The organism is Streptomyces aquilus, from assembly GCF_003955715.1.
GTDB lineage: Bacteria > Actinomycetota > Actinomycetes > Streptomycetales > Streptomycetaceae > Streptomyces > Streptomyces aquilus.
This window is the reverse complement of record NZ_CP034463.1, coordinates 683368-739431: the sequence shown is the minus strand read 5'-3', so window position 1 is coordinate 739431 and position 56064 is coordinate 683368. Positions and strand designations below refer to the sequence as shown.

53 protein-coding genes (2 of these 53 cut by a window edge) are annotated in these 56064 nt (G+C 71.1%); 40 read left to right on the top strand and 13 right to left on the bottom strand.

The features are described 5' to 3' along the window. The 12 genes from EJC51_RS03550 to EJC51_RS03495 all read left to right on the top strand — a co-directional run. Window positions 1-936, top strand: partial view of a sugar ABC transporter substrate-binding protein gene (locus EJC51_RS03550; protein ID WP_126269640.1) — the 3' portion only. The gene continues 126 nt to the left of window position 1, outside the view; only the last 936 of its 1062 coding nucleotides appear in the window; its start codon lies off the left edge, out of view; the stop codon is at window positions 934-936. Window positions 937-980: 44 nt separating this feature from the next. Further along, window positions 981-2543 carry a sugar ABC transporter ATP-binding protein gene (locus tag EJC51_RS03545; protein WP_126269639.1) on the top strand — a complete coding sequence of 521 codons (1563 nt, stop codon included), beginning with the start codon at window positions 981-983 and terminating at the stop codon, window positions 2541-2543. Further along, window positions 2536-3579, top strand: a complete 1044-nt coding sequence (locus tag EJC51_RS03540; protein WP_126269638.1) for an ABC transporter permease — start codon at window positions 2536-2538, stop codon at window positions 3577-3579. Before EJC51_RS03545 ends, EJC51_RS03540 begins: the two co-directional genes overlap by 8 nt. A gap of 93 nt (window positions 3580-3672) precedes the next feature. Next, the gene (locus EJC51_RS03535; RefSeq protein WP_126269637.1) at window positions 3673-5007 is read left to right on the top strand and encodes an L-fuconate dehydratase; all 1335 of its coding nucleotides are present in this window, start codon (window positions 3673-3675) and stop codon (window positions 5005-5007) included. Continuing rightward, complete coding sequence (locus EJC51_RS03530) at window positions 5000-5902, top strand: amidohydrolase family protein (RefSeq protein WP_126269636.1); 903 nt, start codon at window positions 5000-5002, stop codon at window positions 5900-5902. Before EJC51_RS03535 ends, EJC51_RS03530 begins: the two co-directional genes overlap by 8 nt. Further along, window positions 5893-6330 (top strand): RbsD/FucU domain-containing protein, encoded by a 438-nt coding sequence (locus EJC51_RS03525; RefSeq protein WP_126269635.1) that lies wholly within the window; start codon window positions 5893-5895, stop codon window positions 6328-6330. Before EJC51_RS03530 ends, EJC51_RS03525 begins: the two co-directional genes overlap by 10 nt. After that, a complete protein-coding gene (locus EJC51_RS03520; RefSeq protein ID WP_126269634.1) occupies window positions 6327-7370 on the top strand; it encodes a zinc-dependent alcohol dehydrogenase in 1044 nt (347 codons plus the stop codon). The genes EJC51_RS03525 and EJC51_RS03520 overlap by 4 nt, the downstream gene beginning before the upstream one ends. Next, entirely contained in the window at window positions 7367-8128 is a 762-nt protein-coding gene (locus tag EJC51_RS03515; RefSeq protein ID WP_126269633.1) for an SDR family oxidoreductase, read from the top strand. The genes EJC51_RS03520 and EJC51_RS03515 overlap by 4 nt, the downstream gene beginning before the upstream one ends. A gap of 41 nt (window positions 8129-8169) precedes the next feature. Further along, a complete protein-coding gene (locus EJC51_RS03510) occupies window positions 8170-8757 on the top strand; it encodes a bifunctional 4-hydroxy-2-oxoglutarate aldolase/2-dehydro-3-deoxy-phosphogluconate aldolase (RefSeq protein WP_425276836.1) in 588 nt (195 codons plus the stop codon). Then, window positions 8754-9791 (top strand): sugar kinase, encoded by a 1038-nt coding sequence (locus EJC51_RS03505; RefSeq protein ID WP_126269631.1) that lies wholly within the window; start codon window positions 8754-8756, stop codon window positions 9789-9791. The genes EJC51_RS03510 and EJC51_RS03505 overlap by 4 nt, the downstream gene beginning before the upstream one ends. A gap of 34 nt (window positions 9792-9825) precedes the next feature. Beyond that, the gene (locus EJC51_RS03500; protein WP_126269630.1) at window positions 9826-10839 is read left to right on the top strand and encodes an aldo/keto reductase; all 1014 of its coding nucleotides are present in this window, start codon (window positions 9826-9828) and stop codon (window positions 10837-10839) included. Continuing rightward, the gene (locus tag EJC51_RS03495; RefSeq protein ID WP_126269629.1) at window positions 10830-11567 is read left to right on the top strand and encodes a FadR/GntR family transcriptional regulator; all 738 of its coding nucleotides are present in this window, start codon (window positions 10830-10832) and stop codon (window positions 11565-11567) included. The genes EJC51_RS03500 and EJC51_RS03495 overlap by 10 nt, the downstream gene beginning before the upstream one ends. A 26-nt stretch (window positions 11568-11593) precedes the next feature. Here EJC51_RS03495 and EJC51_RS03490 read toward each other — a convergent pair whose 3' ends face one another. From EJC51_RS03490 to EJC51_RS03480, 3 genes are all read right to left on the bottom strand, one after another. Further along, complete coding sequence (locus EJC51_RS03490) at window positions 11594-12700, bottom strand: ricin-type beta-trefoil lectin domain protein (RefSeq protein WP_126269628.1); 1107 nt, start codon at window positions 12698-12700, stop codon at window positions 11594-11596. 79 nt (window positions 12701-12779) lie between these two features. Further along, entirely contained in the window at window positions 12780-14192 is a 1413-nt protein-coding gene (locus tag EJC51_RS03485) for a non-reducing end alpha-L-arabinofuranosidase family hydrolase (RefSeq protein ID WP_126269627.1), read from the bottom strand. Between the two features lie 795 nt (window positions 14193-14987). Then, on the bottom strand, window positions 14988-15320 hold the full coding sequence (locus EJC51_RS03480; protein ID WP_166682819.1) for an SCO0607 family lipoprotein: 333 nt from the start codon (window positions 15318-15320) through the stop codon (window positions 14988-14990). 349 nt (window positions 15321-15669) lie between these two features. Between EJC51_RS03480 and EJC51_RS03475 the strand changes: the two genes are divergently transcribed. After that, entirely contained in the window at window positions 15670-16245 is a 576-nt protein-coding gene (locus EJC51_RS03475) for a snapalysin family zinc-dependent metalloprotease (protein WP_126269626.1), read from the top strand. A 315-nt stretch (window positions 16246-16560) separates the two neighbouring features. Further along, window positions 16561-16998, top strand: coding sequence for a hypothetical protein (locus EJC51_RS03470; RefSeq protein ID WP_126269625.1), 438 nt, complete (start codon window positions 16561-16563; stop codon window positions 16996-16998). A 25-nt stretch (window positions 16999-17023) separates the two neighbouring features. Here EJC51_RS03470 and EJC51_RS03465 read toward each other — a convergent pair whose 3' ends face one another. The 4 genes from EJC51_RS03465 to EJC51_RS03450 form a co-directional block, all read right to left on the bottom strand. Then, entirely contained in the window at window positions 17024-17353 is a 330-nt protein-coding gene (locus tag EJC51_RS03465) for a TfoX/Sxy family protein (RefSeq protein WP_126269624.1), read from the bottom strand. 41 nt (window positions 17354-17394) lie between these two features. Next, entirely contained in the window at window positions 17395-18453 is a 1059-nt protein-coding gene (locus EJC51_RS03460) for a PucR family transcriptional regulator (RefSeq protein WP_126269623.1), read from the bottom strand. A gap of 282 nt (window positions 18454-18735) precedes the next feature. After that, a complete protein-coding gene (locus EJC51_RS03455) occupies window positions 18736-19602 on the bottom strand; it encodes a GNAT family N-acetyltransferase (RefSeq protein ID WP_126269622.1) in 867 nt (288 codons plus the stop codon). A gap of 79 nt (window positions 19603-19681) precedes the next feature. Then, a complete protein-coding gene (locus EJC51_RS03450) occupies window positions 19682-20980 on the bottom strand; it encodes a ThuA domain-containing protein (RefSeq protein ID WP_126269621.1) in 1299 nt (432 codons plus the stop codon). 368 nt (window positions 20981-21348) lie between these two features. Here EJC51_RS03450 and EJC51_RS03445 point away from each other — a divergent pair, with 368 nt between their 5' ends. From EJC51_RS03445 to EJC51_RS03435, 3 genes are all read left to right on the top strand, one after another. After that, window positions 21349-23055 (top strand): PHP domain-containing protein, encoded by a 1707-nt coding sequence (locus tag EJC51_RS03445; RefSeq protein ID WP_126269620.1) that lies wholly within the window; start codon window positions 21349-21351, stop codon window positions 23053-23055. Next, complete coding sequence (locus EJC51_RS03440) at window positions 23052-23564, top strand: hypothetical protein (RefSeq protein WP_126269619.1); 513 nt, start codon at window positions 23052-23054, stop codon at window positions 23562-23564. The genes EJC51_RS03445 and EJC51_RS03440 overlap by 4 nt, the downstream gene beginning before the upstream one ends. A 147-nt stretch (window positions 23565-23711) precedes the next feature. Then, on the top strand, window positions 23712-24998 hold the full coding sequence (locus EJC51_RS03435) for a glycoside hydrolase family 27 protein (protein ID WP_244362452.1): 1287 nt from the start codon (window positions 23712-23714) through the stop codon (window positions 24996-24998). Window positions 24999-25022: 24 nt separating this feature from the next. On the opposite strand, the gene EJC51_RS03430 is transcribed toward EJC51_RS03435, so the two are convergent. After that, window positions 25023-25679, bottom strand: coding sequence for a hypothetical protein (locus tag EJC51_RS03430; RefSeq protein WP_126269618.1), 657 nt, complete (start codon window positions 25677-25679; stop codon window positions 25023-25025). 218 nt (window positions 25680-25897) lie between these two features. Between EJC51_RS03430 and EJC51_RS03425 the strand changes: the two genes are divergently transcribed. The 4 genes from EJC51_RS03425 (at window position 25898) to EJC51_RS03410 (ending at window position 31312) form a co-directional block, all read left to right on the top strand. Then, window positions 25898-26326: a hypothetical protein gene (locus EJC51_RS03425; RefSeq protein ID WP_126269617.1), complete on the top strand. Its 429-nt coding sequence runs from the start codon at window positions 25898-25900 to the stop codon at window positions 26324-26326. Between the two features lie 301 nt (window positions 26327-26627). Beyond that, entirely contained in the window at window positions 26628-27362 is a 735-nt protein-coding gene (locus EJC51_RS03420; RefSeq protein WP_126269616.1) for a D-Ala-D-Ala carboxypeptidase family metallohydrolase, read from the top strand. 249 nt (window positions 27363-27611) lie between these two features. After that, complete coding sequence (locus EJC51_RS03415) at window positions 27612-28466, top strand: class II glutamine amidotransferase (RefSeq protein ID WP_126269615.1); 855 nt, start codon at window positions 27612-27614, stop codon at window positions 28464-28466. Between the two features lie 197 nt (window positions 28467-28663). Further along, a complete protein-coding gene (locus EJC51_RS03410) occupies window positions 28664-31312 on the top strand; it encodes a winged helix-turn-helix domain-containing protein (RefSeq protein ID WP_126276788.1) in 2649 nt (882 codons plus the stop codon). Window positions 31313-31355: 43 nt separating this feature from the next. On the opposite strand, the gene EJC51_RS03405 is transcribed toward EJC51_RS03410, so the two are convergent. Continuing rightward, on the bottom strand, window positions 31356-33425 hold the full coding sequence (locus EJC51_RS03405) for a SpoIIE family protein phosphatase (RefSeq protein ID WP_126269614.1): 2070 nt from the start codon (window positions 33423-33425) through the stop codon (window positions 31356-31358). A 217-nt stretch (window positions 33426-33642) separates the two neighbouring features. On the opposite strand from EJC51_RS03405, the gene EJC51_RS03400 reads away from it, so the two are divergent. The 4 genes from EJC51_RS03400 (at window position 33643) to EJC51_RS03385 (ending at window position 37969) form a co-directional block, all read left to right on the top strand. Beyond that, window positions 33643-35463: a glycoside hydrolase family 15 protein gene (locus tag EJC51_RS03400; protein WP_126269613.1), complete on the top strand. Its 1821-nt coding sequence runs from the start codon at window positions 33643-33645 to the stop codon at window positions 35461-35463. 19 nt (window positions 35464-35482) lie between these two features. Continuing rightward, window positions 35483-37120, top strand: coding sequence for an MFS transporter (locus EJC51_RS03395; protein WP_399583141.1), 1638 nt, complete (start codon window positions 35483-35485; stop codon window positions 37118-37120). Window positions 37121-37138: 18 nt separating this feature from the next. After that, window positions 37139-37645, top strand: a complete 507-nt coding sequence (locus tag EJC51_RS03390; RefSeq protein WP_126269611.1) for a hypothetical protein — start codon at window positions 37139-37141, stop codon at window positions 37643-37645. Window positions 37646-37771: 126 nt separating this feature from the next. After that, entirely contained in the window at window positions 37772-37969 is a 198-nt protein-coding gene (locus EJC51_RS03385; protein WP_059193549.1) for a hypothetical protein, read from the top strand. A 27-nt stretch (window positions 37970-37996) separates the two neighbouring features. On the opposite strand, the gene EJC51_RS03380 is transcribed toward EJC51_RS03385, so the two are convergent. Beyond that, complete coding sequence (locus EJC51_RS03380; RefSeq protein WP_126269610.1) at window positions 37997-39406, bottom strand: DUF2252 domain-containing protein; 1410 nt, start codon at window positions 39404-39406, stop codon at window positions 37997-37999. A gap of 405 nt (window positions 39407-39811) precedes the next feature. Between EJC51_RS03380 and EJC51_RS03375 the strand changes: the two genes are divergently transcribed. The 15 genes from EJC51_RS03375 to EJC51_RS03310 all read left to right on the top strand — a co-directional run bounded on the left by EJC51_RS03375 (window position 39812) and on the right by EJC51_RS03310 (window position 51645). Then, the gene (locus EJC51_RS03375; RefSeq protein WP_166682818.1) at window positions 39812-40468 is read left to right on the top strand and encodes an HdeD family acid-resistance protein; all 657 of its coding nucleotides are present in this window, start codon (window positions 39812-39814) and stop codon (window positions 40466-40468) included. 101 nt (window positions 40469-40569) lie between these two features. Beyond that, window positions 40570-40710 carry a hypothetical protein gene (locus EJC51_RS47620; protein ID WP_165951318.1) on the top strand — a complete coding sequence of 47 codons (141 nt, stop codon included), beginning with the start codon at window positions 40570-40572 and terminating at the stop codon, window positions 40708-40710. 86 nt (window positions 40711-40796) lie between these two features. Continuing rightward, complete coding sequence (locus EJC51_RS03370; RefSeq protein WP_126269609.1) at window positions 40797-41600, top strand: ribonuclease BN; 804 nt, start codon at window positions 40797-40799, stop codon at window positions 41598-41600. 76 nt (window positions 41601-41676) lie between these two features. Beyond that, on the top strand, window positions 41677-42138 hold the full coding sequence (locus EJC51_RS03365; RefSeq protein ID WP_126269608.1) for an SHOCT domain-containing protein: 462 nt from the start codon (window positions 41677-41679) through the stop codon (window positions 42136-42138). Between the two features lie 30 nt (window positions 42139-42168). Continuing rightward, complete coding sequence (locus EJC51_RS03360; protein ID WP_126269607.1) at window positions 42169-42651, top strand: DUF7144 family membrane protein; 483 nt, start codon at window positions 42169-42171, stop codon at window positions 42649-42651. A 301-nt stretch (window positions 42652-42952) separates the two neighbouring features. Beyond that, entirely contained in the window at window positions 42953-44632 is a 1680-nt protein-coding gene (locus EJC51_RS03355) for an FAD-dependent oxidoreductase (RefSeq protein ID WP_126269606.1), read from the top strand. A gap of 231 nt (window positions 44633-44863) precedes the next feature. Beyond that, the gene (locus tag EJC51_RS03350; RefSeq protein WP_126269605.1) at window positions 44864-45364 is read left to right on the top strand and encodes a hypothetical protein; all 501 of its coding nucleotides are present in this window, start codon (window positions 44864-44866) and stop codon (window positions 45362-45364) included. Between the two features lie 119 nt (window positions 45365-45483). Beyond that, the gene (locus tag EJC51_RS03345; RefSeq protein ID WP_126269604.1) at window positions 45484-46137 is read left to right on the top strand and encodes a class F sortase; all 654 of its coding nucleotides are present in this window, start codon (window positions 45484-45486) and stop codon (window positions 46135-46137) included. A gap of 169 nt (window positions 46138-46306) precedes the next feature. After that, window positions 46307-47458: a SchA/CurD-like domain-containing protein gene (locus EJC51_RS03340; RefSeq protein ID WP_126269603.1), complete on the top strand. Its 1152-nt coding sequence runs from the start codon at window positions 46307-46309 to the stop codon at window positions 47456-47458. 26 nt (window positions 47459-47484) lie between these two features. Next, window positions 47485-47988: a cupin domain-containing protein gene (locus EJC51_RS03335; protein ID WP_399583152.1), complete on the top strand. Its 504-nt coding sequence runs from the start codon at window positions 47485-47487 to the stop codon at window positions 47986-47988. Next, window positions 47985-49253, top strand: a complete 1269-nt coding sequence (locus EJC51_RS03330; protein WP_126269602.1) for a beta-ketoacyl-[acyl-carrier-protein] synthase family protein — start codon at window positions 47985-47987, stop codon at window positions 49251-49253. The genes EJC51_RS03335 and EJC51_RS03330 overlap by 4 nt, the downstream gene beginning before the upstream one ends. Next, window positions 49250-50497, top strand: a complete 1248-nt coding sequence (locus tag EJC51_RS03325) for a beta-ketoacyl synthase N-terminal-like domain-containing protein (protein ID WP_126269601.1) — start codon at window positions 49250-49252, stop codon at window positions 50495-50497. The genes EJC51_RS03330 and EJC51_RS03325 overlap by 4 nt, the downstream gene beginning before the upstream one ends. Before the next feature lie 56 nt (window positions 50498-50553). Continuing rightward, on the top strand, window positions 50554-50811 hold the full coding sequence (locus EJC51_RS03320; protein ID WP_126269600.1) for an acyl carrier protein: 258 nt from the start codon (window positions 50554-50556) through the stop codon (window positions 50809-50811). Between the two features lies 1 nt (window position 50812). Continuing rightward, window positions 50813-51292, top strand: a complete 480-nt coding sequence (locus EJC51_RS03315; RefSeq protein ID WP_126269599.1) for an SRPBCC family protein — start codon at window positions 50813-50815, stop codon at window positions 51290-51292. Window positions 51293-51312: 20 nt separating this feature from the next. Beyond that, a complete protein-coding gene (locus tag EJC51_RS03310) occupies window positions 51313-51645 on the top strand; it encodes a TcmI family type II polyketide cyclase (protein ID WP_126269598.1) in 333 nt (110 codons plus the stop codon). Window positions 51646-51735: 90 nt separating this feature from the next. Here the strand turns inward: EJC51_RS03310 and EJC51_RS03305 are convergent, their stop codons facing one another. The 3 genes from EJC51_RS03305 to katG form a co-directional block, all read right to left on the bottom strand. Next, the gene (locus EJC51_RS03305; RefSeq protein ID WP_126269597.1) at window positions 51736-52779 is read right to left on the bottom strand and encodes a methyltransferase; all 1044 of its coding nucleotides are present in this window, start codon (window positions 52777-52779) and stop codon (window positions 51736-51738) included. Window positions 52780-52823: 44 nt separating this feature from the next. Beyond that, window positions 52824-53885, bottom strand: a complete 1062-nt coding sequence (locus EJC51_RS03300) for a right-handed parallel beta-helix repeat-containing protein (protein WP_126269596.1) — start codon at window positions 53883-53885, stop codon at window positions 52824-52826. 153 nt (window positions 53886-54038) lie between these two features. Then, window positions 54039-56064: the 3' portion of a catalase/peroxidase HPI gene (gene katG, locus EJC51_RS03295; protein WP_126269595.1), read on the bottom strand. Its footprint extends 167 nt past the window's final position; 2026 of the gene's 2193 nt are visible here — the last part of the coding sequence; its start codon lies off the right edge, out of view — the gene reads right to left on this strand; its stop codon occupies window positions 54039-54041.

Sequence of the window (56064 nt, the reverse complement as noted above, 5' to 3'; positions counted from 1 at the left end):
CCGCGCTCCGACACCGACTTCTGGAACTCGTACATCAAGTACACCCCCCAGTACGCCAAGGAGCTGGGGCTGGACCTGAAGACCACCAACTCGCAGAACGACGTCGCCAAGCTGACGGCCAACGCGCAGACGTTCATCAGCCAGGGCGTCAAGGGCCTGGCGATGGCCCCGCAGGACACCGCCGCCATCGCGCCGACGCTGGCGCAGCTGGAGGCGAAGAAGATCCCGGTCGTCACCGTGGACACCCGCCCCGACACCGGCAAGGTGTTCATGGTGGTGCGCGCCGACAACCGCGCGTACGGCGAGAAGGCCTGCCAGTACCTCGGCACCAAGCTGGGCGGCAAGGGCAAGGTCGTCATGCTCCAGGGCGGCCTGGACTCCATCAACGGGCGTGACCGTACCGAGGCGTTCAACGACTGCATGAAGAAGAACTACCCGGACATCAAGGTGTTCGGTGAGGCCACCAACTGGGACGGCGCCGTCGCCGCGCAGAAGCTCCAGACGGACCTGACCGCCCACCCGGACATCAAGGGCGTCTACATGCAGTCCAGCTTCGCGTTGTCCGGCACGCTCCAGGTCCTCAAGCAGAAGGGCCTGCTGGTCGACCCCAAGGACAAGAAGCACGTCTTCATCGTCTCCAACGACGGCATCCCCGAGGAGCTCAAGGACATCGCCGCGGGCAAGATCGACGCCACCGTCTCGCAGCCGGCCGACCTCTATGCCAAGTACGCGCTGTACTACCTGAAGGCCGCGATCGACGGGAAGACGTTCAAGCCCGGCAAGACCGATCACGACAGCACGATCATCCAGGTCCGTGAGGGTGTGCTGGAGGACCAGCTGTCCGCGCCGCTGGTCACCGCCGACGGCGGCACCTACGGCGGGGTGCCCAGCGTGAAGAGCGGCGACAAGTCGCTGTGGGGCAACAACCTCGGCTGACAGCTCTTCTGAACCCAACGGCTATCCAACACAAGGCGGTTGCGATGAGTGACGGGGAGCGAACAGCCACCCCCGCGCCCGCCCCGGCGGACGACGGCCAGGCCCACGCGGGCCTGCCCGTCGTCGAAGCGGCGGGCATAGTCAAGCGATACGGTCCGACGGTGGCTCTCAACGGCGCCGGGATCACCATCAGGCCCGGCGAGACCCACGCGCTCGTCGGCCGCAACGGAGCGGGCAAGTCGACCCTGGTGTCCGTCCTCACCGGACTCCAGGCCGCCGACGAGGGAACGGTCACCTTCGGCGGCAGCCCCGCACCACGGCTCGCCGACCGCGACGCCTGGCGCCGGCGGGTGGCGTGCGTCTACCAGAAGTCGACGATCATCCCCACGCTGACCGTGGCCGAGAACCTCTTCCTGAACCGGCACGATCGCGCCCGCGGCCCGCTGATCAGCTGGCAGGGGGTGCGCCGCCGGGCACAGGAGCTGCTGTCGACGTGGTCGGTGGACGTGGATCCGCAGACCCCGGCCGGTGACCTCAGCGTGGAGCAGCGGCAGTTCGTGGAGATCGCCCGGGCCCTGTCCTTCGGCGCCCGGTTCATCATCCTCGACGAGCCGACCGCCCAGCTCGACGGCGCGGCCATCAACCGGCTCTTCGACCGCATCCGTGACCTCCAACGGCAGGGCGTGACCTTCCTGTTCATCAGTCACCACCTCCAGGAGGTCTACGAGATCTGCGACATGGTGACCGTGTTCCGGGACGCCCGGCACATCGTGACCGCGCCGGTCGCCGAGCTCCCCCGTACCGAACTCGTCGCCGCCATGACCGGCGAGGCCGCCGCCGACAGCCGCGAGGAACGGGCGAGTTCACTGGACGCCGGTGCCACGGCGGCCCTCGGCGTCAGCGGCCTGGAGGGCGAGACCTATCAAGGTGTCACATTCCAGGTGGGCGCCGGAGAGATCGTCGGCCTCGCGGGGGCCGCGGGCAGCGGCCGGACCGAGGTCGCCGAGACCGTCGTAGGACTGCGGGCGCCCACGGCGGGGGAGGTGGAGATCGCCGGCAACCGGCCCCGGCTCGGCAGCGTGCCGGCCGCGCTCGCCGCCGGCGCCGGGTTCGTCCCGCAGGACCGGCACCATCAGGGCTTCGTCCCCGACATGTCGATCGCCGACAACGCCACCCTGTCGGTGCCCAAGAAGCTGGGCAACAACGGGTTCCTGAGCCGCAGTCGCCGCGACCGGCTCGCCGAAGGCATGATCGAGCACCTGGCGATCAAGACTCCCGGCCCCGACCTGCCCGTCTCCGCCCTGTCCGGCGGCAACCAGCAGAAGGTGGTCATGGCCCGCGCCCTGGCCGACGACCCGAAGCTGCTGGTCCTGATCAACCCGACCGCGGGCGTGGACGTGCGCTCCAAGGAGTTCCTCCTCGGCAAGGTCGAGGAGACCGCGGAAACCGGCACCGGAGTGCTCATCGCCTCCGACGAACTCGACGACCTGCGCATGTGCGACCGGGTCCTGGTGATGTTCCAGGGCCGAGTGACCTCAGAGATCGCCCGCGGCTGGCACGACCACGACCTCGTGGCCGCGATGGAAGGAGTGGACCTGCATGCCTGAGACCGTCGTCGCGGACACCGCCGCCAAAGCCCCGGATGCCCCGCGGCCCAAGCACGCCGCACTGTTCGGCGGCCGGATACCCCTGGCCCGACTGCGCGACCTCGCGCTCGTCCCGGCCATCGTGGTCATCGCCGTCGTCGGACAGATCGTCAACCCCGTCTTCCTCCAGACCGACAACCTCATCAACGTCCTCCAGACCATGTCCGAGATCGCCCTGCTGGTCCTCGCCCAGACCATGGTCCTGATCGTCGGGAAGATGGACCTGTCGCTGGAGTCCACCATGGGCCTCGCGCCCGGTGTCGCGGCCTGGCTGGTGGTGCCGACCGGCGCGACCCACGGCCTCGGACTGCTCCCCGGCGCATTGGCCATTCCCATCACCCTCGCCGTGGGCGCGCTCATCGGTGTGATCAACGCCCTGCTCATCATCCGCTTCGGCCTCAACGGGTTCATCGTCACCCTGGGCATGCTGATCGTCGTGCGCGGCGTCCTCACCGGCATCTCCGGCGGCCAGACCTTCTTCCAGCTGCCGGAGTCGATGCTCTACCTCGGCACCGCACAGTGGCTCGGCATGCCCGCCTCGATCTGGATCTGCCTGGCGCTGTTCGCCGTCGCGATCGTCGTCCTCGGCTGGACGAGCTTCGGACGCTCGCTGTACGCCATCGGCGGCAACGTCGACGCGGCCAAGGCCGCCGGCATCCGCACCGACCGGGTGCTGTGGATCGTCATCGTCACCGGCAGCGTGCTCGCCGCCCTCGCCGGACTGCTGCTCTCCGGCCGACTGGCCTCCGTCGCCTCGGCACAGGGCAACGGCTACATCTTCACCGTGTTCGCGGCCGCCGTCATCGGCGGGATCAGCCTCAACGGCGGCAAAGGCACCATGTTCGGCGCGTTCTGCGGCATCCTGCTGCTCTTCATGATCCAGAACGTGCTGACCCTGGGCGGCGTCCCCGCCCAGTGGATCGGCGCCCTCAACGGCCTGATCATCCTCGTCGCCCTCGCCATCTCCCGCATCACCGGCGGCAAAGTCCAGGAGTGACCCGGGCGGCCGTCGCCGGCCGCCCGCCCTCCGCCGTACCGCCGTCTCGTCGCACGGGCCGTACCAGCCCCTGCTCTTCCAGGAGTTGCCGCCATGTCATCCGCCCTGTCCTCCTCTCCTTCCTCAGCCCGCATCACCGCCCTGGACGTCCTGGACGTACGGTTCCCGACGTCCGAGCACCTGGACGGGTCGGACGCGATGAACCCCGAACCCGACTACTCCGCCGCCTACGTGGTCCTGCGCACCGACGCCGGCGACGGACTGGAGGGCCACGCCCTGGCGTTCACCACCGGCCGCGGCAACGATGTCCAGGCCGCCGCCATCGCGGCCCTCGCCCCGCATGTGGTGGGCCTGTCGGTCCACGAGGTCTGCGCCGACCTCGGCGCGTTCTCCAACTCCCTCGTCCACGACCCCCAACTGCGCTGGCTCGGCCCGGAGAAGGGCGCCATCCACATGGCGACCGGCGCCGTCGTCAACGCCGCCTGGGACCTCGCCGCCAAGCGGGCCGGCAAGCCCGTGTGGCGGTTCCTCGCCGAGATGTCGCCCGAAGAGCTCGTCGCCCAGGTCGACTTCCGCTGGCTGTCCGACGCCCTCACCCCCGAAGACGCCCTGGAGATCCTGCGCCACGCCGAACCCGGCCGCGCCGAGCGCACCGCCCAGCTCCTCGAGAAGGGCTACCCCGCCTACACCACCACCCCCGGCTGGCTCGGCTACTCCGACGAGAAGCTCGCCCGCCTGGCCCGCGAGGCCGTCGCCGACGGCTTCACCCAGATCAAGCTGAAGGTCGGCGCGGACCTGGAGGACGACGTACGGCGCATGCGCACCGCCCGCGAGACGGTCGGCGACGGCATCCGCATCGCGGTGGACGCCAACCAGCGGTGGGACGTCCAGCCCGCCATCGACTGGATGAGCGCCCTGGCCCCCTACCAGCCGTACTGGATCGAGGAGCCCACCTCACCCGACGACATCCTCGGCCACGCCGCCGTACGCAAGGCCGTCAGCCCCATCAAGGTCGCCACCGGCGAGCACATCGCCAACCGGGTCGTCTTCAAGCAGCTCCTCCAGGCCGGCGCGGTGGACATCGTCCAGATCGACTCCGCGCGGGTCGGCGGCGTCAACGAGAACATCGCGATCCTGCTCCTCGCCGCGAAGTTCGGCGTCCCGGTCTGCCCGCACGCCGGCGGAGTGGGCCTGTGCGAGATGGTCCAGCACCTGTCGATGTTCGACTACGTCGCCGTCTCCGGCACCACCGAGGACCGCGTCATCGAGTACGTCGACCATCTGCACGAGCACTTCGTCGACCCGGTACGCATCGTCGACGGCCACTACCTCGCGCCGACGCTGCCCGGACTGAGCGCGCAGATGCACGCCGCCTCGCTCAAGGAGTACGCCTACCCCGGCGGCCCCGTCTGGACCGCCCGTGCCTGACGCACAGGCCCTCGTCGACGCCCACCACCACGTCTGGGACCTGGAGGTGCGGCCACAGCCCTGGCTGGACGAGCCCGCCCACGACCCGATCCGCCGCACGTTCAGCGCGCACGCCCTGCGATCGGCCGCGACCCGGCCGATCGCCGGACGGCGACTGACCAGCACGGTGGTCGTCCAGTGCATCGCGTCCGTGCCCGAGACCCGCGACCTGCTCGCACTGGCGGACAGCGATCCGCTGATCGGCGCCGTCGTCGGCTGGGCGGACCTGACGTCACCCGCGATCGGTGACGTACTCGACGACCTGCGCAGCGGGAACGCGGGCGGCTACCTGCGGGCCGTACGGCACCTCGTACAGGCCGAGTCGGACCCGCACTGGCTCCAACGACCCGACGTCGAGCGCGGGTTGCGGGCGGTCGGGGAGCGCGGCCTGGGATACGACGTTCTGATCGGCCCCCACCAGCTTCCGCAGGCGATCCGCCTCGCGCAGCGGCTCCCCGAGCTGCCGCTGGTCCTGGACCACGCGGGCAAGCCCCCCATCGCACGGCGGGAACTGGCCGATTGGGAACAGCAGTTGCGGGCGCTGGCCCGGCACTCCCAAGTCCGCTGCAAGGTCTCGGGACTGATCACCGAGGCCGACCACGAGAAGTGGACGGTCGACGACATCCGCCCGGTGTGGGACGTGCTGCTCTCCGCCTTCGGTCCCGACCGGCTGATGTTCGGTTCCGACTGGCCGGTGGCGAACCTCGCGGGCGGATGGAACCGCTGGGCCGCCACCGTCGACGAACTCCTCACCGGCTGTTCCGCCACCGAGATCCACGCGGTGCTCGTCGGCACCGCCACCACCTTCTACCGCCTGACCCCCGCCCCCACGAAGGAGGGGACCGAATGCTTCTGACGGAACTGCTCCACCCCGGCATCCTCGAAGCCCTGGCCGGGGCCGGCCACGGGGCCCGTGTCCTGCTCGCCGACGGTCACTACCCGGCCAGCACCGCCACCGGCGGGCGTGCCAGGACCGTCCACCTCAACCTCGCCCCCGGCCTGCTGGACGTCACCACCGTCCTCGACGTCCTGCTGCGCGCCCTGCCCGTCGAGGCCGCCCAGGTGATGGTGCCGCCCGAGGGCGAACCGGAGCCTCCGGCCATCGCGGACTACCGCAAGAGGCTGGCGCCCGTCCCGGTCGACACGCTGGGGCGCTACGAGTTCTACGACGCCGCCCGCTCGCCCGACCTGGCGCTGGCCGTCGTCACCGCCGACACCCGTACCTACGCCAACCTGCTGCTGACGATCGGCGTCCGCGCTGAAGGGACCCTGACCACACGATGACTCTCGCCGTCCGTTACACGTCCGCCCGCACCCTGGACACGGCTCCCGCGGTTGATGTGCCGCCCGGTCCCGGTGAGGTGGAGTTGGCCCCTGCCTATGTCGGTATCTGCGGCACCGATCTGCACATCTTCCACGGCGACATGGACGCGCGGGTGGCCGCGCCGGCTGTGTTGGGGCATGAGATGTCCGGCCGGATCGTGCGGGTGGGCGCCGGGGTGGAGGGCTGGGCGCCCGGGGACGCGGTGACCGTGATGCCGCTGCGCTGGGACGACACCTGCCCGGCCTGCCGCGCCGGTCATCAGCATGTGTGCCAGCACCTGGACTTCATCGGGATCGACTCGCCGGGCGCGATGCAGCAGCGCTGGACGGTGCCGGCCGCCACGCTCATCCGGCTGCCCGGCTCGCTGCCTCTGGACCGGGCCGCGCTGGTGGAGCCCACCGCGGTGGCCGTGCACGACGTGGGCCGGGCGCGGGTCGTCTCGGGCGAGAAGGTCGTGGTGGTCGGCGGCGGGCCGGTCGGCATCCTGATCGCGCTGGTCGCCCGCGCGGCCGGCGCGGAGGTGCGGGTGGTGGAGCTCAGCGCCCACCGGCGGCTGCTGGCAGGGGAGTTGGGGCTGACCGCCTGGGACCCGGCCGCGGACGACATCGGCGCCCTGGTGGCCGCATGGACCCAGGACGCGGGCGCGGATGTCGCGTTCGAGGTGTCCGGTGCGGCCGGTGGCGTGGACACCGCCGTCGATGTCCTGGGTGTGCGCGGCCGGTTGTGCCTGGTCGCGATCCACCCCCGTCCCCGCGAGGTGAACCTGCACCGCTTCTTCTGGCGCGAACTCACCCTCGTCGGGGCCCGGTTGTACGACCGCTCCGACTTCGAGTACGCCGTGGCCCTGGTCGCCGACGGCACGATCCCGGCCGACCGGCTGATCAGCAAGGTCGTGCCGCTCACCCAGGCACCGGCCGCGTTCGAGGCGCTGGAGGGCGGCGGAGACGTGATGAAGATCCTCGTGGACTGCACCGACACCCTTGAGGGAGCCACCGCATGACCGCCTTCGACCTCACCGGGAAGCTCGCCGTGGTCACCGGCGCCCGCCGCGGCATCGGCCGGGCCATGGCCCGCGCGCTCGCCGACGCCGGCGCGGACGTCATCGGGGTGAGCGCCTCGCTGGAGGAGTCCGGCAGCGCGGTGGAGAAGGACGTCACCGCCGCGGGCCGCACCTTCGAGGCGATCCGCACCGACTTCGCGGACCCCGAGGCCGTACGTGCCTTGGGCGCCGACCTCGCCGGACGGGAGCGTCCGGTGGACATCCTGGTCAACAACGCGGGCACGATCCGCCGCGCCCCGGCCGCCGAACACACCGACGCGGACTGGGAGTTGGTGCTCCAGGTCAATCTGAGCGCGCAGTTCGCGCTGACCCGGGCCGTCGGCGCCACGATGGTGGCCCGCGGCCAGGGCAAGGTCATCTTCACGGCGTCGTTGCTCAGCTTCCAGGGCGGGATCACTGTCCCCGGCTACACCGCCGCCAAGCACGGCGTCGCCGGTCTCACCAAGGCGCTGGCCAACGAATGGGCCCCGCACGGCGTGAACGTCAACGCGATCGCGCCGGGCTACATCGCCACCGACAACACCCAGGCCCTCCAGGACGACCCGGTGCGCAGCAAGGCGATCCTGGACCGTATCCCGGCCGGCCGCTGGGGCAGCGCCGACGACCTCGCCGGCGCCACCGTGTTCCTGGCGTCGGACGCGGCCGCCTACGTCCACGGCGTCACCCTGCCCGTCGACGGCGGATGGCTCGGCCGGTGAGTGACAGCGACCTGGCCTCCGTGCTCGGCGGTGCCCGTGTGATGCCGGTCCTCACGGTGCCGTCCGTCTCGACCGCCGGCCGGCTGGCCGACGCGCTCGCGGCGGGCGGCGCACGGTGTGCCGAGGTCACCTTCCGCACCCCGGACGCCGAGCAGGTGCTCAAGGAGATGGCCGACCACGGCGGGCTCACGGTCGGCGCCGGCACGGTTCTCACGGCCGCACAGGCGGAGCGGGCCGTGGCGGCCGGGGCCCGCTTCGTGGTCTCGCCCGGCTTCGACGAGGAGGTCGTCGCCACGTGCCGCGAGCTCGGGGTGCCCGTCGTGCCCGGCGTCGCCACCGCGACCGAGTTGATGCGCGCGCTCAAGGCAGGCCTGGACACCGTCAAGCTCTTCCCCGCCGAGTCGCTCGGCGGGGTGCGCACACTGCGTGCGCTCGCGGCCCCGTTCCCCGGGACGCGGTTCGTGCCGACCGGCGGGATCGCTGCCGCCCAGCTGTCCGGTTATCTGGCCGAGCCCGCGGTCCTCGCCGTCGGCGGCAGCTGGATGGCCACCACCGATCACCTCGGCCGGGGTGACTACGAGGAGATCCGCCGGCTGACCGCCGACGCGGTGAACAGGAGCACGACATGACCGACGTGGTGGCGCTCGGTGAGGTGATGCTGCGCTTCGATCCGGGCGAGGGACGCATCCGTACCGCCCGCACCTTCCAGGTGTGGGAGGGCGGCGGCGAGTACAACGTCGTCCGCGGCCTACGCCGCTGCTTCGGACTGCGCACCGCGGTCGTGACCGCGCTCGCCGACAACGCGGTGGGCCGGCTGGTGGAGGACCTGATCCTCCAGGGCGGCGTCGACACCTCGCTGATCCGCTGGGTGCCCGACGACGGCATCGGCCGCGGCGCCCGCAACGGCCTCAACTTCGTCGAGCGCGGCTACGGCATCCGCGGCGCCCTCGGCGTCAGCGACCGCGCCCACACCGCCGTCTCCCAGCTGCGCAAGGGGGACGTCGACTGGGAGGCGGTCTTCTCGGCCGGCGTGCGCTGGTTCCACACCGGCGGCATCTTCGCCGGCCTGTCGGACACCACCGTCGACGTCGCCGACGAGGCCATGGCGGCCGCGCGTCGGCACGGCGTCACCGTGTCCTACGACCCCAACTACCGCCCCAGCCTCTGGACCGGCCGCGGCGGCGCGGAGGCGGCCCGCGAGGTCGACCTGCGCCTGGCCCGGCACGCCGACGTCGTGGTGGGCGCCCTCGGCCTGGCCGGGACGTGTCCGGGCGACGTGCGGGTCGCTGCCGACGAGGTACCCGACGCCCTGGCCTGCGTCGCCGTCCTCCTGCCCGAAGCGAAGGTACTGGCGACGACGCTGCGCGAGGTGCCCTCGGCCGGGGTGAACGACTGGTCCTCGGCCGCGTGGTCCGTCGACACCGGCGTCATCACCGGCCCCCGCATGCCCGGCCTGCACGTCCTGGACCGCATCGGCTCCGGCGACGCCTTCGCCGCCGGCCTCATCCACGGCCTGCTCACCGGCGTCGGCCTCCAGCAGGCCCTGGCCTACGGCACCGCCCACGGCGCCCTCGTCATGACCACCCCCGGAGACGTCTCCATGGCCACCCTCGCCGAGGTCGAGGCACTCCTCGCGGGCGGCTCGGCCCACGTCAGACGCTGACGGCGCCCCATCGCACGTATCCCAGGAGCACGTCTTGCAGCAGCGGAAGATCCCTCACACGTCGGTCTCCCTCACCGAGCTCGGCTTCGGCGCGTCCGTGATCGGCAACCTCTACCGCGTCACCCCGGCCGACGACGCCACGGCCGCCGTCGACGCGGCCTGGCAGGCCGGCATACGGTACTTCGACACCGCACCCCACTACGGCCTCGGCCTTTCCGAACACCGCCTGGGCGCCGCCCTGCGGGACCGCCCGCGCGAGGAGTACGTCATCTCCTCCAAGGTGGGCAGGCTCCTCGTCCCCAACGAGGAGCCGCGCGGCGTCGACACCGAGGGCTTCGTCGTACGGGACGACCTGCGCCGCCAGTGGGACTTCAGCCGCGACGGCGTCCTGCGCTCCGTCGAGGAGACGCTCACGCGCACCGGCCTGGACCGCCTCGACGTCGTCTATCTGCACGACCCCGACGACCACTGGCGCCAAGCCGCCGAAGAGGCCATGCCCGCCCTCGCCGAGCTGCGCGACCAGGGTGTGATCGGCGCGATCGGCGCGGGCATGAACCAGTCGGCCATGCTGGCCCGCTTCCTGCGCGAGACCGCCGCCGACATCGTCATGCTCGCCGGCCGCTACACCCTCCTGGACCAGTCCGCTCTGGACGACGTCCTGCCCGCCGCACGGGAACTCGGCAAGAGCGTGGTGGCCGTCGGTGTGTTCAACTCCGGACTGCTCTCCCGCGACCGGCCCGCCGAAGGCATGAGATACGACTACCAGGACGCCCCACCGGAACTGGTCGCCCGGGCCCGGGCCATCGCCGACGTCTGCGAGGCGTACGGGACCACCCTCCCCGCCGCCGCGATCGCCTTCCCGGACACCCACCCCAGTATCATCAACGTCACCCTCGGCATGCGGACCGCTGAACAGGTCGTACGGAACGTGAAACTCAAGGATCAGCGCGTACCTGACGGTCTCTGGCAAGATCTCCGTACTCAGGGGCTGATCAGGTCGGACGTGCTCGCCGGGCACGGTGGGGGGAGGGATGCCCAATGTCTCTGACGGACAAGGCCATCGAGCAGATCCGTGAGCTGATCCGGACCGGTGCCCTGCCGCCGGGCTCGAAGCTGCCGCCGGAGCCGGACCTGGCGGCTCAGCTGGGACTGTCGCGCAATCTCGCCCGGGAAGCGGTCAAGGCGCTGGCCGTCGCGCGCGTCCTGGAAGTCCGGCGAGGCGACGGCACCTATGTGACCAGCCTCCAGCCGAGCCTGCTGTTGGAGGGGCTCGGTGGTGCGGTGGACCTCTTGCAGGGCGACGCGGCCGCCTTGCAGGACCTCATGGAGGTACGCCGGCTCCTGGAACCGGTCGCCACGGCGCTTGCCGCGACCCGGATCTCCGAGGACCAGCTGGCCGAGGTGAAGCGGCATCTGGACGCCATGCGCGAGGCCCGCGACGACGTCGAACAGCTCAACGTCCACGACGCAGCATTCCACCGGGCCGTGGTCTCGGCCACCGGCAACGAAAGCCTCCTCACCCTCCTCGAAGGGATCTCCGGCCGCACCCTGCGGGCCCGCATCTGGCGTGGTCTGGTCGACGACCGGGCCGCGGGCCGCACGCTCGCGGAGCACGAGGCGATCTTCAACGCCCTGTCCACGCGCGATGCCACCCTCAGTCAGGCCGCGGCACTGATGCACGTGAGCAACACCGAGCAGTGGCTGCGGGTGCACCTGAGCTCCGGGGAAGCCGGTCCGACGTCTGCCGTCCCACGCGTCGCCTCTCCCGGGGCCTGAGCCGCCTCAGGCCCCGGGAGGCGGGTTCATCCGGCGGTCAGAGTGGTCCACTTCTGGTTGGAACCGCCGTTGCAGTCCCACAGCACGAGCTGTGTGCCGTCCGTCGTCGAGCCGCCCGGCACATCGAGGCAGCGGCCGGAGGCGGGGTTGCGGTAGCCGCCGTTGTAGGGCTGCCAGACCTGGTTGGCGCCGCCATGGCAGGACCAGAGCTGCACCTTGGTGCCGTTGGCGGTGGCCCCGCCGGCGGCGTCGAGGCACTTGCCCATGGAGCGCAGCGTGCCGTCGGTGTAGGCCGACCAGTACTGGTTGGCGCTGTCGGCGCAGCTCCACGTCTGGACGGCGGTCCCGTCGGCGGTGGCGGCGCCGTTGACGTCCATGCACTTGCCGGCGATGCCGGACTGGATGTGCGCCGGGGCGGGGGCGGGGTTCTTCAACCACCCCGCGCTGTCCGCGGCCTGGACACCGCGGTGGAAGGCGTCGGCCATCTTCTGGTAGCCGGCGTCATTGGGATGCAGCGGATCGGCCAGGTCGGCCGTGGTCAGGCCGCTCATGTCGACGAACGCGACATGCTTGCCCGCACCCTGTGCGTCGCTGACGATCTGCCGTGTGGCCTGGTTGTACGTGCCCCGCCACTGCTCCTCCGAGCTGCTGGTGGACACCACCAGGGAGGCGACGAGGACGGTCGCGTCGGGGACGTCGGCCGTGATCTGGTTGACCAGCGACCTCAGCCGGGCGATCGCGCTGTCGACCTCGGAGGCCCCCTGGAGGTCGTTGGTGCCGATGTGCAGCGTCACCACGTTGGGCCGGTAGCGGGTCAGCGAGGCGTCGGCGAGGGCGGCGATCTGGTCGGTGCGGTATCCGGAGTGACCTTCGTTGTCGGGGTCGGACATCGAGCCGTTGCGCACCGTGCCGACGAAGTCCAGCGGGTGGCCGTCCGAGGCGAGCTGGTTCCACAGTGGACCTCGGTAGCCGTTGCCCGTGCTGCTCCCCACGCCCCAGGTGATCGAGTCGCCCAACGGCATGACCCGTAAAGGGGTGTTGGGGGCGGCGGAGGCAGGGGCTGCACCTGTCGCCGTCACCCCGAGCGTGGCGGCGACCAGGGTGAGCACGGGCAGGATCCAGGGCTTTCTCATGCGGCGTCCTCTTTGCGAGTGATAGCTGAATCAGCGGGTTGGCGGGCACGGCACCAGCAGCTGGTGCCGTGCCCGTGGGTCAGCGCTGCAGGGTGAGCAGGCCCGGCCGCCACGGCAGCAGGTTGTACGGGGTGCCCGGCGGGGTGTTGGGGGACAGCCCCTGGTAGAGGAGTTGCAGGTTGCAGGGGTCGATGGTCTTGGTCTGGTCGGGGTTGTTGCGGACCAGGTCGCCGTGGCTGATGTCGTTGGTCCAGGTGGCGCCGCTGTTGGCCTTGCCCGCGAAGGGGTTGGACTCGGTGGCGGCCTGCGGGGTCCAGGAACCGTTCAGGCTGGTGGCGGTGAAGGAACGGAAGAAGCGCTGCTCGTTCGCACCGCGCGCCTCGACGATCATCAGGTACTGGTTCTGGCCCTGGACCTTGTACACCTCCGGTGCCTCGAACAGGTTCTTCACCGTGTCGCTCATGACCGTGGTGTACGACGAGCCGAAGCTGCCCGGGAAGTTCCCGATCGGCATGCTCGCCCGGTAGATGCTGCCGTTGTCACCGGCGAAGAACAGGTACATGTTCTGGTCGTCGGCGATCAGGGTCTGGTCGATCGGGGCGGCGCCGCCCGGGAGGCTGCCGGTGAACAGCGCCTGCGGCGCGGACCAGCTGTTGGGGTTGGTGGGGTCGGTGGAGGTGCGGTAGAAGAAGGGCCACTGACCCCACTGGGACGCCAGTACCCAGATGTTCTTGGGCGCGAAGTAGATCAGGGTGGGCGCGACCGTGCCCTGGTTCATGCCGGTCTGGCCGGCCGACGCCATGTCGGACCAGTTCGTGAAGGGCGCGAAGCCCATCGAGCCGTAGGACCCGGACTGGTTGACGGTCGAGCCGTAGACCAGGTGCTTGCCGTTGTACGTCACGTTGGTGAAGTCCTTCAGCGAGACCCAGCCGTTCGCCGGCTGCGCCAGCGGGCCGGTGGAGTTCCACCGGTACGTCGACGGAAGCGAACACGTGCTGCCCGTCCCGGACAGGCCGGTCCACTTCTGGTTGCTGCCGCCGGTGCAGTTCCAGAGCTGTACCGCCGTGCCGTTGGCCGTGGCGCCGCCCGACACGTCCAGGCACAGCCCGGACTCCACGGCGACGACCGTGCCGTCGGAGTTGACCCGCCACTGCTGGTTGGTCCCGCCGTTGCAGGACCAGATCACCGGCCGGGTGCCGGCCGTGGTGGCGTGGCCGGGTACGTCGAGGCACTTGTTGCCGTACACGGTCAGCTGGTTGTTGTCGGTCAGCGTCCACTGCTGATTGGTTCCGCCATGGCAGTCCCAGATCTGCAGGTTCGTGCCGTCGGTCTGGCTGGCGCCCGGCACATCGAGACACCTGCCGGAAGCGGTGGCGCGCAAGGCGCCGCTGGTGGCGGCCTGAGCGGGGTCGGCGACGAGCGTCGCCGCCGAGGCGACCAGGGCCGCGAGCAGCACGGGCAGGTGCCTGCGGCTGAACGTACGTCTGTGCATGGGGGACCTCGTTCCTTGAGTGAGCGGTTCCCTCGCCCCGTCAGGGGCTGCTGGACAGGCGTGCTGTTGACCTTCCTCGATGTTCGAGGTATCGAACAATGGTCGACAGGCTGGGCAGACGAGAACTGAGCACAAGAGGCTCAGTCGGCAGCTGGTCCCGTCGTCCCGCTCCATCGACACGTGGGATGGATTAACGGGCATGAACGTTGCCCGTGTCTAGAGTCGTGACACAAAACACCGCCTGCGTCCGGAAGTTTGGCCGGTCGGCGCCTGGCGCCGCGTCAGACATGGGATGTCAAGCGCCGAGCTCGCCTGAGAAATGTCGAATCGCACGGCAACCCTGGGCGGTTCCTGCGGCGACTAGGAAGCATGAGACACCCAACGAACAGCGGACTGCACCGTCGGCGGTGGACCGGAGGACTCGCAGGCGGCGACGGTCGACGGCGGCGCCTATTACCGGCTGATGGTCGTGGGCGGGGGTTATGTCACCGAGCTGGTGTTCAACCCGAAGGAGAAGGTCCGGGCGCCAGTTACCAGGCACCTACGGCCGGGTGTATGTCGGAACCAATAGCCGTGGCCTGCACTACGGCAGCCCCTCGCCCTGACGCGCGACGATGCGCACGCGCCGCATGGCCGTCCGGCGGCGCGGAGCGGGTGGGGTTCGCCTACTCGCCGACGATGGAAGCCGTACTGAGTCCTCATGTGCTGATCGAGCCCAAGAACCACCCCGGCCGTCCGCGATCAGCCCCTCGCCACGGCAGGCGTCGTGGCGTCCGAACAACGGAGTCCGCGTGCCTACGGGACGTCAACTGTCTTGCCGTCTTCGTCGAGGGTGTGGGTCTCCCAGTACACGTCCCACTTGTCGCCGACCTCCTGCGGCACCCTCCCCTTGGGGTATCTGACGTATCCCGCAGAGGGTTCCTCCTTGTCCGAGACGCAGGCGGAGCCGGTCGAGCCCACGGCCAGGACGGGGTACTCACCACTGCCGCAGACGTTCTCCCGGTACTCCCAGCCCGCGCATCCAGTGAGCGCCAGAGCTGCGACCGTGCTCGCCAACACCGCGGCGATGCGGGCCTTCTGGGGCCACAGGCCGGATGTGGCGCGGCTGTCGTTGCGGGGCGTGATCATCGTGTCTCTCCTGTCGTTCGGTGTGCTTCCACTCTCGCCGCCGAGGGGCCGCCGCCTCCTGAGCCCGCGTACTCAGAGAGACCCGTGCGGATGCTCAATGTGTTGCTGGTGACGTGCGTCGTCGAGCGGTCACGCGAGTGACCGAACCGGCCAACTTCCTTTGAGGACGGGCGGTTGAAGGACAGAGTTGATGGCAGGTACATGACCGAATGGGTGTCACGGGCATACCATCGCAAGGCCTCGGAGGGGCGGTCGACGGCGTGTCCGCCCGACCGGAACACCTGTGCCGCTCCTTCGCGTACCCGGCCCCGCCGGGGCCGGAAATCCCCCCACGGATGAAGGAGCAGCAATGCCCCTCGGCACATGGCTCAAGGCAGGAACGTCTGCCACGGCGCTCGTCCTCGCCATGGCGGGCGCCGCGACCGCCGCCCCCGCGAGTGAACCGCCCACCGCCCAGGCGGCAGTGGTGACCCTTCGCTACGACGACAGCCGCGCCGGCGGCTGGGAATCGGCGATCGCGGCCGGAGTCGCCTCGTGGAACGCGAACGTGAGCAACGTCAGGCTCGTGGAAGCGGCACCCGGCGCCGGCGCCGAAATCGTGATCGTCGCCACCACGGGCTGGCCGCAGGCCACCCTCGGCCCCGTGCGTCCGGGCCGGCAGGTCCGTGTCGAACTCGGCAGCCAGGCCGTGAGCCAGGGGTACGACAAGACCCGGATCGCCGCCCACGAACTGGGCCACAGCCTCGGCCTGCCGGACACCAAACCCGGCCCCTGCTCACAACTGATGTCGGGGTCGAGCGCCGGCACGGCATGCACCAACGCCGTACCCGACGCGACCGAGAGGTCCCGCGTCCAGTCCGCCTACGCGAGTGCCGTCGCCGCGCTCCTGCGCGCTGACGGCCGGACCCTCGTCGACGCACCCTGAGCACGCTGCCCCACAGGGCGACCGCGGCCTTCCGAGGACGCGGTCGCCCTGCCCGGCAACCGGAGGTGTGTGCCGAGCAGCGCCACCGCCTGATGGAAGTGTGTGCTGCGCCGTCAGATGCGCCTCGGCGACGTCATCACCGCGCTCGCGAACGAGGTTCTCGTAGACCTTCTGGGTAGGATCCACGGGCCCCGACGGGTGGCCGTAGGTCCGGTATCCGGACACAGGGCCTGAGCCGCTCATGAGAAATCCGATCTCACTCGGTGTCTTATCGGCGCGCCGGTTCGGGCACTTGGAGCGGAAGGAACTGACAGCATGATCGAGTGGGTGTCCCTCAGCGCGGAGGCAAAGCCCGTTCCCCGACCCGTCGCCACTCGGTGGGTATGGGCCACCGCCTGCTGCGGTGCCCTGACCCTCGTGGCGCTGCACAACACCCTAATAGGCCCGGACCGCCCCGGTCCCGCCCTGGCCGCGCTGTCCTTGCTGGCCGCCCTGCTCGGCCTGTGGGCCCGTTTCACCGCGGCCCCGGGCACGGCCGTGCTCTGCTGGGTGTTCCTCAACGGCTTCGCGATTCCACCCGCCGGCACCCTCACCTGGGCCTCGTACCGGGACACCTTCTGGCTCACCTGCCTGTGCACCGCCGCCCTCGTGGGCACGGCCATGGCCCGCGTCCACCACGCCCGAGCCGCCTACCGCCGCGTCACCGAAGTCGCCGCCCCAGCCGAACCGGACCCTGAACACCGCGCTCGCTGACCGGGGCTTGTCGTCGAGCGGCGATCTACTTGGGCGGCAGGCTCGCCGCGAAGGCGCGTCCCTCGTCCAGCCAGGCACCGAGCGCGTCGTCCTCCGCGACCGCCGCCCCGTCGACCACGACCCAGCCGCGCATCGGGCGGCCGGTCATGTCGAAGACACGTGTGCCCGGCCGGGCGAGGGCGATGTCGGTCGCGTGGGGGCCGACCCGGACCATGAGGTCGTCTCCGGTGACGCCGACGGCCATGTTGCCGTCGTACAGAAACGCCACCCCGCCGAACATCCGCCTCTCGGTGACGGCCGGGTCCGCACCGAGCCGCTCCCTGATCCGCTCCGCCAACCCCTCGTCGTACGCCATCGTCGCCTCCCTCCTGTTCCACGGGCCTCGCTTCGAGCGGGTCACAGCTCCATGTTCGGCCAGTCCAGCAACCTGGCGCCGATGACGGCGGTCTGGAGCATGTAGCGGTGGGCCGGGTCGGACGGGTCGGCGCCGGTGAGCTGGTGGATGCGTTGCAGACGGTACGTCATGGCCCGCACGCTCAGCGAGAGGCGGCGGGCGGCCTCGGCGGCGACGCAGCCGGAGTCGAAGTAGGCCGTGAGGGTGTCGAGGAGGGGCTGGGCGCCCCCGCGGGCGGTGGTGAGCGGGCCGAGCGCGTTCACCACGAGGTCGGCCATGGCCTGCCGGTCCCGGGTGAGGACGGGGTAGACGAGCAGGTCGGTGGCGTGCAGGACCGGCTGGTCGAGGTCGAGACGCTCCGCCAGTTCCAGGGCTCTGAGGGCCTCTTCGTACGACTGGACGACCCCGCCGGGACCCGGCTGCGGGCGTCCGATCGCGACCCGGCCACCGTCGGTGGCGGCGTGCGCCTGCTTGGCGAAGTAGGGCAGGATCTCGTCCTCGTGGCCGGGGGCGATGCACAGGAGCCGGCCGTCCTTGGTGGTGAGCAGGACGTTGCGGTTGCCGAAGCGGGTGGTCAGGGCCTGCTCCACCTGTCGGGGCACCGCCCCGCCCTCGTTGTAGGCGGCCGGGCCCTGCGCGACGGCCACGGCGTGGGCGTGGGCCAGGCGCAGCCCGAAGCGCTCGGCACGTTCGACGAGGCGGCCCAGGCCGCTGCGGCCGTAGAGGAGGTCGTCGATGAACTCCCGGCGGGCGGCCTCCTCCTGACGTACCGCCAGGCGCTGGGCGCGTTCGTAGCCTTCGGCGAAGGCGTCGATGACCTGCTGTACGGCGGCGAGTGTGCTGTCGGCCGAGCCGGGCGCACCCGGCCAGGCGGCGCGGGCCGCCGCGAGGTGAGTGACGACCAAGGCGCGCAGACCGTGGCCGGCGTCCGCGGCCTGTTCGCCGAGTGCGCGCCGGGACTCGATCTCCGCGCGGGTGAGACGGCGGCCGGTGGCCGAGACGTCCGCCAGGATGCGGGCATAGCCGTCCAGATAGTGCTCGGGTATCTCCCGCTCCGCCACGCCGCCCCCGTAATCCTGACGCGCCGGTGACGGTTTCTTAGCGCTTCACCGGCATGCAGACCTTAGTGAACTCTGCCGGGGACCGGCAATGCGCGGGCGGACGTCGGGCGGGCATCATGACGCGAGGGGAGCACTGCGGATGGTTCCGATGCCGGGCACCGGCAGGTGTGCGGCATCGGAACCGGCGTAGGCAGCAGGGCGCTTGATCGTGGGCGCGGGGGTGCTGGCTGCAGATCGACCTCGCCCCCCTGACGCTCGGACACCGCGTCACGGAACCCTTCCTCAGACCTTGCGGATCCGGTCGGCGATCTCAGGCATGGCCGTGAATCCGGCCGCCTTGTACGTGGCGACGCCGCCGACGTTGGCGCTCGGCGTGCACACGCGCACACTCGACGAGCCCATCTCCCGCAGTGCGGCTGCCCCGGCAAGGGTGATCGCCCGGCCGTAGCCGCGGCCGCGGTGGTCCGCGTGGACGCCCATCGGCTCGACCAGTCCCGGCCTTCCGGGACCGGCCGACCAGACCGTCACCACCGCCGCAGGGTTGCCGTGGTCGTCGTGCGCGCCCAGACAGCGGGCCTCGGAGAAGAACGGTGCCGCGGACATCCCGTGACGGTAGTCGCGCGTGGGCCTCGTGGTGTTGAACGCGGACCGCAGGACGTCCGCGAAGTCCTGCGCCTGTTCCAGGCCGATCTCCTTGATCGGCACACCGGGGTCCTCCACCGCCTCGGCGAGGTCGCGGAAGAGCGGTGTCCACGGCTCGTCGACACCCCAGCCCTCCTCGGCCAGCAGGTCGTGGAGCAGCAGGCCCCGCGGCGCTTCGACGGACACGGCTCCTTCCGGCAGCACGCCGCGCTCAGGCAGCGAGAGGTCGTTGACGAGTTGCCGCGCCAGGTCCTCGTCCTGGAAGACGTCGGGAGCGACCGTCATCCGCACCAACGTCGGCGAATCCAGCATCCCGACCGCGAGGATCCGTCCGTCCCGGCTCCAGGTGCGGATCGCCGCGGCCGTCTCAGCTGTTCCGAACCGGTAGTTCCAGCCGATGTCGCCGGGATGCAGCTGCATCGGCGCTTCGTCGTACTGCCACTCCCGCAACGCCGCCATGGCTTCGCGGACTCGGCCGGCCGTCGGCGTGCTCAGCACCATCGTCATGGCCGAGGATCACACACAACGTCTCGGCGGCATGCAACCGATTAACGGGTCAGCCGCTTCGGTGTCGCCGAGCCGGGGCTCAGGACTGCACGGCGAGTTGGAAGGCCTGCGCGGCCGAACCGTCGCAGGTTCGCTGGGTGAGCTGGACACTGTTCGTCGCCGCCGCGGCGGCCGTCAGGCACTTGCCGCTGTGCCGGGCGACGAAGTGATAGAGCCCGCTCGTCTCGCGCACCGGCTGCCACTGCTGATTCGTGCCGCCGGAGTAGGCCCACAGCTGCAACGGCGCGTTGTCCGCCGTCGAGCGGTCGGTCACGTCGATCACCTGTGCGGGGTCGTTGCGGGCGGTGATCCGCAGGTATCCGCTGTCGGTGCTCCGGAACTGGTAGTGCTGCGCCGTCGTGCCGTTGCAGGCGTACTGCTGGATCGCCGTGCCGTTGGCGGTGGCGGCCGAACGGGCGTCCACGCACGTGCCGTTGCCGGCGTTGCGCAGGGTGTGCCAGGCGGTCTCGGAGATCTGGTCGCCGGTCGGTGGGGTCGTGGTGCCGTTCCCGCCCAGCCACTTGAGCCCGTCCAGCAGGAACCGGTTCTGGGTCGCGCTCGCGAAGGTCGACGACAGGCGTGTGTTGGTCGTGTAGTTCATCGCGTTGTGGCCGAAGTTGGCGTACAGCATCCGGTACTTCGTGTTGGTCCACAGGATCGGGTAATAGCCGCTGTACCAGGACTGGTTGGGGTCGGTGCCGACCGGGAAGCTGCTGGGGTCGATCGACGCGAGGATCTTGATGTCCGGGTTCTGCCGCAGATCCCTGGACCAGCTGTACCACTCGCTGACCGATGAGGTGAAGGTGGCCGGCAGGTTGGCGGTGGCAGGGTTCGTGTGGTCCTCCACCTTCAGGGTCACCGCGGTCGGGCCCCAGGTGTTGGACGCGAAGTTGCCCGAGCCGAGGAAGGTGTTGTGGTACCAGGACCAGCTCGCCGCGTCGGTCGTGAACGCCGAGACGTGGAAGCCCATGAAGCCGCCTCCGCCTCTCATGTACGCCTCGAAACCGGCGCGTTGGGCTGACGTCTGCGGCAGATCATCGAGGAACAGCACGACTTGGTAGGCGTTGACCCCGCCGTTGGCCAGCAGGTCCCAGTTGGTGCTGGCCGTGTACGTGAAGCCGTTGGCAGCCGCCTGCTGCGGGAACCAGACGTTCGCCTCCTTGTCGAAGTCGATGTGCGCCGCGTCGTAGGTGCCGCTGTACAGGGCGAGGACCTTGAACGGGGTCGCGGTGGTGCTCGCCCGCGCGACGGGCGGTGCGGTCGCGAGGCCCAGCAGCGTGGCGAGCAGGAGCAGGACGCGCAGGAGTGTGCGGGTGGAGGCGGATCTGACGGTGCTCATCGTCTGGTCGGTCCTTTCCAAGTGGGCCGCGGAGCGCGTGCGTCAGCCGGTGAGGGATCAACGCGGGGTTCACATATGTGTTGAGGGGTTGCATGCATGGGAAGTCCGCTGGCTGGTGAACCTAAAGGTCTATACCAAGGCCGTCAAGAGGTGCGGCAGCACAAGTCCCGTGTGCTGTTGTGGAGTTGAAGACTTGGAGGCGGGTCGCTGGTCTTGCCGGGGCAGGTGTGGCGATCTGCCGCGTGTGGGGTGCCCGGCGGTCACCTGCCGCTCGGTCCTCGTTCATCTATCACCTTGATCCTCCACACACGCGGCGCGGTCGCGCGGCGGAAGGCAGCCGCGGAAGGCAGCGGCAACCAGGAGGCGTCATGGGACACGGGCATCACCACCACCGTCACGATCACGACCACGGTCACGGCCACCCGCACGAGGCGGCTGCCGTCCTGCCCGCGGCCTTCGACACCTCCGTGCCCGACGAGGCCCTCACCCCCGAGCAGCAGTCCCGCCGCACCTTGCTGCGCCGGGCCGGGCTGCTCGGTGCGGGACTTGCCGCCGGCAACGTCCTGGCCACGACCACGCCGGCCGCCGCCGCCCCCGCCTCCGGTGGCCGACGGTCCAAGGGCTTCCTGTGGCTGGCCGGCGACCACCACATCCACACCCAGTACAGCAGCGACGGCAAGTACCGCGTCGTCGACCAGGTCCGCCAGGGCGCCCGGCACGGCCTGGACTGGATGGTCATCACCGACCACGGCAGCGCCACGCACGCCAAGATCGGCGTCGACAAGGTGAACCCGGACATCAGACAGGCCCGCGCCGCCTACGAGGACACCCTCGTCTTCCAGGGCCTGGAGTGGAACATCCCGGCCGCCGAACACGGCACCGTTTTCGTGCACCCCGGCAAGAACGAGGTCGCCGTCCTCAAGCAGTTCGAGACCGACTACGACGGCAGCGTCAACAGCGCGAGCGACTCCACGCCCGCCAACGAGGCGCTGGCCGTCGCGGGCCTGAACTTCCTGGCCGAGCAGGTGCGGCGGCGCAAGGTGAAGGACGCGCTGATGCTCGCCAACCACCCGGCGCGGCGCGGTGTCGACTCCCCGCACGAGATCCGCGGCTGGCGGGACGCCACCGGCTCGGGCCGCCAGATAGCCGTCGGCTTCGAGGGCGCCCCCGGCCACCAGGCCGCCGGACTGCCCGCGCCCCTGGGCATGGCCCGCGCCCGCGGCATCTACGACAACAGCCCCAGCGCCAACTCCTTCGCCGGCTACCCCCTGGAGAGCTACCGCACCTGGGGCGGCTTCGACTGGATGACCGCCACCGTCGGCGGACTGTGGGACAGCCTCCTCGCCGAGGGCAAGCCGTGGTGGATCACCGCCAACAGCGACAGCCACCAGGTCTACGCCGACACCGCGGTGCGCGGACCCGGCGGGGACTTCAACGCCAACGGCCGCTACGAGGACCCGGTCTACGGCGGCAAGATCGACATCACTCAGGGCGACTACTGGCCCGGCCAGTACAGCCGTACCCACGTGGGCGCCGACGGCTTCTCCTACGCCGCGGTCATGGACGGCATCCGCGCGGGCCGGGTCTGGGTCGACCACGGACAGCTCCTCGACGGCCTGGACGCCAGGGTCGCGGGCGGCGGCCGGTGGGCCACGCTGGGCGGCGCCCTGCACGTGAAGAAGGGCACGAACGTCACGCTCACGGTCGACGCGGCGCTCGCGGGCGGCCCCAACTGGGCCGGCTACCTGCCCAGACTGGCGCGTGTCGACGTCATCCAGGGCGATGTCACCGGGCCGGTCGCGGACAAGGACACGTTCACCGCGCCCACGGCGAAGGTCGTCCGCTCCTACGAGGTGGACAAGTCCTCCGGTGCCGTCCGGCTGACCTACCGGCTCGGCCGGGTCGACCGGCCGCTGTACGTCCGGCTGCGCGGCAGCGACGGCAACCGGAGCGCCGTCGGGGCGATGGGCGCGGCCGTCGACCCGGCGGGCCCGGCCGTCGACGTCGTGGGCGACGCCGACCCGTGGCTCGACCTGTGGTTCTACTCCAACCCGATCTGGGTCCTGCCGTCGTGACGCGGTTCGCACTGACGCTGGACCCCGGCGTCCGGGAGCTGCGTGCGGGCGATCACCTGCTCCAGGAGCTGGCCACCGAACTCGCCCTCCCCGAGGGCGTGTTCGGCTGCACGCACCTGGTGCGGGGAGACCGCCCGCGCGTCGCTCTCTCCCTGGCCGTGCCGTCCGAGCCGCTCCTGAGCACCGTCCGGGAGCGGCTCGCCGTGCGGGGCCACGAGGTGCGCGACGGTCTGCCCGACCCGGTGGGGCGTGCGGTCCTCTACCCGGGGGCTGCCGCCGTCACCGGCACCCTGACGATCGCGGACCTGCTCACACGCTCAGCGATCGACCGCGTGACGGTACTGGGCACCTCCGGCCCGCCCGCTCCCGGCACGGTGCTGGTGACGCGTGATCACGTTCGCCCGCAGTGGCAGGGCGGCGAACTCGTCCTGGCAACGCTGCCGGCGGCTGGGGGAGTGCTGGTCCCGTTCGAGGTACCGGAGCCGACCCCGTGCTGCGCGGACCACTGACACACCCCACCGGCCCGATGCGGAGCCGCCGGGTGCCGGACCACCGTCCGGCCACGCGAAATGCGCCTGGTGCGATCATGCGTGACGTAGGGATTCGCAGCGACATCCGCCCCCCGTTCCGCACACCCGTACAGGAAACGATCGCCGATGACCCGATCCGCCCGCCCGATCCCCGCACGACACCTGCGTCCGCCGATGGGCTGGAACAGCTGGGACTGCTACGGCACGACCGTCACCGAGGAGGAGGTCCTCGCCAACGCGCGCTTCATGCATGAGCACTTGCTCGCCCACGGCTGGGACACCGTCGTCGTCGACATCCAGTGGTACGAGCCCACGGCCCGCGCCCACGGCTACAACCCGGACGCCCCGCTGGTCCTCGACGACCACGGGCGCCAACTGCCCGCCCCGAACAGGTTTCCCTCGGCGGCGGGCGGCGCGGGGTTCGCGCCGCTGGCCGACCGCGTGCACGAGCTCGGCCTGCGGTTCGGCCTGCACATCATGCGCGGCATCCCGCGCCGCGCCGTCACCGCCCGACTGCCCGTGGCGGGCACCGACTTCACCGCCGACGAGATCGCCGACACCGACTCGGTCTGCCCCTGGAACTCCGACAACTACGGCCTGAACCACGACCACCCGGGCGCCCAGGCCTACTACGACTCCCAGGTCGCCCAGTTCGCCGAGTGGGGCGTCGACTTCATCAAGGCCGACGACATGCTCTTCCCCTACCACGAGCGGGAGATCAGCGCCTACGCCCGGGCGATGGCCCGCAGCGGCCGGCCCATCGAACTGAGCCTCTCCCCGGGCACCGACGTCTCCCTCGCGCACCTCGACCACCTGCGGGAGAACGCCACCATGTGGCGCGTGTGCGACGACCTGTGGGACCGGTGGGAGGACGTCGCGGCGCAGTTCTCCCGCATGGCCCGGTGGGCGCCCTGGCAGGGCGAAGGCGGCTGGGCGGACGCCGACATGCTGCCCCTCGGCCACATCGGCATCCGCGCCGAGCGGGGCGAGGACCGCATGTCCCGGCTCACCCGTGCCGAGCAGATCAGTCTGCTGACCCTGTGGTTCATCTCCCGCTCCCCGCTGATGGCGGGCGGCGATCTGCCCACCAGCCCACGCGAGACGATCGACCTCCTCACCAACGACGAGGCACTCGAGGTGCTGTGGCACAGCAGGGACAACCGCGAGGTGCTCCGGGAGCGGGACCTGGTGCTGTGGACCGCCGCGGACACCGACGGGCGTACCCGCTACGCCGCGGTCTTCTCGCTCGCCGACAGCCCGCAGCGGATCGACGTGCCGCTGGGTTCCGTCGGCGCCCGGCCCGACGACCGGGTGCGGGAGCTGTGGACCCACACCGAGCTGCCACATGACGGCCGCGTCCTCCACGTCGACCTGCCCGCGCATGGCGCCGCCCTGTACCGGCTGACCCGTTGAGGCGTCATCCCGGCCGCGTCCGCGTCAGGGGGTGAAGACCTGCTCGAGGCTGTCGATGGCTCCGTCCGCACCGACGTGGTACTGGAAGACCAGACCGCTGTCGGGGTGTGCTTCCAGCCAGTCCAGGAACTCCTGGACGCCGATGTGCTGGTTCTCGGTGCTGGTCACGATGGGGTTGGTGACGGTGATGTACGCGGCCTGGTCCAGCGGCAGATAGGTTTCCTTGCCGACGGTCTCGAACGGGGCGCCGTCGGAATCGGGCGTGCCGCAGCCCCAGTTGCCGTGCCGGAAGATCAGGCTCAGCGAGCCGCCTTCGGGTGTGTAGCGGTAGACGGCGATCTCGTCCGGCGAGATGGGCATCTTGTGGTCGCAGCCGTCGTCCGCGCCGCCGGTGGCGGCAGCGTTCGGCGTGCTCGCGGTCGACGAGGTGGGGGACGCCGGGGGAGGGGTCGCCTTGGAGGCGGGCGGCGTCGAGACCTTACCGGCGGGCACGGCTGTGGCGGGTGCGGTCGCCTTGGCGCCGTTGCCGGCCTTGGCCGGCGAGGCAGTGGCGGCCGCTGTCGCGGCGGCCCCGTCCGGCGAGTTGGAGGAGCAGGCGGTGAGCGCCAGGACGCCGGCCGCGCATGCGCTCAGGGCGAGCGTCCGGAGCGCGTTCTGTCTGCGGCGATGCGTGACCTTCATGATGTCCCCCGAGGGTGGTTGCCGCGGCCGCCTGTGTGACCGCGTGAGCTGGAGAGACCATATTCAGCCACGCCGTGGCGTATTCGATCACCCCGGCACCGTCTGTTGCGAATCGGTGACCAGCACCGCGCAATGTCACTGGACACGGCTGCCACCGCCCGGCCCGGCAGCGACGACCGAGCGTGTTTGTCATCGCCGTGTGCGGCAACGCGCAATACATGAGCCAATCGAACAGCGACACGAATCGAGATTCCAAGGCCGGGCAGAGCGCTTCCGCCAAGACCCGGCGCGCCACGGCGAAGGCGACCGCTCCCGCGTCGAAGGCGGCGGACAAGGCGACCGAGACGGTCGGTGACGCGTCGTCAGCGGCCGTGGACGCGACGGAGCGTGCGGCCGGGACGGCCACCGCGGTCGTGAACAGCGCGGCTGAGCGCGTCCAGGCCGGCCGCCGGGCTGTCATCGACGCCTCGGGGCAGGCGGCGGCGCTGGCCAAGACCACGTGGACGGTGATCGCCCACCGCAAGGCCCTCGTCGCCGGTGTGGGTGCGGGCCTGTCGGCGCTGGGCGCCACGTCGTACCTGGCGGGCCGTCGTGCGGGGCGCCGCACACACGGTCCCATCACCCGCCTGACCGGCGGGCGGATTTGAGGCGAGAGGCGAGCGGTGGGGTCGACCGCCGGGTCGGTCCCACCGCGAGCCTTGCGCTTCCACGCCGAGCGCGCCAAGTCCCGGGTGGGCACCGGCCCGTAGCGTGAACCCGGCCGTTCGGTCATCCGACCTGTCCGTCCGACCGTGAATACACCCCCCACCAAGGTCTGGACAAATGACGGAAGTTCGCGCCCGTTGACGCGCGTAGCCGACCGGCCTCACGCTGAGCGGTGGATGGTCACACTGTGGCAGTCGATCCGTTTGTCGGTGCTGTTTCGGGACGTGCGGTCGGGAGGCCGGAATGTTCGTACGGGTGGCACGCTTGATCGCCTCGCTTGTCATGATCGCGTCAGGCGTGGTGGTGGGGGTGGGCTTCGGAGCGGGTACCGCCGCGGCCGACGACTGCTACACGTGGAACCGCACCCTGTCCCAGGGGGCGTCCGGCAGTGATGTGACACAGCTGCAGATACGGGTCGCCGGATGGGTCACCTCCGGCGAGCGGCTGTCCTACGACGGCCAGTACGGGGCGCGAACCGCGGCGGCGGTCGCCAAGTTCCAGTCGGCGTACGGTCTGACGGCCGACGGCGTGGCGGGCCCCGCGACCTATGCCAAGCTCTACTCCCTCCAGGACGCGGACTGCACGCCGGTCCACTTCAGCTACGCGGAACTCAACAAGTGCAATGGCGACTGGTCGGGCGGCGCGGTCTCCGCGGCCACGGCGAAGGCCAACGCGCTGAAGACCATGTGGAAACTGGAGGCGATGCGCCACGCGCTGGGTGACGTGCCGATCACGATATCGAGCGGCTTTCGTTCCTACGCCTGCAACAGTGCGGTCGGCGGATCGTCCACGAGCCGCCACCTGTACGGCGACGCGGCCGACCTGACCGGTTCGGTGAGCCTGTGCCGGCTCGCCCAGCAGGCCCGTACGCACGGCTTCTCGGAGATTCTCGGCCCGGGCTACCCGGACCACGATGACCACACGCATGTGGCGCTCGACCCCTCGCCCTACTGGTCCGCTCCGACCTGTGGCATCTGACCGGGCATCGCGTTCGACTCACGAGGCGTCCGATCCGTGGCCGCGCGTCCGCGCCGTCCGGGCTCGACGTGCCCCGCGGGCCGGGGCACGAGATACTGGTGGTTACTCGCAAGGACGACGCTCCCACTTCGCCGCCTCCGAGTCCGTCCCCGCCGCGGTACGGCGGAACGCCATCGCCCATGCGCGCAGAGGCATCGAATGTCGCCGCCGGTCCCGACGCTGTCGATCCTCGGAGCGGAGGGATCCAAGATGTGTCGCTGGATCGCCTACTCGGGCACCCCGGTCCTGCTCAGCCAGGTCCTGTTCGAGCCGTCGCACTCGTTGATCGACCAGAGCCTCCACTCCCGTATGGGGGTGGAGACGACCAACGGCGACGGCTTCGGTATCGGCTGGTACGCCGACGAGTCCGTGGCCACTCCCGCTGTCGTGCGGGACGTGGGCCCGGCCTGGAACAACCGGAATCTGCGCGAGGTCGCCCACCACGTTCGCTCGGGTCTCTTCTTCGCCCACATCAGGGCGGCGACCGGGACGGCCGTGCAGCAGTCCAACTGCCACCCCTTCCGCCACGGCCGCTGGCTGTGGATGCACAACGGCATGATCAACGACTTCCGGCTCCTGCGCCGAGACCTGGCTGTGGCGGTCGATCCGGCGCTGTACCCCGACATCGAGGGGTCCACCGACTCCGAACTCATGTTCTTCCTGGCCCTCACCTTCGGTCTGACGGACGATCCGCCCGGTGCCGTGGCGCGCATGGCGGCCTTCGTCGAGAGGACGGGGCACTCGCACGGCGTGCAACACCCCTTGCAGATGACCGTCGCGGTGGCCGACGGCGAGCGTGTCTGGGCGTTCCGCCACTCCAGCGAAGGCCGCTCGCGGTCGCTGTTCTACAGCACCAGGGTGGAGACCCTGCGCGCACTCCACCCGGACGCCGCGTTCCTGCAGGAGGTCTCCGACGACACCCGCCTGGTCGTGTCCGAGCCGCTGGGTGACCTGCCCGGCGCCTGGAACGAGGTACCGGAGAACAGTTACGGCGTCGTCCAGCCGGGCCAGGACGCGTTCCATGCGTTCCGGCCCGACCTGGAACAGGACGTGATCCGCGGCTGAGCGGCGTGCACAAGGCCTGGTGAACGGCCTGTGACGCCGTGCGCCGAGCGCCGTGCCGGCAGGGCTGGGATGCTGGTGGGGGAGCGCCGCCCGTGATCTGGTCCCGACGGACAGGGGTGAGGGTGGTGAATGGTGTGGCCGACACTTCCAGCGGCGATACGGAGCCCACGGCTCCGCCCGTTCCAGGCACCGATCCCCTGGGGCACCCGTCCGTTCCAGGCACCGATCCCCTGGGCGACCCGTTCCTGCGCACCAGGTTCGCCGTCCCCGCGAGGCCGGCCACCTTCGTGCGGCGGCAGCGGCTCGTCGACCATCTCGACCAGGCGCTGCGCACGCCGCTGACCCTCCTCAACGGCTCGGCAGGGGCCGGCAAGACCCTGCTGGCCGCCGACTGGGCGGCCGGTCTGCGGCATCCGGTCGCCTGGCTGAGCGTCGAAGAGGGGGACCGGCATCCAGAGGTGTTCTGGGCCTACGTCGTTCAGGCCCTGCATGCCGCCGGCGCCCTGGCAGCCGGCCCGGCCGGATTCCCGGCGGACCCGCCCCGGGTGGACGGCAGGCTGCTGACCACGCTCGCCGCCGAACTGAACGATCGTGACCGGCCCGTGGTCCTCGTGCTCGACGAGTACGACCGCGTCAGCGCACCTGAGATCGCCGAGCAGCTGGAGTTCGTCCTGCACCACACCGGACGGGGGCTGCACCTCGTCCTCGTGACCCGCACCGAACCGCTGCTGCCGCTGCACCGCTACCGGGCGGCCGGTGAGCTGACGGAGATCCGTGCCGCCGAGCTGGCCTTCACCCCGGAGGAAGCCGTCACCCTGCTGGAACTGCACGGTCTGAGCCTTCCGGTGACGGCCGCGCGCGCCCTGGTGGACCGCACCCGGGGGTGGGCCGTAGGCCTGCGCCTGTCCGCGCTGGCCGCCCGGGAGAACGCCGATCCCGAGCTGTACCTGAAGGAGTTCGAGGCGGAGCGGGGCACGATCGCGGACTTCCTGCTGGCCGAGGTCCTCAAGGGGCAGACGGAGGAGACTCAGGACCTGCTGATGCGGGTGAGCGTCCTGGAGCGGTTCTGTCCCGAGCTGGCCAACGCGCTGACCGGACGGACCGATGCCGAGCCCCTTCTCCTCGGACTGCACCGCGCGAACGCCTTCGTCGAGCACCTCGGCCGCTCCTGGTACCGGCTCCACCCGCTGTTCGGGGAGATCCTCCGGGCGCATCTGCGCATGCGCCTGCCCGGGCTGGAGCCGGAACTCCACCGGCGGGCCGCACAGTGGCTGCGCAGTTCCGGATTCCTGCCGGAGACGGTCGCGCACGGCGCCGCGGCGGGCGACTGGGACGCCGCTGCGGGCGCCCTCGTCGACGACCTCGCGATCGGCCGGCTCCTCACGCGAGCGCCGACGGACGACCTTGCCCAGCTGTTCTCCACCATGACGCCCGGGGCCGGGAGCCCCGACACGGAACTGGTGCGGGCGGCTCGCGAGCTGGCCCGTTACGACCTCGACCACGGTCTGGCAAGCCTGCGCCACGCCGAGGAACAGCTGGCCGGCCAGGCGCCCGACCGGGCGGCCGCCCAGCTGAGCTGCGCACTGCTGGAGACGCTCGCCGCCCGCCTGACCGGATGCCTCCCCCAGGCCGAGAGGGCCGTCGAAGCCGCCGACGCACTGGGCCGGGAGGTCCCGCAGCACCTTCTGGACAGGCATCCCGAACTGCCCGCACTGCTGCTGACCCATCTGGGCTCGGTGCGGCTGTGGGCCGGACGTTTCGAGGAGGCACGTGCCGCCCTGTCCGCGGTGGCCGGTGCTCCCGAGGGTGCCGCCACCGCGATGCCCCGGGAGGAGTCGAGGTCTCACCTGGCCCTGCTGGACTATCTGAACGGCTGGCCCGGCCGGGCGGAGCGCAAGGCCCTGGCGGCGGTGTCCGAGGCCGAGCAGGACGGGCTGCCCCAGTCGGCCGGCTCCGGCATCGGGAGGCTGGTCCTGGCGGCCGTGGCCGTCGACCGCAACGAACTGGACCGGGCCCAGGCCCTGCTCGACGAGACGGCCGAACTGCCGGCGGGCACGCGCGATCCGGTGCCGAGGGCGGGACGTGCCCTCGCCACAGCTCGTCTCCTGCTGGTCAGGGGCCGGGCACGAGCTGCCGTCGAGGCGTCGGACGCGGCCGTTTCCGGTGCGGTGTCCTCGCCGTGGGCGGAAAGCCACGAAGCGGTCGTCACCTCCGCCGCGCACCTGGCCGAAGGACGGCCGGACGAGGCCGCCGAGGCGCTCCGGAGCGTCGGCGCGGACCAGCCGGCCTGTGCCGTGGAGGCCGCGGCCATCCAGCTCGCCGCAGGGCGCCCCGCGGAGGCCATCGATCTGCTCGACAGCATCCACACCCAGGGCGGGACGGGCCCGGCGGTGACCGTGCGGGCGGCGCTGGTGAGGGCACAGGCCGCCGCGGAGGCGGGAGACTCCGCCACCGCTCACCGGCTCGTGGCGCGGGCGCTGCTGGACGCCCGCCGCGAGCGGCTGCGGCGTCCGTTCCTCGACGCCGGAGCCTGGATCCGGCCCCTGTTGGCCACGGCCGCGCTGCACGAGCTGGCGGCCGGCTGGCTGACGCCGGGGCCGCCGGCCGGCGGCGAGCGGGCGCGACCGGAGTCGTCGCTCCCCCCGCTCGTCGCGGTGGAACTGAGCGGACGCGAGCGGGACGTGCTGGAGCGGCTGGCGAGGATGATGTCGACGGAGGAGATCGCGGCCGACCTCTATCTGTCGGTGAACACGGTGAAGACGCACCTCAAGAGCGTCTACCGGAAGCTCGCGGTGAACCGGCGGAGTGACGCGGTGCGCCGCGCCCGGGACCTCCGGCTGCTGTGATCTCCCTGTCGGCGGTCCCGCCGGCAGAGTGAGCTGCCGCCGTTCAGTCGGCGGGCGGCAGCGTCTGCTCGGTCCAGATCGTCTTGCCCGACGCCGTGTACCGCGTGCCCCACGCCTGGGCGAGCTGGGCGGTGATGAACAGGCCGCGTCCGCCCTCCTCCACGACACCGGCGTGCCGCAGGCGGGGAGAGGCCGAGCCGGCGTCCCGGACCTCGCACGTCAACGTCCGGTCGTGGATCAGGCGGAGCTCGATGGGAGGAGTGCCGTAGCGGACGGCGTTGGTGACGAGTTCGCTGACGATGAGCTGGGTGTCGTCCGCCGTCTCGCCCTTCAGGCCCCAGGCGGCGAGCTGCTCGCGGGTACGGCGTCGGGCGACGGCGACGGCCGAGGGGCTCGCGTCGAGCCGCCACGCGGCACGCCGGTCGGCGGGAAAGGCCCGGGTGCGCGCGACGATCACCGCCGCGGCGCCGATCCCCGGGCCCGCGCCGAGGGCGTACACCAGGGCGTCGCACAGGTCCTGCAGCGGGCGGTCCCGGAAGTGGGGCGCCGAAGTCAGCGGCCCGGAGACGTCCGACAGGTACGAGGTGAGCAGCGGGTCGCTGGTGAACACCAGCACGCTGCCCTCCGGCACTTCGATCTCGGTGGCCGCGAAGGGGGCGTCCGGCGCCGTGCCCAGGCGCGGTCCCGCCGGTGTCCGGGGAAGCAGCACGGTGGCATCGGGGCGCACGACCAGCGGGACGAGAGCGCCGGCCGCGGCCAGCGTGCAGGTGGTGGACAGGGGGTCGTGAACCGCGTACACGCAGTCGGCGGTGAGGGCCTCGCGGCGCAGCGGATCGCCGACGGGGAGGCTCGCGCGTTCGGCGGCCAGCTGACCGGCGGTCGCGTGGAGACGGGCCATGAGCTCGTCGGGAGGCAGGTCGAACGCCGTCAGCGAACGCACGGCGGTGCGCAGCTGCCCCATGGTCGCCGCGGCGTTCAGGGCGCGGCCCGACACGTTGCCGACGACGAGGGCGGTGCGTGCGCTGGAGAGGGCGATCGTGTCGTACCAGGCACCGGGGTCGGCGCCCGTGAGGGTGAGATAGGCGGCCTCCAGCGAGGTGTGGGTCTCCGGGCGGCGGGGCAGCAACTGCCGCTGCACCGTGGCCGCGACGGTGTGCTCCCGCGTGTAGCGGCGCGCGTTGTCGATGCACAGGGCGGTGTGGGCGGCCAGTTCCATGGCCAGCTCCTGGTCGCCCGCGTCGAAGGCGGGCGACTGCCCTGTGCGGTAGAGGCTGACCACGCCGAGCGCGGCGTCGCGCAGCGCCAGGGGGACCACGAGCAGGGAGTGGGCCTTCGAGGAGCGGATCGCCTCCGCCCGCGCGGGATCGACGGAGTACCAGGGGGCGGTGCCGTCCAGCGCGACCGTCCGCGGGTGCAGGTCGGCCAGAGCCTGGGTGAAAGGCGTGGGAGCCGGCAGGGTGCACACGTCACCGACCGGGTGGGCCTGGGGCGAGGGCGTGCGGGTGCCGCGGAACGCGGTGCGCATCAGGGGGGTGCCCGGCGGCAGGGGAGCCAGGGGCGGGTCGTCGCCACGGATCACCGCGTCCACCACCTCCACGATGGCCACATCGGCGAAATCGGGGACCAACGAGGCCACGAGCTCCTCGCCGGTGACGGTGGGATCCAGCGTGCGGCCCACACGCACGCGCACGGTGTCGAGCACCCGGGCTCGGTCGCGGCTCCGCTCGCTGTCGGTGACGTCGACCACGGCGAGCGCCACACCCAGCACCCTCTGGTGCGGGTTCCGCAGCCGCAGCGCCGTCACCTCGTAGTGGTGCCGCACCCCGTCGAGGCGGGCCGGCACACGATGCCGTACCAGAGGCACGCCCGTGTCCAGGACCTCGCGGAGAAGGGCCTCGACATCGGTGTCGACCATGGCGTACACCTCGCGGGCCGGGCGCCCCGCCAGCTCGTCCTCGGGCACGCCCCGCATCGCGGGAGTCGCCGTGTTGACGCGTACGACCCGCAGGTCGGCGTCCAGCAGATGCAGCCCGATCGGTGCCTGGTCGAACAACGCGTCCAGCATCGAGACCGCCGTCTCGTCCACCGGTCGGCCGGCAGCACCGTCCGCCATGGAGATCACCTACCGCTTCCCTCGCGCACCGGGACGTCCTCCCAGCGTCCTCTGCGCCCGGGACCGCTGCATCCTCGGGCGGCGGGGGCCGGTTGCCGGCGGCCCGGCGGAGACTCACCCGCGACGGGGGAAGCCGGCCCGGGCCGGTCGTGGCCAAGGTGGTGGAGGCCGGGCGCGCCACGACGACCGGGACATGCCGCCGGAAGGAGCCCCGCAGATGCGCCGCTACCCCCCGATCGCCGATCACGGGATGGTCGGAGACCTCCAGACGGCCGCGCTCGTCTCCTCCGAGGGCACGGTCGACTGGCTGTGCGCCCCGCGATTCGACTCGCCCAGCGTGTTCGCCTCGCTGCTCGACCACGACCGCGGCGGACACTTCAGCGTCCGCGCCGACACCCCGCGGCCCCCGGTCCAGCTGTACCTGCAGGACACCGCCGTGCTCGTGACCCGTTTCCTCGCGGAGGACGGGGTGGGCGAGGTCGTCGACTTCATGCCGGTGGAGTCGACAAGCCGACCGGAAGGCCGGCACCGGCTGGTCCGCGTCCTGCGGGTCACGCGCGGCCGGGTCCGCTTCGCCCTCGAGTGCCGCCCCCGCTTCGACTACGGCCGCGCCGGCCACCGGCTGGACCTCACCGAGGAAGCCGCGCGATTCGACGCGCCCGGCGCCCAGGCCACGGTGCAGAGCGTCGGACCGGTGACCTGGCGCGGGGACGGCGACGACCTCCGTGGCGAGGCGACCCTGGGGCCGGACGACTTCGCCGCCGTCGTCCTGACGGTCGGGGACCCGGACGACGCCGCTCCGCCACCGCTGAGCCGGGCCGACGTGGTGACGCTGTACGAGCAGACCCGTGACTTCTGGCATGCGTGGGTCCGCCGCAGCCGGTACCGGGGACGCTGGCAGGACATGGTGAACCGGGCGGCCATCACCCTCAAGCTGCTCACCTACGCGCCCACCGGAGCGCCTGTCGCGGCTCCCACCATGGGGCTGCCGGAGCAGATCGGCGGCGGGCGCAACTGGGACTACCGCTACACCTGGGTCCGGGACGGCTCGATGTCGGTCGGTGCCCTGCTGGGGCTCGGCTACCTGGAGGAGGCGCACGCCTTCCGTGACTGGCTGGGCGAGCGGATCAGGGCAGGAGGCACGGTCAGCGGTGAGCCCCTGCAGATCATGTACCGGATCGACGGCGACCCGGACCTGCCGGAAGAGGTCCTCGACCACTGGGAGGGCTACCGCGGGTCCGCGCCGGTCCGCGTGGGCAACGGCGCGGCGGGCCAGCTACAGCTCGACATCTACGGAGAGGCGGTCCTCGCCCTGTCCCAGGCCGTCGAGGACGCCGCCTCGGCGCCGCCGTACGACGGCTGGCAGTCCCTGGCCGGGGTGCTGGACTGGCTGGTCAAGGCGTGGGACCGGCCCGACGAAGGCATCTGGGAGACCCGGGGCGGGCAGAAGGACTTCACCTACAGCCGGCTGATGTGCTGGGCGGCCTTCGACCGGGGCATCCGGATGGCCCGCGACTTCGCCCGCCCCGCCGACCTCACCGGGTGGATCACGGCACGGGACGACATCCTGCGCCAGGTGATGGAGCGCGGCTGGAGCACCGACCGCCGGGCGTTCGTCCAGCACTACGACGCCACCACGCTCGACGCGTCCCTGCTGCTGATGCCCTCCGTCGGATTCATCGCACCGAACGACCCGCGTTGGCTGTCCACCCTGGACGCGATGGAAGAGGAACTGGTCTCCGACAGCCTCGTCTACCGCTACGACCCCGCGGCGTCCCCGGACGGACTGCGGGGCAGCGAAGGCACGTTCTCGCTGTGCAGCTTCCTGTACGTGAACGCGCTTGCCCGGGCGGGGCGGCTCGGGCAGGCCCGTTACGCCTTCGACAAGATGCTCACGTACGCCAGTCACGGAGGGCTGTTCGCGGAGGAGGTCGGCCCCACGGGAGAACAACTGGGCAACTTCCCGCAGGCCTTCACCCACCTCGCGCTGATCACGGCCGCCCTCTCGCTCGACGAGCAGATGGACGCGGCCCGCTGAGCGGGACGGACCCGGTGAGGTGGCGAGCGTGAAGCACTGGCGGGCTCTGATCGTCCTCGGAACGGCCCAGTTCCTGATGGTCCTGGACACCTCCGTCATGAACGTGTCCGTCAGCCAGCTGGTCGAGGACTTCGACACGGAGGTGACCGCCATCCAGGCGGTCATCACCCTGTATGCCCTGGTCATGGCCGCATTCATGATCATCGGGGGCAGGTTCGGGGACATCCTGGGCCGGCGCCGCATGTTCCTCCTGGGCCTGGTCGTCTACGCCGTGGGCTCGGCACTGACCGCGGTGGCGCCCACGCTGTGGGTCCTCACCCTGGGCTGGTCCGTCATCGAGGGCCTCGGGGCGGCCATGGTGCTGCCGGCCATGGCCGCCCTCGTGGCGGAGTCGTACCGCGGCAAGGACCGGGCGGTCGCCTACGCGGTCATCGGCGGCCTCGCCGGTGCCGGAATCGCGGTCGGCCCCTTGCTGGGCGGCTGGGTGACGACGTATCTGACCTGGCGGCTGGTCTTCGCCGGCGAGGTCGTGATCGTCGTGGCGATCCTGCTGTGCCGGCGGGTGATCCCGACGCCCGCCCAGGCCGGCCCGCGTCCCCGCCTGGACTGGGTCGGCGCGGTGCTCTCCGCGGCCGGGCTGGGGCTGTGCGTGCTCGGGGTGCTGCAAAGCAGCACCTGGGGGTGGGTGCAGCCCCGCAACGCTCCCTTCACCGTCCTCGGTTTCGCCCCCACGCTCTTCGTCGTCGCGGCCGGGGCGGCCGTCCTCGCCGTCTTCCGGCACTGGGAGCAGCGACGCGACGCCACCGGCGCCGACCCCCTCGTCCACCTGTCGCTGCTGGGCAGGCCGGTGCTGCGGTCCGGGCTGCTGACGCTGCTCAGCCAGAACCTCATCCTGCTGGGGCTGTTCTTCACCATCCCGCTGTACTTGCAGGTGGTTCAGGGGTTCGACGCCTTCGAGACGGGGCTGCGGCTGCTTCCGGTGTCCGTGACCATGTTCGTGACCTCCCTGTCGGGGTCGTCGCTGGGCCGGATCCTGGGGCCGCGCCGGGTGGTCCGGCTGGCCCTGCTGATCCTGACGGGTTCCATCGTGTGGCTGCTGGCCACCATCGAGCCGGCCATCGACGACGCCCAGTTCGCCGGCGCCATGGCCCTGCTGGGCGTGGGTGTCGGCCTGCTCGCCTCGCAGCTGGGCAACGTCGTCCAGTCCAGCGTCAGCGAGGAGGAACGCAGTGAGGCCGGAGGGCTGCAGTTCACGGCGCAGAACCTGGGCTCCGCGCTGGGCACCGCACTCATCGGGTCCATCCTGATCGGTGCACTGGCGCACGCTTTCACGGCACAGGTGGAAACCCATCCTCAGCTGTCCGAGGCGACGCGTGAACAGGTCGGCGTCTCCCTCGAAGCCGGGATCAGCTTCGTCCCCACCGACCAGGTGCACGCGGCCGCCGAGCGCGCCGGGCTGCCGGCCTCCGAGGTGGAAGCCGTCACGGACTCCTACGCCGACGCGCAACTGGACGGACTGAAGGCGGCCATCCTGGCCACGGGCGGCATCGCCCTCGCCAGTTTCCTGGTCACTCACCACCTGCCGGCCGCACGGGAGAGCCGGACGCGGCGGCCGGACGCCGATGCCCCGGCCGAAGCCACCGGTTCGACGCACTGAGTCCGGAGGGAGTCACCGGTGTCGAGACTCAGGACCGGCACGGCCAAGGCCCGGCAATCGCGGGAGGACTACACCGGCGGCGTCTACGGATCCATGCTCGCGGCCTCCGTGGTGATCGGCGCCGGTTCCCTGGGCTCCTTCCCCCGCACCGAGCTGGTGCTGCTGCTGTTGCTCACCGGCGTGGTGTTCTGGATCGCGCACGTGCACGCCCAGCTGTTCGGGGCCCGTCTCGCGCGACAGCCTCTGGAACGGCGGGTCGTGGCGCACGTGTGCCGGGAGGAGTGGCCGATCGTCAAGGCCGCCGTCCCGCCGGCCGTGGCGGTGGCCGTCAGCCCGCTCCTGGGCATGGACGTGCGCGGTGCCGGATGGCTGGCCCTGTGCGTCGCCGTGGCGGGCCAGGTGGGCTGGTCCCTGGCCGCGGCACGACACGCCGGCGCCTCGCCGCGCCTCATGGCGGCCACCGCGTCGGTCAACCTGGTGCTCGGCCTGCTGATCATCACCTTCAAGATCGTCCTGACCCACTGATCGACCATCTCCGACCTGCGTGACACGGTCACCTGTACCGGGTGAGGCCCGAACCGACACGAGGGCGAGACGATCGCAGCCAAGGGCACGTCCACCCGTCCCTCGCACTCCGTGGGAGAACAGCTCGTGCGCTACGAGATCCGCGTCGAAGGACACCTGTCGGAAACGCTGGCCAAGGCCTTTCCGGAGCTCGGCCACGTGGTGATGGCCGGCCAGACCGTCCTGTTCGGCCCCGTCGTGGACGAGGCGCACCTGTACGGCCTGTTGGCGAGGTGCCAGTCACTGGGACTGCGGGTCCTGGAGATGCGCCAGCTGCCCGAGTGAGGGGACGAGGTGAGCGGCGCGGTCCGCTCAGCGCTGCTCCGCCCTGATCCGGCCGGAGCGGCGGGCGGCCTCCAGCGCCGCGAAGTCCCGTTCGTTCTGGTCGGCGTAGGACTGGGCGAACTCGGTGAGCGCACGGTCGAAGCGGTCGCTCGTCCCGAGGTAGGCGGCGAGGGCGATGGGGTCGCCGGAGCGGGCGTGCGCCCGCGCCAGGGACGCCCCGCACAGCCGTCCGAAGAGGTCGAGCAGGTCCGGCCCCATGGTCTCCGTCTGGGCGATGCCCTTCCAGTCCCACAGCTGGCGTACGTAGAAGTCCCGGTCCTGCCCGTCGAGGCCCACGACACTCGTCCAGCCCAGGAAGATGTCACTGGTCGTCTGCATCAGCCGCTGTCCGGTCACCACCCGGCGCCCCTGGTTGTCGTACCGGTCGCCGCCCGTGGGGGCGGACAGCACCGACTCCCCGGCCTCCTTGGCCTGCAGCAGCAGTGGATCGTCGTCGTCCCTGCCGAGCAGCAGCAGAATCCAGCAGCGCGTGCCGACACTGCCGACGCCCACCACCTTGCGGGCCATGTCCACCAGACGGTAGCGGCGCAACAGATGGCGGCGTTCGGACGGAAGGGTCTGCGCGTACTGGTCGACGAGGCCGCGCAGCTGCTTCTCACGCCCTTCCTCGGAGGGGTCGTCCAGCAGCTGGTCGAGCGGGGTGATCAGCGGAGGGTCGGGGGTGATACGACGACCCTGATCGGTCATCTCGGTGAGCTTGGCGTAGGCCTTCAGGTGGGTGCGGGTGCGGGCCCGCTCGGTGGCGCGGGCGGTACGGCGGGCCTCTTCCTCGTCCATCGCCGAGGCCATCAGCTCCCGTAGCCGGTCGGCGGCGTCCTGCGCGTACCAGATGTCCAGGGTGCGCATCCCGGCGAACTCGTGCATCCGCTCCCGGTAGGCCCGCACGCAGGCCCGCACGGTGCTGTTCTGCTGCTTGCGCGAGAAGCCGTTCGCCCGGGCCGCCGTCACGAAACCGGCCGCCAGCCGTTTGACGTCCCACTCGAACGGCCCGGGCAGCGTCTCGTCGAAGTCGTTGATGTCGAAGACCAGACGGCGCTCGGGCGAGGCGAGCAGCCGGAAGTTCAGAGGGTGGGCGTCCCCGCACAACTGCACCTGCAGCCCGGTGTCGGGCAGGGGCGCCAGGTCGGCCGCCATGATCGCGGCAGCGCCGCGGTAGAAACGGAACGGCGACTCCAGCATGCGGCCGTAGCGGATCGGCACCAACTCCGGTACGCGCTCCGCCGACTGACGCTCCACCACCTCGACGGGGTCGAGCCGCTGCGGTGCGGGCTCGTACCAGCCGTGCGACGAACGCGGCGCCCGCCGCCGTGCCTCCCTGCCGTGGGCGGCTCGCTCGGCCGGGGGCAGCGACGCGGTGAAAACGCTCGGCACGGTCATGGTCCCGCCTCCTTGTCCGGTGTCCCGGCGCCGGCCGCTGCCGCTGGACGAGCACGCCACGGTCGGCGTGACGGTGCTGTCGAGGAGCGGTCCGACGGCGGTGCTGCGGGGGTCGGAGCGGGATGACCGCCGACCGCTTCCGGGGGCCGTGTCACGGGCCCGGGCCGGGCGCGGTCCGTCCGGGCTGTGCTCGGATCGCTCATGTCGTCTCGTTCCGTCCGGCCGGGCGCCGGATCAGCCGGGCGCCGGGGGCCTCCAGCTCACCGCCACGGCGGCGTCGACGGCTCACCCGTGGTGGGTGAGCCGGTCACCGAGCGGCCGGCGTGACCCTGGACCGGTCGGGTGCACCCCCTTCACCCGTCCCGTCGGCTCTCGGAGCGACGGCTGATCACGCGAGGAGGAGCCATGACCATGTCGCGTGAACCGGTATCGCGTGCCGGGCAGCCGTACGGGCCCGACGGGGCGGGTGACTCTCCGACCGGCGACCCCGCGGAGGAACTCGCGCGGCTCGGCCGTTCCTGGACCTGGCTGCTGGCATCGGCTCTGGCGACCCTCGTGCCGGGGATTCTGGTGCTGGTCTGGCCTGACGCCACCCTGCACGTCCTGGCCGTCCTCATCGGCCTGTACCTGCTGGTGACCGGCGCGTTCCGGTTCGTGGCCGTCTTCGGCCGGGAGGGGCACGAGCGGTTGCCGGGACTGCTCCTGGCCGTGCTGTACGTCCTGGCCGGAGTGCTGAGCCTGCGCAACCCGCTGCAGACGATCGCCGCACTCTCGCTGATCACCGGGGCCGTCTGGCTCGTGTCCGGCATCCTCACCCTCTACACGGCGATCTCCGTCACGTCCCTGCCGCACCGAGGCGTCGTCGCGGCCGCCGCCCTGCTCGGCATCGTCGCCGGGATCGTGGTGCTCGCCTTCCCCACCGAGTCGGCCCGCGCCCTGACCCGGCTGCTCGGCCTGTGGCTCGTCCTGCTGGGGGTGGCGGAGGTGGCGGTCGCCCTGGCATGGCGTGCCGCGCTGCGAAAGACGCTTCCTCCGGGGCCGGACCCCGACGCGACGGCATGACGCCGCACCCGGTTTCCGGTGCGGCAGCCGCCACGACCGCCGCTCCGGCCGGTGCCCCGCGCCGCGGTCGGCGCGGGAGGGAACCCGAAGCAACCGAGTCCATGGCGTGGCTGCCGGCGGACCACCGCGCACGGGCCGCCGGTGGGGCCATGGCCGACCTGATCACCCTGGCGATCCGCGGGATGGCGGCCGTACCGGCCGATTCGCCGCCCGGCCCGGGCGCGGAACGGACGGCCCCGTGAGCCTCGGTCGCAGCGGTCGGAGAATCCCGAGGCCGGCGCGCGTTCCGCACACGACCGGCGTCCCGCGCGTACACGCTCACGCGCTGATGGAGAGTCTGCGGTCCGGAGCTGCGGCCCGGCTGGTGTCTCGTCTTACGGCACTCAACGTCGTCGAGGGCTCCGTGCGGCTCGCCGCGCAGGCGTTCCTCACCGCGCTGCCCCTGCTCATGACCGTCGCGGCATTCGCCCCCGGCTGGCTCCAGGACCTGCTGGCCGACTCCCTCCGCACGGTGCTGGGGGTGCGCGGCGACACCCTCGAGGAGCTGCGCGAGGTCTTCTCCGCCACCGGCCCGACCAGCAACACCACCGGGGCCGTGGGCGTGGTCGTCACCTTGGTGTCGGCCACCGCGTTCAGCCGGGCGCTCCAGGCGGTGTGCGAGCGGTGCTGGCATCTGCCGCGCGCGCCGGTGCGCACCGCGGTCTGGCGCTGGGTGCTGTGGCTGGTCGTCTGGCTGGCCTACCTCCTGCTCCAGGCGCCGCTGCGCGACGGATTCGGCGCCGGTGCTCTGACCGGGCTGGTGCTCTCCCTGCTCTCGGCGACGCTGCTGTGGTGGTGGTCCCAGCATCTGCTGCTGGGCGGCCGGATCGGCTGGACGCGTCTGCTGCCCGGAGCGGTGCTGGCCGGCGGGGGTTCGGTCCTGCTGAGCCGGGCCGCCCATGCGGTGCTGCCCGCGGCCATGGAGCGCAGCCTGGCCGAGTTCGGCCCGCTGGGCCCCGTCTTCACCTTTCTTTCCTGGCTGATCGCCGTCTTCCTGGTGGCCGTCTCCGCCTTGGCTCTCGGTGAGTACGTCGCCTCCACCGCCTGGTACCGGGCGGTGGCCCGGTGGCGCCCGTTCACCCGCGCCGGGTGAGGCCACGCGGCCCCAGTCCCGTCCACGCTGAGGACAGCAACGGCGGCGGGACGGGGGCCCGGGACGGAGGAGAGACATGAGCGCACAGACCTACCTGGCGTACGACTATCCCCTGCTGAGCGTCTTCTGGAGCATGCTCTGGTTCTTCCTGTGGATCATGTGGTTCATCCTGCTCTTCCGGATCGTGGTCGACATCTTCCGCGACGACCAGCTGAGCGGGTGGGCGAAGGCGGGCTGGCTGGTGTTCACCATCGTGCTGCCCTTCCTCGGCGTGTTCGTCTACGTCATCGCCCGCGGCAAGAACATGGGGCGCCGGGAGGTCGCCCAGGCGCGTGCGCAGCAGGAGGAGTTCAACGCCTACATCAGGCAGACCGCGGCCGGCGGGACCAGCAGCGTCGACGAGCTCGCCAAGCTGTCCGAGATCCGCTCCCGCGGCGACATCACGGACGAGGAGTTCCGCAGGGCGAAGGACCTGGTCCTGGCAGGCCAGGGACCGGCGCAGCCCACCGGCTCCGCGCCCGGCACCACCGGTCGCTGAGCGTCCGGGCCACATGAATCGAGGCGCAAGATGACCGCGACACACACCCGGCCGGCACACACGGCGAAGCAGGAGTGGGCCACCGGCCTGGCGGCCTTCGCAGCCGTGATGCTCTTTCTCGTCGGCCTGCTCGACATCTTCCGGGGCATCATGGGCATCGCCGAGGACGACATCTTCGTCACGACGCGCAACTACGTCTTCGAGTTCGACCTGACCGGCTGGGGCTGGGTCCACCTCGCTCTGGGCGTGGTCGCCGTGATCGTCAGTATCGGGCTGCTCCAGACGGCGACCTGGGCGCGCGTGTCCGGCGTGGTCATCGCCGGATTCGTCATCATCGCCAACTTCCTCTCCCTGCCGTACTACCCGGTGTGGTCGGTGGTGATGATCGCCCTCTCCGGCTTCATCATCTGGGCCCTGTGCGTGGTCCAGCGCGACAACCTCTTCGACCTGTCCGAGGAACGCCCGATGTCCGAGCAGCGCCCGCCGGTCTCCACACCGCACGGTCCCGCGTGAGGACGGCGCGACACGCTGAACGACCGTACGCGAGCGCGATACCACCGCACCCTGTGCCGGTGGTATCGCCGCCCTGATGTGTGCGTCCCAGGCGATGCCCAGCACGTCCTCACCGTCCAGGTCCAGGCCGCCGGCCGACGAAGCCTGCCCCGCCACATACGACGCCCCGGTTCCGCTGACTCGGCGAACCCGGCGAGTAGAGCGGGTGAAGCTTGGGCCCGTGCGGTTGCCAGGGGGGCATGGATGAGGCTCGCGGCCGAATGCGGCCGGGTCGACAGAGACAGCGAGCTGGAGGCGGGCCATGGCACGAAGAACGGAACGAACAGACGAGCAGACCGACGAGACGATCCATCACGTCCCCGTCCTCATCGTCGGAGGATCCCTCGTCGGGCTGTCGACGTCGTTGTTCCTGAGCCGGTTGGGCGTACGGCACACGCTGGTGGAGCGGCACGCAGGAACGTCCATTCACCCCCGTGGGCGCGGGAACAACGTCCGTACGATGGAGCTGTTCCGGACGGCCGGCGTCGAGCCGGGGATCCGGGAGGCCGCCGCCACCCTGGACGACAACCACGGGATCCTCCAGACACCCACCCTGGTGGGCGACGCGGGGGAGTGGCTGTTCAAGGAGATCGACGCGGGCGGCGCACTGGCCCGCTTCAGCCCCAGCTCCTGGTGCCTGTGCAGCCAGAACGACCTGGAGCCGGTGCTGCTCGCGCACGCCGAGCGGCTCGGCGGCGATCTGCGCTACGGCACCGAAATGCTGTCGTTCGACAGTGACTCCTCCGGCGTCACCGCGGTGGTCAAGAGCCGGGAGACCGGCGAGCACACCACCATCCGCGCGGACTACCTCGTCGCCGCGGACGGCCCCCGCAGCCCCGTTCGTGAGCAACTCGGCATCGCCCAGAGCGGTCCTGGCGACCTGTTCAGCAACGTCAGCATCACCTTCCGGTCCCGCCGGCTCGCCGAGGTCGTGGGCGACCGCCGCTTCATCGTCTGCTACCTGACGAACCCGGAGGCGGACGGGGCGCTGCTGCCGGTGGACAACCGGGAGAACTGGGTGTTCCACGCTCCCTGGCATCCCGAACAGGGCGAAACGCTGGAGGAGTTCACCGACGAGCGGTGCGCGGAGCACATCCGGCGCGCGATCGGAGTGGCCGACCTCGACGTACAGGTCACCGGTAAGGCTCCCTGGAACGCCGCCGAGCGGGTGGCCCGCAGCTATCGGGCGGGGCGGGTCTTCCTGGCCGGAGACTCGGCCCACGAGATGTCCCCCACCGGTGCCTTCGGCTCCAACACCGGCATCCAGGACGCGCACAACCTCGCCTGGAAACTGGCCGCGGTGCTCGGCGGCTGGGCGGGGGAGGCGCTGCTGGACAGCTACGACGCCGAGCGGCGCCCGGTGGCCGAGGCGACCAGCGCCCGCGCCTCCGCACGGTCCGTGGAGCACAGCCACCCCGGCTTCGCTCCGCCACCCGGCATGGGCGGTGGCGGTGGCGGCGGCCCGCAGCGCGGCATCCTCGGCGTGGTCCTCGGCTACCGCTATCCACGCGGAGCAGTCCTCGGAACCGACCCCGACACTCCGGTCGTACCGGAACGCTTCGAGCTGTCCGGGGAACCCGGCAGCAGAGCGCCGCACTTGGCGGTCCGTCATCGAGGCGAACAGATCTCCACTCTGGACCTCTACGAGAGGTCGTTCGTCCTGCTCAGCGACGCCGATCACCCAAGTGGCTGGCACGAGGCGGCCGTCCGCGTCGCCGCATCGATGTCCGTCCCCCTGACCTCGTACCGGCTGGGCAGCGGCCCCGATGCCGAGCTGACGCCCGAGGGCGGGGCGGACTGGGCGGCCGCTCATGGAACGACGCCCGAAGGCGCCGTGCTGGTCCGGCCCGACGGGTTCGTGGCCTGGCGGGCCGCAGGGGCGGAGCCTGACGCCGAGTCAGTGCTGCGTCATGCGCTGACCACGCTGCTGGCAACCGTCTGACCTTGGCAGATACGGCCGACCGGTCCCTCGACGGGGCCGGTCGGCCGTGTCGTGCGGTCGTGGTTCTGCCGCCGTCGAACGAGTGGGTGTGTTCACCCGAGCGATCGTCCCGAGTGGTGCGAGGCACGGTGGGCACTGACGGTGGATCACGTCGGGGACGGATCACCTCAGCTGACGAAGCGCCAGCTGTCCGCTCCTCGGCGGAGGGAATGTCAGATGCACTCTGCTCGCATGCTCCTTGCCACCGCGGCGGCTTCGACCGTCCTCGTTCTGGGCGCACCCGGCGCCCATGCCGCCGGCAGCGACTGGGAGGACCACACGGACTCCTCGTACAGCAAGGAAACGGACTCCTCGTACAGCAAGGAGCACGACAAGGACAGCGGTCACGACTCGCCGCGCGGTGGCATGCACACCGGTGGTGGGGCGTTGACCGCGGTGAACGCGGACGGTTCGGACACCGCGAAGGACCCCAGGTTCGACCCGGAGACGTACAAGGACAAGGGACAGGGCAAGGACTCCGGCAGCACGAAGCAGGAGGAGGACTCCTGGAGCGGGGAGCAGGACAGCGACGGGTGGAGCGGCCGCGAGGAGAAGCCGAGCGGCGGCATGCACACCGGCGGCGGCGCACTCGCCTCGCCGGCCGTGACCGCGGGTGGGCTGGCCGTCCTGGCGGTCGCCGGTACCGGTCTCTACGCGGCGCGCCGTAAGAAGATCTCCGAAAGCGTGGCCTGACCCATGCCGGATGCGATAGCCGCTGCGGCCGCCACGCGCGTGTCGCGTGGCGGCCCGCCGGCTCCCCCCTACCCGTTCTTCATCTGAACTTCTGTCACGCCTTGGTGAGGTAGCGTCCGATGGCAGACCACCCCCCTTCCCTCGCAGACAACCCGCCCCGCACCAAAGCGCTGGTGGTGGGTGCGGTAGCGGTCCTGGTACTGGCCATGGGCCTGTTCGGCGGCCATGACGGCACGCCGTCCGACGCCTCCCGCCCGACCCGGGCCCCGCACACCGATGCCGCGGCGGCTCCGCCGGCCGCACGGGCCGCGGGGAACCATCTGCCGCGCGCGAGACCCGTACGCCTGCTCATTCCGAAGATCTCCGTCGATGCGCCCTTCACGGATCTCGCCATCGGCCCCACCGGACAGCTCCAGCCGCCCCCGGCCGGGGACACCAATCTCGTCGGCTGGTTCGCCAAGGGAGCCTCCCCCGGGGAGGCGGGCACCTCGATCATCGCCGGGCACGTCGACACGACGACCTCGGCTGCCGTCTTCGTGGACCTCGGAGAGCTGGAGAAGGGGGACACCTTCAAGGTGCGGCGGGCCGACGGGCGCACCGCGTCCTTCGTGGTCGACAGCGTGGAGACGTTCGAGAAGGACCGCTTCCCGAGCCGGCGCGTCTACGCCGACACGGCCCAGGCGCAGGTCCGGCTCATCACCTGTGCGGGTGACTACGACCATACGGTCCGGGACTACACGGACAACCTGGTGGTCTTCGCCCACCTGGTCTGAGCGGGACCGGCCCGCCAGGCCCCGGGGTCGCCCGGCCAGTCGCATAAGAGTCGCGCACCTCCGGAAGCGGGCTCAGGATCGAGGGATCGAGGGATCGAGGCACGTCGGAGCCGCAGCGACGTGATCGAGACCTGTCCGGTCCGTTCCCCGTCAAGGAGATGTGCGCAGGATGACCACCACGTCCGAACGTGTTTCGGAAACCTTCATGCGAGAGGCGTCGCAGCGCGTCGCCCAGTCCGTGTTCGACGGCTCCCGGCTGCGTGTCGTCCTGCTCGTGGACGTCTACGACGGTGCCCAGCAGCAGTTCCTGGAGGCCTACGAGCAGCTGTGCAACCAGGTCGCCTCCGTCCCTGGGCATGTCAGCGACCAGCTGTGCCAGTCCATCGAGAACCCCTCGCAATGGCTCATCACGAGCGAGTGGGAGAGTGCCCCGCCCTTCCTCACCTGGGTCAACAGCGAGGACCACGTACGGATGGTGGAGCCGCTGCACAGCTGCGTCCGCGACACCCGGTCGCTGCGCTTCCACGTCGTGCGGGAGACCGGCGGCCCGGCGGCGGCCGCCGAACCCGGCGGCCGTGGGCTGCAGGCCTCCCCGAGAATCGGTGACGGGCTGGTCCGGCACGCGCTCACCTTCACGGTCAAGCCGGGCAGCGAGGAAGCCGTCGCCGAGATCCTGGCCGGATACGCCTCGCCGGAGTCACGCGTCGACGACACCACCCAGCTGTGCCGCACCTCCCTGTTCATGCACGGCAACCGGGTGGTGCGGGCCATCGAGGTGCGGGGCGACCTGCTCGCCGCGCTGCGTCACGTCGCCAAGCAGCCCGAGGTACGGGCCGTCGAGGAAGCCATCAACCCCTACCTGGAGCAGGACAGGGACCTCGACGACCCCGAGGCCGCCCGTCTCTTCTTCACCCGCGCGGCGCTGCCCGCCGTCCACCATGTGACGTCGGGTCAGGACAGTGCGGATGCCGTGCGGCAGGCGCTGTACTACCCGGCCCGTGAAGGGTGCGGTATGCGCCTGGCCGAGCTGCTCGCCCGTCAGGACGCGGCGGCGTCCGACGATCCGCGCACGCCGCTGCTGCGCAGCACGATCTTCCAGCGCGACGACGTGGTGGTACGGCTCGTGGACGTGCGTGAAGGGTTCGACAACGTTGCCATGCTGGGCCTCTCGGAGCCTGCCGAGGCGACCGAGCTCGCGGAACTCCTGGAGGCGGAAGCCCTCCACGCCGACCGCGCGGGAGCGAAGGACGGCGTTGCCGCACACCAGCTCAACATCCCCCGTATGGACCTCGTCACCGACCGCCGGGCGCCCGACGCCTGATTCGCCCCGCCGGCAACCGGGCCGTGATGTCCACGCGCCATGCCGGCGACACACATGTTCGGAGGAACGTCGTGACCAAACTTCCCGGAATCGTGGACCTGAGCGAGGTCGAGCCCAACACCCGGCGCGGCGGGGACCTGCGCGCCATGCTCACCCCCGCCACCGTCGGCTCCACCAGCGGTTTCATGGGAGTGGCCATCGTGCAGCCCGGCGACCGCATCGCCGAGCACTACCACCCCTACTCCGAGGAGTTCATCTACGTCCTCTGCGGGCAGCTGGAGGTGGACCTGGACGGCGAGACCCATCCGCTGCAGCCCGAGCAGGGGCTGCTGATCCCCGCCTACATGCGGCACCGCTTCCGCAACGTCGGCAAGGTGGAGGCCCGCATGGTCTTCCACCTCGGCCCGCTCGCCCCGAGCCCGCCGCTCGGCCACGTCGACACCGAGGACGCGGACGGAGTGCCGATCGCCGCGGAACCGACCCACACGAGCGTGGGGCGGGTGGCCGAGCGACCTCAGGTCCGTTCATGACCAGGCGCGTTGCGGTCACCGGCCTGGGCGTCGTCGCCCCGCAGGGCATCGGGGTCCCGGCCTTCTGGGACCTGCTGTCCGAGGGGCGCACGGCGACGCGGGGCATCACCTTCTTCGACCCGGCCGGGCTGCGGTCGCGGATCGCCGCCGAGTGCGACTTCGATCCGGCGGCCCACGGTCTGGACCCGGAGCAGATCGCCCGCTGCGACCGGTACATCCAGTTCGCCCTGGCGGCCGGCGAGGAGGCGGTACGGGACTCCGGCCTCGACCTCGCCGTGGAGAACCCGTGGCGCGTGGCGGTCTCCCTGGGCACCGCCGTCGGCGGCACCACCCGGCTGGAGCACGACTACGTGCTGGTCAGCGAGCGGGGCAGGCGCTGGGACGTGGACCACCGGCAGGCCGGCCCGCATCTGCACCGCGCGTTCTCGCCGAGCACCCTCGCCTCGACGGTGGCCGAGCGGTTCGAGGCCCGCGGCCCGGTGCAGACGGTCTCCACCGGCTGCACCTCGGGCCTGGACGCGGTCGGATACGCCTTCCACACGATCGAGGAGGGCCGGGCCGACATCTGCATAACCGGGGCGTCGGACTCGCCGATCTCACCGATCACCATGGCCTGCTTCGACGCGATCAAGGCGACGTCCCCGAACAACGACGATCCCGCCCACGCCTCGCGTCCCTTCGACGCGGACCGCAACGGGTTCGTCATGGGGGAGGGCGGCGCGGTCCTCGTCCTGGAGGAGCTGGAACACGCCCGGGCCCGCGGCGCGCGCGTGTACTGCGAGATCGGCGGCTATGCCACGTTCGGCAACGCCTACCACATGACCGGTCTGACCAGTGAGGGACTGGAGATGGCCCGGGCCATCGAGGAGGCCCTGGACCAGGCCCGGCTGGACCGCACCGCGATCGACTACGTCAACGCGCACGGCTCGGGCACCCTCCAGAACGACCGGCACGAGACGGCCGCGGTCAAACGGGCCCTGGGCGCGCACGCCTACGACACGCCCATGAGCTCCATCAAGTCCATGGTGGGCCACTCGCTCGGCGCGATCGGGGCGATCGAACTCGTCGCCTGTGCGCTGTCCCTGACCCACCAGGTCGTCCCGCCCACCGCGAACTACGAGACGCCGGACCCCGAGTGCGATCTGGACTACGTCCCGCGCGTCGCCCGTGAGCGAAGGCTGAACAGCGTTCTCTCCGTGGGCAGCGGCTTCGGCGGCTTCCAGTCCGCGGTGGTCCTCGACCTGCCGAGGGAGGAAAGACGATGAGCGGACATCCTCGGCGCGCGGCCATCACCGGCATCGGCGTGGTCGCGCCCAACGGCACCAGCACCGACACCTTCTGGAAGTCGACCAAGGAGGGCATCAGCGTCCTGGACCGCATCACCCGTGAGGGATGCGGGCACCTGCCGCTGCGGGTGGCCGGTGAGGTCCGGGACTTCGACCCGCCGGCCCTGGTCGAGGAGCGCTACCTCGTCCAGACCGACCGGTTCACCCACTTCGCGATGGCCGCGGCCGACCAGGCCCTCGACGACGCCGGTCTCGGCCGCGGCGAGACGGACGCGGCGCCGTTCTCCGTGGGGGTGGTGACCGCGGCGGGCTCCGGTGGCGGCGAGTTCGGGCAGCGCGAGCTTGAGCGGCTGTGGGACAAGGGCAGCCGTTTCGTCGGGCCGTATCAGTCCATCGCCTGGTTCTACGCCGCGAGCACCGGCCAGATCTCGATCCGCCGTGGTTTCAAGGGGCCGTGCGGTGTGGTCGCCGCCGACGAGGCCGGCGGCCTCGACGCCGTGGCGCATGCGGCGCGGGCCGTGCGGCGCGGCACCGACGTGCTCGTGGCCGGCGCGACCGAGGCGCCGCTGGCCCCCTACTCGATGGTCTGCCAGCTCGGCTACGAGGAGTTGAGCACCGTCGACGACCCCCAGCGCGCCTACCGCCCCTTCACCACGGCGGCCTGCGGATTCGTGCCCGCCGAGGGCGGCGCCATGCTCGTCGTGGAGAGCGAGGCCGCGGCCCGCGACCGCGGCGCATCCGTGCGGGCCACCGTGGCGGGCCATGCGGCCACGTTCACGGGTGCCTCCCGCTGGGAGGAGTCCCGGCAAGGGCTGGCCCAGGCCGTCCTGGGTGCCTTGGCGGAGGCCGACTGCGCGCCCGAGGACATCGACGTGGTCTTCGCCGACGCCCTCGGTGCACCGGAGGCGGATCGTGCCGAGGCGCTGGCGATCGTGGACGCCCTGGGCGAGCGCGGCAGGCGCGTCCCCGTCACCGCGCCGAAGACCGGCACCGGCCGCAGCTACGCGGCAGCGCCCGTCCTGGACGTCGCCGCGGCCGTCCTCGCGCTGGAGCACGGTCTGATCCCGCCCACCCCCAACGTCTTCGACGCCTGCCACGACCTCGACCTCGTGACCTCCCGCGCCCGCGCCGCCGAACTGCGCACCGCGCTCGTCCTCAGCCGAGGACTCATGGGGTCGAACTCGGCGCTCGTGCTCCGGCGCGGCGCCGGCGACGCCTCCTGACGAGGCATCGCCAGCCCTCCTCACCCAGCACCCGACACAGCAGGGAGAAACACCGCATGAGTGACCGCATCACCGTGGAGGAGCTCACCGAGCTCATGAAGAAGTCCGCCGGAGTGACCGTCTCCCCGGAGGAGCTCCGCCGGCGCTACGACACCGGCTTCGACGCCTTCGGGATCGACTCCCTCGCACTGCTCGGCATCGTGGGCGAGCTGGAGAACCGGTACGGCACGCCCATGCCGGTCGACGCGGAGAAGAGCAAGACCCCCCAGCAGTTCCTGGAACTGGTCAACAGCGTCCTGCTGACGGAGGCCTGACATGGCCGGGCACACCGAGAACGAGATCACCATCGGCGCACCGCTCGACCTGGTCTGGGACATGACCAACGACGTCGCGAACTGGCCGCAGCTGTTCAGCGAGTACGCCTCCGCCGAGATCCTCTCCCAGGAGGGGAACCGGACCACCTTCCGGCTGACCATGCACCCCGACGAGAACGGGAAGGTGTGGAGCTGGGTGTCGGAGCGCGAGCCGGACCGTGACACGCTCACGGTGCGCGCCCGCCGGGTCGAGACCGGGCCCTTCGCCTACATGAACATCGTGTGGCGGTACGAGAAGGTGCTCGAGGGCACCCGGATGGTGTGGACCCAGGACTTCGCGATGAAGCCGGACGCGCCGGTCGACGACGACTGGATGACGAACAACATCAACCGGAACTCCAAGGTCCAGATGGCGCTGATCCGGGACCGGATCGAGCAGGCAGCCACGGAGCGCCGGCCCGCGCCGGTGCTGTCCGACTGAGCCGGACGGAGGACAGGACGATGCACCAGTCCCTGATCGTCGCCCGCATGGCGCCGGAGTCGGCCATCGACATCGCCAAGGTCTTCGAGGAGTCGGACAGGGGAGAGCTGCCGCACCTCGTGGGCGTCGCCCGCCGCAGCCTCTTCCAGTTCGGCGACGTCTATCTGCACCTCATCGAGTCCGAGCGGGACCCCGCACCCGCCATCGCCAAGGTGGTTGGCCATCCCCAGTTCCGGGACGTCAGCGAACGGCTGTCGGCGTACGTCACCGCGTACGACCCGGAGACCTGGCGGTCGCCGAAGGACGCGATGGCGCGCTGCTTCTACCGCTGGGAGCGGGACGCCACCTCCTGAAGCACCCGCATCAACCGCCGGTCGCCGGGCACGCGAGGGTTGCGCGCCCGGCGACCGGCGGTTTGCGAGGTGGTGCCGGATCGGGTCCGGTCACCCGGGGACGGTGCAGTCGAAGGCGTGCAGATAGGGGTTGACGGGGCGTACGTCGTCGATGACCAGGCCCGCCTTGGTCAGCCGGTCGGTCATGCTGGCGGTGGTGTGCTTGGCGCCGCCCACGTTCAAAAGCAGCAGCAGGTCCATGGCGGTGCTGAACCGCATCGACGGGGTGTCGTCGACGAGGTTCTCGATGACCACGACCCGCGCCCCGGGACCGCCCGCCCGGATGACGTTGCGCAGGGTGCGGGTCGTGCTGTCGTCGTCCCACTCCAGGATGTTCTTGATGACGTACACGTCGGCCTCGACCGGGACGTCCTCGCGGCAGTCACCGGGCACCAGGCGCATCCGGTCGGCGAGCGCGCCTCCCGCCCGCAGCCGTGGATCGGCGTTGGCCACCACGCGCGGCAGGTCGAGCAGAGTGCCGTGCAGCGACGGGTACTTCTCCAGCAGGCTCGCCACCACATGCCCCTGGCCGCCCCCGATGTCGGCGACGGAGGTGGCTGTCGACAGGTCGAGGAACCGGGCGACATCGCGCGCTGACTGCACGCTGGAGGTCGTCATGGCGCGGTTGAAGACGTCGGCCGACTCGGGGGCGTCTTCGTTGAGGTAGGGGAAGAACTCCTTGCCGTAGAGCTCCTCGACGACGTTGCGGCCGGAGCGCACCGCTTCGTCCAGGCGGGGCCACGCGTCCCAGGTCCATGGCTCGGTGCACCACAGCACGATGTCGCGCAGGCTGTGCGGGTCGTCCGTGCGCAGTTGCCGGGACATGTCGGTGTGGGTGAACGTGCCGTCCGGGCGCTCGGCGAAGACGCCGTAGCAGGACAGGGCGCGCAGCAGCCGTCGCAGCGGCTTCGGTTCGGTCGTGACCGCGGCGGCGAGTTCCTCGGCGGTCAGCGGGGTGTCACCGAGGGCGTCGGCGACGTTCAGGCGGGTCGCGGCGCGGAGGGCGGCTGCGCAGGCCGCTCCGAAGGCGAGTTCCCTGAGCCGCATGGTTGGTGGCGCGGTGGATGTCGTGGGTGAGGTCTGTGCGGTCGTCATGGGCCGCCCTCCTTCGTGGAGTTCATGAGCGGTGCCGCGGGCGGTCAGCACAGGCCGGCGGGCCGCGACGCCCGGCAGGAGTTGCCCTGGAAGGTGTTGCCGTCGCCGGTGCCCGTGTTGACGAGATCCGCCGGGGAGTTGCCCTGGAGCACGTTGCCGGTGATCCGGTTCCGGTCGTTGGGGGTGCCCACGAAGCTCTTGGCCAGGACGATGCCGCCGGACATCGAGGAGTTGCCTACGTTGTCCATGACGCGGTTGTTCGTCACCACGGTGTCCTCGGTGCCGGTCAGCACGATGCCGGAACCCTGGAGCGCTTCGAGCCGCTCGGTCTTGGGGCAGGACTTGTTGTTGCGGGCGATGCGGTTGTCGCGCACGGTCAGAGCGCCGGCCTTCGGCTTGTTCTCGTCGCCGACGACGAAGACGCCTGCGCAATTGCCGGAGATGCGGTTGTGCGCGACGGTGAGGTCGCGCAGCCGCCGGACGGTGACACCGATCCGGTTCCCTTGCAGGAGGTTGGCTTCGATCACGGTCCCCTCGGTGTCCACGGCGCCCTCCTCGGCTCTGATCGTGTTCGCGAGGAACAGGCCGGCGTCACCGCTGTCCCGGACGGTGTTGTGGCGCAACACGCTGCGGACCGAACGCTCTTGCGCGATCCCCCAGACCTTGTTCTTCACCGCGGTCACGTTCCGCACCGTCAGCTTGTCGGTCCCCACCGCGATGACCCCGGCTTTGGAGAAGCCGGTCACGGTCAGGTCGGCGATGGTGACGCCTTCGATGTCCTTGTCCTTCTTGCCGACCACGCAGATGCCGTTGCCGTTCTCACCACAGCTCTCGGCGGCTTTGGTCTTGGCCGGCTCCAGGACGGTGAGGCGGCCCATGCCGCGCAGGGTGAGATGAGGGGTGGTCACCTTGACGCTCTGGCGGTAGGTGCCGGGGGTCAGCAGAACGGTGTCTCCCGGGTCGGCGGTGTCCACCGCCTTCTGGATCGAGTCCCCGGGAAAGACGAGGTGCGTCCTGGGGGCGGCGGCGACGGCCGGTCCGGCGCCGAGTGCTGCCCCGGTGAGTGCTGCGGCACATGCCAGGTAGGCGACATGAGTTTTCATCATATTCGGCACGTTATGACCGGAAGATAAGCAAATGGCCTCGATAGGCCATCCGGCGGCGTGTCACAGCGCCGACGCGTCTGACCAGGGCCGACGGGCCCCGCGCCCGCAGGCCAGGAGCTCGGAGAACTCCTGGCCTGCGGCCCCGACGGTCGCTCAGGGGCGGACGTCGTACCGGTCGAGGTTCATCACCTTGTCCCAGGCCGCGGCGAAGTCCCGTACGAACTTCGCGTCGGCGTCACGGGAGGCGTAGACCTCGCTGAGGGCGCGGAGTTGGGAGTGCGAACCGAAGACGAGGTCGACGGCGGTCGCCGTCCACTTCACCTCGCCGGTGTCCCGGTCCCGGCCCTCGTAGACGTTCTCGTCCGTGGCCGACGTGGACCACTGCGTGCGCATGTCGAGGAGGTTGACGAAGAAGTCGTTGGTCAGGACCCCGGGCCGGTCGGTGAAGGCGCCGTGCGCGGAGCCCTTGTAGCCGGTGCCGAGCGCCCGCATGCCGCCGATCAGGACGGTCATCTCGGGGGCGGTGAGGTTGAGCATGTTCGCGCGGTCGAGCATGAGGGTCTCGGGGGAGAGTTTCTCGCCCGCCTTGAGGTAGTTGCGGAACGCGTCCGCCCTGGGTTCGAGTACGGCGAACGACTCCACGTCGGTCTGTTCCTGCGTGGCGTCCGTGCGCCCCGGTGTGAAGTCCACGGTCAGCTCGTGCCCGGCGTCGGCCGCGGCCTTCTCGACGGCCGCGCAGCCGCCCAGGACGATCAGGTCGGCGAGGGAGACCCGCTTGCCGCCGGTCTGCGAGCCGTTGAAGTCCTGCTGGATCTGCTCCAGGGCGCGTACCGTCTCGGTCACTTCGGGGAGGTCGTTGACCTCCCAGTCCTTCTGCGGTGCGAGCCGGATGCGTGCCCCGTTGGCGCCCCCGCGCTTGTCGGTGCCGCGGAAGCTGGCGGCCGAGGCCCAGGCGGTGGTGACGAGCTGGGGGACGGACCGGCCGGAGGCGAGGACGGTTGCCTTCAGGGCGGCGATGTCCGCGTCGTCGATCAGGTCGTGGTCGACCGGGGGAACGGGGTCCTGCCACAGCTGCGGCTCGGGAATCCACGGGCCGAGGTAGCGGGAGCGGGGGCCCATGTCGCGGTGCAGGAGTTTGAACCACGCCTTGGCGAAGGCCAGCGCGAACTGGTCCGGGTTCTCGTGGAAGCGCCGGGCGATCGGCCCGTAGATCGGATCCACTTTCAGTGAGAGGTCCGTCGTCAGCATGATCGGGGCGTGCCGCTTGGACGGGTCATGGGCGTCGGGGACCTTGTCCCGGGCGGAGGGGTCGGTGGGAGTCCACTGGTGGGCACCGGCCGGGCTCGTGGTGAGTTCCCAGTCGTAGCCGAACAGGTTGTCCAGGTACCCGTTGTCCCACTTCGTCGGCTCGTACGTCCACGCCCCTTCGAGCCCGCTCGTCAGCGCGTCGCCGCCGACCCCGCTGCCGTGCGTGTTGTGCCAGCCGAGGCCCTGCTGCTCGACGGGGGCGGCCTCGGGTTCGGGGCCGACGTAGCTGGGGTCGACCGCCCCGTGACACTTGCCGAACGTGTGGCCGCCGGCGATGAGCGCGACCGTCTCCTCGTCGTTCATCGCCATCCGCGCGAACGTCTCCCGGATGTCCCGGGCGGCGGCGAGCGGGTCCGGGGTGCCGTTGGGGCCTTCCGGGTTGACGTAGATCAGCCCCATCTGAACGGCGCCGAAGGGGCCGGCGAGTTCCCGGTCCCCGCTGTAGCGCTCGTCGCCGAGCCAGGTGTCCTCGGGCCCCCAGAAGATCTCCTCGGGCTCCCACTGGTCCTCGCGCCCGAAACCGAACCCGAAGGTCTTGAACCCCATGGACTCCATGGCGCAGTTGCCGGCGAAGACGAGCAGGTCCGCCCACGAGATCCGCTGCCCGTACTTCTGCTTGACCGGCCACAGCAGACGGCGCGCCTTGTCCAGGCTCGCGTTGTCCGGCCAGCTGTTGAGCGGAGCGAACCGCTGCGCGCCGGCGCCGCCACCGCCGCGGCCGTCCGCGATCCGGTACGTTCCCGCGGAGTGCCAGCTCATCCGGATGAAGAGCGGACCGTAGTGACCGTAGTCGGCGGGCCACCAGTCCTGCGACGTGGTCATCACCTCGAAGACGTCGCGCTTGAGCGCTTCGACGTCGAGGGTCGCGAAC

What these genes read in the sequence shown, in the direction of transcription:
- EJC51_RS47620 (WP_165951318.1), top strand. Translation starts at nt 40,570, where the DNA reads ATGGCGTGGCTGCCGGCGGACCACCGCGCACGGGCCGCCGGTGGGGCC.
- EJC51_RS03370 (WP_126269609.1), top strand. Translation starts at nt 40,797, where the DNA reads ATGGAGAGTCTGCGGTCCGGAGCTGCGGCCCGGCTGGTGTCTCGTCTT.
- EJC51_RS03360 (WP_126269607.1), top strand. Translation starts at nt 42,169, where the DNA reads ATGACCGCGACACACACCCGGCCGGCACACACGGCGAAGCAGGAGTGG.
- EJC51_RS03310 (WP_126269598.1), top strand. Translation starts at nt 51,313, where the DNA reads ATGCACCAGTCCCTGATCGTCGCCCGCATGGCGCCGGAGTCGGCCATC.
- EJC51_RS03425 (WP_126269617.1), top strand. Translation starts at nt 25,898, where the DNA reads ATGAGCCAATCGAACAGCGACACGAATCGAGATTCCAAGGCCGGGCAG.
- EJC51_RS03350 (WP_126269605.1), top strand. Translation starts at nt 44,864, where the DNA reads ATGCTCCTTGCCACCGCGGCGGCTTCGACCGTCCTCGTTCTGGGCGCA.
- EJC51_RS03420 (WP_126269616.1), top strand. Translation starts at nt 26,628, where the DNA reads ATGTTCGTACGGGTGGCACGCTTGATCGCCTCGCTTGTCATGATCGCG.
- EJC51_RS03340 (WP_126269603.1), top strand. Translation starts at nt 46,307, where the DNA reads ATGACCACCACGTCCGAACGTGTTTCGGAAACCTTCATGCGAGAGGCG.
- EJC51_RS03345 (WP_126269604.1), top strand. Translation starts at nt 45,484, where the DNA reads ATGGCAGACCACCCCCCTTCCCTCGCAGACAACCCGCCCCGCACCAAA.
- EJC51_RS03325 (WP_126269601.1), top strand. Translation starts at nt 49,250, where the DNA reads ATGAGCGGACATCCTCGGCGCGCGGCCATCACCGGCATCGGCGTGGTC.
- EJC51_RS03515 (WP_126269633.1), top strand. Translation starts at nt 7,367, where the DNA reads ATGACCGCCTTCGACCTCACCGGGAAGCTCGCCGTGGTCACCGGCGCC.
- EJC51_RS03525 (WP_126269635.1), top strand. Translation starts at nt 5,893, where the DNA reads ATGCTTCTGACGGAACTGCTCCACCCCGGCATCCTCGAAGCCCTGGCC.
- EJC51_RS03355 (WP_126269606.1), top strand. Translation starts at nt 42,953, where the DNA reads ATGGCACGAAGAACGGAACGAACAGACGAGCAGACCGACGAGACGATC.
- EJC51_RS03415 (WP_126269615.1), top strand. Translation starts at nt 27,612, where the DNA reads ATGTGTCGCTGGATCGCCTACTCGGGCACCCCGGTCCTGCTCAGCCAG.
- EJC51_RS03315 (WP_126269599.1), top strand. Translation starts at nt 50,813, where the DNA reads ATGGCCGGGCACACCGAGAACGAGATCACCATCGGCGCACCGCTCGAC.
- EJC51_RS03545 (WP_126269639.1), top strand. Translation starts at nt 981, where the DNA reads ATGAGTGACGGGGAGCGAACAGCCACCCCCGCGCCCGCCCCGGCGGAC.
- EJC51_RS03505 (WP_126269631.1), top strand. Translation starts at nt 8,754, where the DNA reads ATGACCGACGTGGTGGCGCTCGGTGAGGTGATGCTGCGCTTCGATCCG.
- EJC51_RS03405 (WP_126269614.1), bottom strand. Translation starts at nt 33,425, where the DNA reads ATGGCGGACGGTGCTGCCGGCCGACCGGTGGACGAGACGGCGGTCTCG.
- EJC51_RS03540 (WP_126269638.1), top strand. Translation starts at nt 2,536, where the DNA reads ATGCCTGAGACCGTCGTCGCGGACACCGCCGCCAAAGCCCCGGATGCC.
- EJC51_RS03455 (WP_126269622.1), bottom strand. Translation starts at nt 19,602, where the DNA reads ATGACGATGGTGCTGAGCACGCCGACGGCCGGCCGAGTCCGCGAAGCC.
- EJC51_RS03300 (WP_126269596.1), bottom strand. Translation starts at nt 53,885, where the DNA reads ATGATGAAAACTCATGTCGCCTACCTGGCATGTGCCGCAGCACTCACC.
- EJC51_RS03375 (WP_166682818.1), top strand. Translation starts at nt 39,812, where the DNA reads ATGACCATGTCGCGTGAACCGGTATCGCGTGCCGGGCAGCCGTACGGG.
- EJC51_RS03365 (WP_126269608.1), top strand. Translation starts at nt 41,677, where the DNA reads ATGAGCGCACAGACCTACCTGGCGTACGACTATCCCCTGCTGAGCGTC.
- EJC51_RS03400 (WP_126269613.1), top strand. Translation starts at nt 33,643, where the DNA reads ATGCGCCGCTACCCCCCGATCGCCGATCACGGGATGGTCGGAGACCTC.
- EJC51_RS03335 (WP_399583152.1), top strand. Translation starts at nt 47,485, where the DNA reads ATGTCCACGCGCCATGCCGGCGACACACATGTTCGGAGGAACGTCGTG.
- EJC51_RS03510 (WP_425276836.1), top strand. Translation starts at nt 8,170, where the DNA reads ATGCCGGTCCTCACGGTGCCGTCCGTCTCGACCGCCGGCCGGCTGGCC.
- EJC51_RS03495 (WP_126269629.1), top strand. Translation starts at nt 10,830, where the DNA reads ATGTCTCTGACGGACAAGGCCATCGAGCAGATCCGTGAGCTGATCCGG.
- EJC51_RS03535 (WP_126269637.1), top strand. Translation starts at nt 3,673, where the DNA reads ATGTCATCCGCCCTGTCCTCCTCTCCTTCCTCAGCCCGCATCACCGCC.
- EJC51_RS03430 (WP_126269618.1), bottom strand. Translation starts at nt 25,679, where the DNA reads ATGAAGGTCACGCATCGCCGCAGACAGAACGCGCTCCGGACGCTCGCC.
- EJC51_RS03470 (WP_126269625.1), top strand. Translation starts at nt 16,561, where the DNA reads ATGATCGAGTGGGTGTCCCTCAGCGCGGAGGCAAAGCCCGTTCCCCGA.
- EJC51_RS03305 (WP_126269597.1), bottom strand. Translation starts at nt 52,779, where the DNA reads ATGACGACCGCACAGACCTCACCCACGACATCCACCGCGCCACCAACC.
- EJC51_RS03490 (WP_126269628.1), bottom strand. Translation starts at nt 12,700, where the DNA reads ATGAGAAAGCCCTGGATCCTGCCCGTGCTCACCCTGGTCGCCGCCACG.
- EJC51_RS03435 (WP_244362452.1), top strand. Translation starts at nt 23,712, where the DNA reads ATGACCCGATCCGCCCGCCCGATCCCCGCACGACACCTGCGTCCGCCG.
- EJC51_RS03330 (WP_126269602.1), top strand. Translation starts at nt 47,985, where the DNA reads ATGACCAGGCGCGTTGCGGTCACCGGCCTGGGCGTCGTCGCCCCGCAG.
- EJC51_RS03380 (WP_126269610.1), bottom strand. Translation starts at nt 39,406, where the DNA reads ATGACCGTGCCGAGCGTTTTCACCGCGTCGCTGCCCCCGGCCGAGCGA.
- EJC51_RS03475 (WP_126269626.1), top strand. Translation starts at nt 15,670, where the DNA reads ATGCCCCTCGGCACATGGCTCAAGGCAGGAACGTCTGCCACGGCGCTC.
- EJC51_RS03485 (WP_126269627.1), bottom strand. Translation starts at nt 14,192, where the DNA reads ATGCACAGACGTACGTTCAGCCGCAGGCACCTGCCCGTGCTGCTCGCG.
- EJC51_RS03320 (WP_126269600.1), top strand. Translation starts at nt 50,554, where the DNA reads ATGAGTGACCGCATCACCGTGGAGGAGCTCACCGAGCTCATGAAGAAG.
- EJC51_RS03450 (WP_126269621.1), bottom strand. Translation starts at nt 20,980, where the DNA reads ATGAGCACCGTCAGATCCGCCTCCACCCGCACACTCCTGCGCGTCCTG.
- EJC51_RS03520 (WP_126269634.1), top strand. Translation starts at nt 6,327, where the DNA reads ATGACTCTCGCCGTCCGTTACACGTCCGCCCGCACCCTGGACACGGCT.
- EJC51_RS03480 (WP_166682819.1), bottom strand. Translation starts at nt 15,320, where the DNA reads ATGATCACGCCCCGCAACGACAGCCGCGCCACATCCGGCCTGTGGCCC.
- EJC51_RS03465 (WP_126269624.1), bottom strand. Translation starts at nt 17,353, where the DNA reads ATGGCGTACGACGAGGGGTTGGCGGAGCGGATCAGGGAGCGGCTCGGT.
- EJC51_RS03445 (WP_126269620.1), top strand. Translation starts at nt 21,349, where the DNA reads ATGGGACACGGGCATCACCACCACCGTCACGATCACGACCACGGTCAC.